We start from the raw sequence: 57,671 nt of genomic DNA, 5'->3' as shown, positions 1-57,671 counted from the left end.
TCGCTGTGGGTCGGCGATCACATCGCCTTCGCCATCCCCATCCTTGATCCGCTGCTACAACTTGCTCAGGCTGCCGTCGTCAGCCGGCGGCTGCTGTTCGGGACATCGGTCTATCTACTGCCACTGCGGCACGCGGGGCCGGTGGCCAAGCAGGTTGCGACCCTCGACCATCTGACCGAGGGGCGCCTCATCTTTGGCGTTGGTGTCGGCGGTGAGTTCCCAAGGGAATACGCTTTGGCCGGCGCGCCAACTCAGGAGCGCGGCGCGCGGCTCAGCGAAGGGATCGTGGTTCTGCGCAAGCTCTGGACTGGCGAGCCGGTCACGCATCAGGGAAGGTTCAGCGCCTTCAGCGAAGTTCAGATGCAGCCACCCCCGCGGCAATCGAGAGGCCCGCCGATCTGGTGCGGCGGACGATCGGAAGGAGCGCTGAAGCGCAGTGGGCGCTTGGCCGATGGCTGGATGTCGTACGTGGTAACACCGGAGATGTACCGAAGTAGCCTCGATGTGATTGCGATGGCTGCGACGGCTGCTGGGCGTAAGCTTGCCCGGTTCGGCACGGGCCATCTGTTGTTCACGCGGCTGGACGACACATACGAAAAGGCGCTCGACGCGGCGGCCCAGACACTAAGCGTCCGCTACGCCATGGATTTTCGCAAGGCGGCGCAACGCTATTGTGCCCTCGGCCCGGCGGCCAACGTTGCCGAGTGCATGCGTGCCTTCTATGCCGCCGGCGTGCGGCACATCGTGCTCGACTTGCTGGGACCGTATGAGCTGCGCCAGGCGCAGATCGAGCGCGTCGCCGCCGAGGTTCTGCCGCTGCTGACGGATTTGACAGGGACAGACAGCCCGGCCAGCCGGCCGTCCGATGAAGCCGAATTTTCCTAGCTCAGGTGATCCAAGGTTGGGGGCAAGCTCAGCGCCGAAGAAGAGATCCTGGAGACCAGCGGCCCCGACGCGCACAAGGCGATATAATGATAACGGAGGGATATGATGGCGATGGATCCGATCCTTTCAGAGCAGCGCAAGCAAGCGATGCGAGCCGCTGGTTTTTGGAGCGATCAGACGCTGCTTGACGCTTTTTCCAAGACGGTCAGGTATGATCCAGGGCGCATAGCGGTAGTTGGCTACGAAGGTGCGTCCAACCGACGTACGGTGCTGACATACAGCGAACTGGAGCAAACTGCAGATCGAATCGCAGCCAATTTGTTGCGGCTTGGTGTCAAGCCTGGCGAAGTGGTGTCGTACCAATTGCCGAATTGGTGGCAATTCGTGGTCCTTCACCTCGCGCTGCTGCGGATCGGCGCGGTCACAAATCCCGTCATGCCTATTTTCCGCGATCGCGAAATCAAATTCATGCTGACCTTGGCCGAGACGCGCGTGCTGATCGTTCCACGGCAATTTCGCGATTTCGATCACGCCGCAATGGCGGACCGCCTCAAGGTCAAGGTGCCCACACTCGAGCACATTGTTGTTATCGGTTCCGGCGACGATCGCGACTTCGAGGCAGCGCTGAATGCGCCGGGAAAGCGGATTGAGGCAGCGACCGCTGCCTCGGCCGATAATGTCGTGCAATTGCTTTATACGTCGGGCACAACCGGTGAGCCGAAGGGAGTCATGCACACAAGCAATACCTTGCTTAATAGCGTGCGATATTTTGAGGATCGCGTCCACCTCACAGCCAGCGACGTCGTGCTGATGGCCTCGCCGATGGCCCATCAGACCGGTTTTCTCGTTGGCCTGCTCTTGCCGTTGTATCTTGGAGGACGGGTCGTTCTTCAGGATATCTGGAATCCAGCCAAAGCCGCAGACATCATCGAGACAGAACGTGTAACGATGACCATGGCGTCTACACCGTTCCTGGCGGATTTGACCGCGGAGGCGGAGCGGCGGCCTGGCGCAATGCGTTCACTGCGTACTTTCGTATCGGCAGGCGCTCCAATTCCTCGTGTTTTGGTGCGTCAGGCCACACAGAGTCTTGGTGCGCACATCGTCTCGGGATGGGGCATGACGGAAAACGGGCTAGTGACGACCACCAAACTCGACGATCCACCGGAAAAGGTCTTTGAGACCGACGGTTGCCCAAGCCAGGGTATGGAAGTCAGGATCGTCAACGGCGAGGGAAAGGTCCTGGCTCATGATGAAGAGGGGCGTCTACAAGCGAGAGGCCCCGGCACCTTTGTAGGCTACCTCAAGCGGCCGCAACTCTATGCCGTCGATCAAGATGGCTGGTTCGAGACAGGCGACCTCGCCCGCAAAGACAAGGACGGTTACATTCGTATCACGGGGCGCACCAAGGACATCGTCATCCGCGGCGGCGAGAACGTTCCTGTGATCGAGATTGAACAGCTGATGTATCGCCATCCCGCCGTGCAGGAAGTTGCAATTGTTGGCGTGCCGGATGAGCGCTTGGGCGAGAGAGCCTGTGCCTGCGTGGTGCTGCGCGAGGGAGCTTCGCTCGCGTTGCCGGATCTGTCAGGCTACATGGCAGAGAACAATGTGGCGAAAAACTACTGGCCGGAACGCATTGAGGTGTTCGACGCCTTGCCTAAAACGCCCAGCGGCAAGGTGCAGAAATTCAAGCTTCGCGAGATCGTCAGCGCCGGGCGAGACTGTTGAGTTTGTAGTGGTGGTGGAGCAGGAGCGGCAACCGCAATTCAATTGAAAACTGGGAGCGGCGAATATGGATCTCAATCTAAAGGGCAAATCGGTCGTCGTCACTGGCGGCGGCTCCAACATCGGCCGGGCGATTGTGCTAGGGTTTGCAGCTGAGGGCGCAAACATCACGGTTGGCGATCTCGACGAGTTGCAGACTGAGAAAGTTGCCGACCTTGCGCGGCAGAACGGCGCTGCCAGCGTTCAGGTAATCAAGACCGACGTGACCGATTTTGATCAGGTGAAGGCCATGTTCAAGGCCGCGATCGACAAGCATGGCACGGTTGATGTGCTGGTCAACAACGTTGGCTGGGATCAGTTGATGTTCTTCACTCAGACGACGCCCGAGTTCTGGCAGAAGATCATCCAGATCAACTATGTTGGCGTGCTTAACTGCACTAGATGCGCACTCGATATCATGATTCCGAAGAGCACCGGTGCTATCGTGTCGATAAGTTCTGACGCAAGCCGATCAGGCGAGCCGCGCGAGGCAGTCTATGGTGGCGTTAAGGCCGCCGTCAATTCTTTCATGAAGACCATTGCCAAAGAAAACGGTCGCTATGGCATCCGCTGCAATGTCGTTTGTCCTGGCGTCACTGTTCCTGTGGCTACGGAAGAGGTCGGTACCAACAGCATGTGGACAAAACCAGATTCAATGTTCACGGCGGAGCAATTCGAGAAAGTTGCCAAGGCGCTGCCGCTGCGCAAGCTCGGTCGCCCGAATGATATCGCCAACGCCGTAGTGTTCCTGTCATCCGCCGCCGCAGGTCACGTCACCGGCCAGGTCCTGTCGGTGTCAGGCGGATACACCATGATCGGCTGAGTTCGGCTGCTAATTCGTCAAAACAAAATGGAGCTCCATCGTGTCCGAAAGAGAGATCATGTATGACGTCAAGGATTACGTCGCGACCATCACCATCAATCGGCCAAAGACCCTCAATGCCTTTACCGGCGATAACATCGTAGAGATGGAGCGGCTGATCCTCGAGGCAACCGCAGACAAGAAAGTTGGCGTCATTGTCCTCACCGGCTCCGGTGATCGCGCGTTCTGCGTCGGCGGCGACGTCAACTGGGAGAAGGATGCCGGTGGCAAGAGCGGGCTCGAAGGACTGAAATTCAACTTCAATCGCCACATCGTCGAGTGTCCCAAACCCGTGATCGCACGTGTCAACGGTTACGCGATTGGCGGCGGACACCACATCGCCTATTTTTGCGATTTCACCATCGCCGCAGAGCATGCGATTTTCGGCCAGAATGGTCCGCGTGTTGGCTCCCCGGCGGGGGGTTACATCGTCTCGCACAGCGCCAATGTGCTTGGTCACAAGCGCGCCCGCGAGCTCTGGATGCTGGCGCGACGCTACACCGCCAAACAAGCACTCGACTGGGGGCTAGCTAATTCCGTCGTTCCGATGGCCGAACTCGACGTCGAGGTGAGGAAATATTGCGACGAACTCCTGGCTTTGAGCCCCACTTGCCTGAAGATTCTCAAGCGCTCATTTTATTATCACATGGCTCCGATCATGGAGCGCGATATGGACGACCTCGTCCGCGAGGTAGCACCTGCCTATTTCACGACACAAGAACAGCAGGAAGGGGCCAATGCATTCCTCGAAAAACGCAAACCGGATTTCAGCGCGTTTCGCTAAAGCGATAACGCCATTGCGTAAGGGAGACTGCGATGAGACTAGGCAGCGTCAACTATGAAACCAAAGGGAAGATCGCCATTCTTACGCTGGATGAACCGGGCAAGCTTAACGCGCTCAGCGCAGGCATCCGTGAGGGTGTTCTCGATGGCCTGAAGAAAGTGGATGAAGACGACAACGTCCGCGTCGCCATCATCACCGGCAACGGCGACAAAGCATTTTGCGCTGGCGCCGATATTAGCGGCTTCAACTTTGATCCGGACAAAGTACGCAAATTTATGATCGAGGCTTTAGCGGTATTAGCTGCACCAGAGAATTGCCGCAAACCCGTGATCTCCGCCGTCAATGGTATTGCGTTCGGCGGTGGCTTTGAACTCGCGATCGCTTCGGACTTCATCATCGCGTCCGATCGCGCATGCTTCGCGGTGCCAGAGATCAAGCTCGGGCTACTGCCCGGTTTTGCGATTGTGCGTCTTCACGATCTGATTGGCCGCGCCAAAGCCAAGGAGATGAGTATCCTTGGTGATCCAATCAGCGCCGATGAGGCATTCCGACTAGGCCTCGTACTACGTGTGGTTCCCCATGGTGATCTTGTCACAGCCGCTCTGGAATTTGCGGAACGAATTGCATCAAAACCAAAGCTTGCGGTGCAGATGGCAAAATCGTTTTACAACCGCGGTCTCGGTGGCGATGAGATGCGGCACGCGATCGATGGCTTTCCACTCCTGTTCATGCATCAAGACGCACAGGAAGGTATCGCTGCCTTTCTCGAAAAGCGCGAGGCGAAGTTCGAGAGTTGACCAAAGCCGCTCAGCCAAGGTGTCGCAGAATCCTCTTCGCATGAGCACTTTGCGACGCACATGGCGACGATGGATGAGAGCGCCGCCAGTGTTCGGCTCAGATCTCATGGGGGACTTATCCGGACGTGGAGGACCACGTTGTGCAAAGCAAACCGATCTTGATTGCCGGTGCGCGCATTGGCGGTTTGGAGAAGGCCTCTGACCGCGCCGTAGAGCCACGTTTGAAGCATGACTCCTCCCCGCGGCAGGGCCTGATCTGGAAAATGGGAACGGCGCCCGTACCGCGTACGGCTCAAGCGAAATCGAACACCCCCGACAACGACTTCAATCAGTACCGCAGCGACGGATGTGCCGATAGAGCGTCGTTCGGGCGATACCTAGCGATCGAGCGGCGCGGCTGAGATTGCCGCCCTCGCGCCGAATGGCGGCTAGCACCATCTGTCGCTCGGCGCCGCGGATCGTCGAGGCGAGGGGTAAACCGCACGGCGACTCATCCTCTAGAATTGCCGTCGGCAGAAGCTCGAGGCCGAGTATAGGGTCCGTCGCCAGCGGGACCATGCGCTCGAGACAGTTGCGCAGCTCACGCACGTTGCCGGGCCAGCCGTAGTGAAGGAAGACATCCATGACCTCAGGCGCGATCTGCACCGGCGGTGCCGCCCCGGCAATGTCGCGCAGCAGATGACCGACAAGAGGCGGAATGTCACCCGGCCGCTCGCGTAGTGGCGGCACGGTCAGCCCGGCGACGTTGAGACGGTGATAAAGGTCGGCGCGGAAGCGCCCGGCGCCCACGTCCTTGGCCAGCGGACGGTTGGTGGCGGCGATGACTCGCATCGCGATCTTGCGCGGCGCCGCCTCGCCCAGCCGCCACACCGCGCCTTCCTCCAGGACGCGCAGCAGGTAGGGCTGCAGGTCGGCCGGCATGTCGCCGATCTCGTCGAGGAACAGCACGCCGCCATTGGCCTGTTCGAAGCGGCCCCTGGCACCGCCACGCCGGGCGCCGGTGAAGGCTCCCTCGGCATGTCCGAACAGCTCGCTGGCGAGAATATCGCGCGGCAGAGCGGCGCAGTTGACCGGCACGAAGGGACCGGCATGGAACGGGCCGGCCGCGTGCACGGCGCGCGCCAGCATGTCCTTGCCGGTGCCCGTCTCGCCCTGGAGCAGCAACGGCGTGCTCGCCGAGGCGAAGCGCTCGGCCTGACGCAGCATGCTGTCGAGTGACGGTGATGTCTGCAACAGGCGCTGGAAGGCCGGCGCCAGCGGCGGCAGAGCCTTGAGGCGATGCGACGTCGAGCCCTGGCGGCGGCTGGTCGTCGGCAGATGCAGGATGGCGCCGACGCACTGCCCGTCCTCCTTGAGTGGCGACAACCATTCTTCCCTGATGCCCGGCGCCAGCGATGCCAGCCACTTCGGCTCGACGCTGCCATGAGGTGTGGCGACCAGCTCGCCCATCGCCTGCGTCCGGCTGAGGCCGTGCTCGCGTAACGCCGAGGGGGCCTGCACGGTGCGCGCGATCACGCGGCCCTGCGCGTCGAGCAGGACGGCAGCGGTCTCACGCCCGCCAATTGCGGCTTCGAACAGCTCGATCAGGCGCGCCCGCTTGGCCAGCGCCTGCTTCTGCAGATGGCCCTGCAGCTGGCCGACCAGCGACATGACGAACGGCCAGGTCTGGGCATTGACCGTATCCGGCGGCCCGGTGATATCGACCACGCCGACGATGCGCCGGTCGAACGGATCTCGAACTACGGCGGCCGTGCAGCTCCAGGGCTTGGCGACCTCGCAGAAGTGTTCCTCGGCATGGATGTGGAGCGGACGGCCGAGCGCGAGCGCCGTGCCGACCGCGTTGGTGCCGCTGCTGTATTCATGCCAGGCGGCGCCGGGAACGATGTGGTCGGCGGCCAGCCGGTCGGTGAGATGTGGATCACCGTCGACCGACAGCAGGGTGCCGTCCGGAGCGCTGGTGATAAGGATGATGCGCGAACCCTTGAGATAGGGAACGATGGGCGGCACGCAGGCACGCACCGCCGCATAGAATTGTGCATGGCGCAGCTGAAAGCGGTCGACGTCGGCGCCGTTGACACGCAGCGGCGCCGACCTCGTCGCCGGATCGACGCCGTTTTGTCGGCAACGGCGCCACGATTCGATGACGACGTCGCGCACGACGGCATCGTCGACGGGACGGTCGGTGACGAATCTTTCCCAGACCCTGCCGACGGTCCGGATGTAGTCCTTGGAGCACAGCTGAGCGAGGGGGATATCTTTCATCACCAAGCTCCTCCCAAGGGCTATTCCATCCACCTCCCCCTCGTAGGACAGAGGAGGTGAATGATTTGTAGTTGCTGAGAGGATAGGCGCGCGATTGAGATCCTGTAAATCAAGCGTACTGTAGCGCTTCGCTACAGTTGCGGCGCGCGCCGTGTAGCGCTGCGCATCAGGTTGACGTACACGTCTCCCCGCAAGTCCTTGCCCCGCCGTGATTTTCCTTCTGGCACGCCAGTTGCGCTCCAAGGCCCTGTGCCGTGTGCGGCACGAAGGAAACGCAAGAGACAGGAGATCAGGACATGCTGGAAATCGGTATCTTCCACAACGGCGCTTCGAGCCTCCCGGTGACCTTGACGAAGGAAGGCGTGGCAGTGAACGACGGCTCGCTCAAGGAGGTCCATCGCGCAGCCCAGGAGACGTTGGTGAATCAGGTGCGCCAGGGCATCCTTGCCGAGCGGCTGGGCTTCCAGTCGTTCTGGTTGACCGAGCACCACTTCCAGCCCGAGGGCGCGGAGATGAGCCCCAATCCGCTGCTGGTCCAGATGGCGATCGCCTCGCACACCAGGAAGATCCGCCTCGGCCAGTGCGCGAACATCGTAGTGTGGCATCACCCGGTGCGGCTCGCCGAGCAGATCGCCCTGCTCGATGTGATCAGCGGCGGCAGGGTCGAATGCGGTGTCGGTCGCGGTTACCAGCCGCGCGAGAACGAGACGCTGGGCCGGCCCTACGGTTCGACCATCCAGGACCAGGAGCGCAACCGCAAGTCGTTCGAGGAAGTCGTCGCGGTGATGAAGAAGTGCTGGACGGAGGATTCCTTCGCCCATCACGGCGAGAACTTCTCGGTGCCGCCCACCTACACGAAGTGGAATCACAAGCAGACGCTCGCCTACTTCGGCATGGAGAAGGCCGGACGCAAGCTCGATGACGTGGTGGCGATCGGCGAGCCCGACATGTATTCGGCAGGCAATCCGGTGCAGGCGACGACGACGACGCTGAAGGAACTGCAGGTCTTCCCACAACCGGTGCAGAAGCCGCATCCGCAGCTCTGGGAGCCGGTGACCAGCTCGCGCTCGATCAAGTGGGCGGCCGAGAAGGGGCTGAACGGCGTAATGATCGTCGAGCCCAACGACCGTCTGCGCAAGAACATCGACATCTACTACGAGGCGGCCGAGAAGGCCGGCTGGCCCGACATGCACGGTCGCGGCCGCTTCAAGTACGGCTGGGACGCCGGCAAGCGGCGCGGCATCATGACCAGCCGCTACATCCACGTCACCACACCCGGCAAGGAAAAGCAGGCGCTCGAGCGTGCGGCGCGCGCCATGGAGCTGCAGTTCGACTACTATGGACCGTTTGGCTTCGGCGCCGTCGTGGCGCGGCTGAACGAGCCGATGTTCGACCTCAACAAGCGGGTCACCGCCGACATGCTGCGCGAGCGCGAGATCGCCATCCAGGGCTCCAAGCAGTTCGTGATCGACAAGATCATGAAGATGAAGTCCGAGTGCGGCTACGAGGACTTCTCGTTCCTGGCCTGGTTCGAACTCGGCGGCTTCGAGGGCCGCGAGATCGAGGACCAGATGCAGCTCTTCGCTGAGGAGGTCATGCCGGTGGTCGCCCGCGAATGCGGCGGCAAGGTGGAGCTGCCGAACGTCGGCATCGACTATGTTGGCGCACCCGCGACGCAGCGCGCCGCTGCGGCCGAGTGAGGGAGGGCGCGATGCCTAGCGTGCAATCGGAGGACCTCAAGACGCTCTACAAGGGCTGGGTGGCGGCGCTGGCCGCCAACCCGTCCATGGAGCTCGACCAGATGCGCCGCATGTTCGAGCATTGGGGCGACGTCACCGCGGAGCCAGGCGGTGTCGACTATGTCGAGGTGACGGCCGGCGGCGTGCCGGCGCTGTGGGCGACGCCGAAAGGCTGTGCGCAGGATCGTGTGCTCCTCTGCACCCACGGCGGCGGCTACGTCACCGGCTCGATGTACACGCATCGCAAGGTGTACGGCCACTTCGCCAAGGCAATCGGCTGCCGCGCGCTGATCGTCCACTACCGCCGCGCCCCGGAACACGTGCATCCGGGGCCGGTCGACGATGTCGTCGCCAGCTACCGCTGGCTGCTCGATCAGGGCGTCAAGCCGCAGCACATTGCGCTGACCGGCGATTCGGCCGGTGGTGGGCTCGCGATCACGACGTTGCTGCGCGCCCGCGAGCGCGGCCTGCCGATGCCGGCCGCGACCATGCCTTTGTCGCCGTGGGCCGACATGGAGGCGACCGGCAAGAGCTTCGCCAGCAATGGCGAGAAGGACGTGCTGGTGTCGCGTGACATCATCAAGGTAATGGCGAGCACGTTCCTGGGGGAGGGCGGCAACCCGAAGGACCCGCTGGCGAGCCCGATCCATGCCGACCTGAGGGGCTTTCCGCCCATCTACATCCAGGTTGGTGGCGATGAGGCGTTGCTCGACGACAGCCAACGGCTTGCCGACAGGGCGCGCAAGGCGGGAATCGACGTCACCGTCGACGTCTATCCTGACATGCAGCACGTCTTCCACTTCCTGGCGGGCGTCGCGCCGGAGGCGGACGACGCCATCAGAAAGCTGGCCTCGTGGGTGCGTCCCAAGCTGGGACTCGGTTAGTCGCGCCATCCTGATGGCTTCTCGCGAAAGCGCGCTTGCAGTCCGCTCGCAGCACCTATAGAGGCCACGCCGATATCGCGAAGAAGGGCTTCAGATTTCGCATGAATGACCGAAATTAGCGACGGCGGGCTTGACCCACCGGCTCGGGAAGCACGGTATCGGTCGGCTGGCCGATACCGCGCCCGGCTCCGCTAGTCGACGGTCCCCACGACCGAACAAGCGGCACCCCTTCCCAAGCTCAGTATGCGTAAGTGCACAATCTGAAATCAACAGGCCCGGTAAAAAATCGCGAAAACCGCAACTTTCGCGCGGCTCGCATCGCCGAGCATCGCCAACCAGCAGGACTGGCCCCAGATGGCAGATGCATAAGATACTTCCTCGTCAGAGCCACAGCCCGGATTGGTGTTCTCGACCGGGCTGGTGTCCAGCTCGAGGTGGCCGTCGTCGAGGAACCGGGTGAGCCCCTCCCAGTGGACGAAGGCGTAGCGGATGTCGGCGGCCAGCGTGGAGCCGGAGCAGATCATCGACAGCTGGTTCTCGAGCCAGAGCCGTAGCGGCCGCGATGATCGGCGCCGTGTGCTGCCGGCGCGCGGCGATCTGGCGGACGGCGACCTCGGCGATTTCGTATTGCGCATCTGCTCATCTGCTTGACGAAGCAGATCGGGGCTGCTCAATGACCAACGGCGCGAGCCGTGCAACTGGAACGTCGCCAGCACCTTTCGGAAGCGCAACAACGAGACCAGGAAATAGGCACCCCCGATGGCAGTCAGTGCCAGGAGCTGCGGCGCGGTCAGGCCGTCGCACCGCAGTCCAGCGATGAAGGTCTGGGTGGCCCAGTGTCCGAACGGCACCTTGGCTTTCAACCGAGCACCATGACGAGCCCGGCCACGCAGGCGGGTCATCTTGGTTGTCGTGGCGGTTTCGTCGAGGAAGATCCGTCGATGGACCTCCTCGCGCATGCGCAGTTGGCGCCGCGTCTGCCACTCGTCACGCGCCTGGCGCACGTCCTCGCGCTTGGCCTCGGAGGCCAGCAGTGTTTTCCCGACGGACAGGCCCGCCTTCAGCAGCACCCGCGACAACGACGCCGGATGCGCCGTCACATCCTTCTCGGCTTTCAATTTGCCCGCCAGTTCCCGGCATCGTAATGTCCGGCTCGGCGTCGACCCACTTGAGTAGAGCCGCCCAGATACGGCGCCAGTTTGCCCGCCGCCAGGCGGACGACCCTGCGGTGCCGGCTGCGCTGACCCCGTTCGCGATAGCCGATCGGCCAGCTTCACCACAAAGCTTGCACTGACATCGTAGCGTCGAGCCGCGGCACGTCGCGACTGCCCACTCTCGATGTCCGCCTGAACCCGCTCCCGAAGGTCAATCGAATTGGGCTTTCCCATCCAGGCTGGCCTCCTGCCTAGCCAGCATCTTGAATCCTATTTCAAGCTCGATGCTCTAGACTAGCATCAGCGGCGCCGCTTGCGGGAGGTTCTCAGCTTCGGCGACGCAACAGCAAGACCGGCGAGTGCGAGCGTCGAGAACTGTTCGGCGACCTCGCGCACGCCGAGCTGTCCGCGAGGCTTGTCCCATTTATATGCCCAATTCAGCATCCCGAGCAGACCGTACGTGACCACCGCCACGTCCAGCTCCGCTCGAAACTCGCCGGCGTTTACGCCCTCACGTAAGATCCGTTGCCAATAGCCTACATACTGCTTCGGTGAGAGATTGAGTTGCTGGCGGAACAGGCGCTTCATCTCCTTCCGCTCGCGGAGATAGACGAACAAGTGGGGGTAGTGCTAGTCGAAGCCATCGAGGTGAGCCAGAATGGCGCATCGGAGCTTCTCGCTCGCCGGCAAATCGCTGGCAGCAATCTCGCCCATCCTGCTGTACATCCGAGAAATCGGCTCCTTGACGATGAGGTAAAGCAGGTCGTCCTTGCCCTTGAAATGATGGCAAAGGGTGCCCTTGAGGATCCCGACAGCATCTGCGATGTCCTGGACGGTGGCGGCGTGATAGCCCTTCCGCTGAAACACCCTCGCCGCCGCCGCAATGATCTCCTCAATGTTTGCCATGGATGGCCATTGTAGCAGCGAGCGCGTCCGCGACTAGCCGACGTCGCGCCTCAACACGCCGTCACCTTCTAACACTGCAATCTCGGCGGCGCCCAATCCCAAGTGGCGCGACAGCACATCCGTGTTGTGCTCGCCCAGCGAGGGCGCGGTCGGTGTCTTGACTGGCGGCTGGCCGACCACGTGCAGGAGTGGGCCGGGGACCTGAAACTGGCCTAGCGCAGCGTCCTCGACGTCGCGCACGGTGTAGCGCTCGACCAGGTGCGGGTGGCGCATGGCGTCCTCGACCGAGAGCACCGGGGCGCAAGGCACGCGATGCCGCTGCAGCACGCCGAGTGCCACAGCATCGGAGGGCTGCGCTTGGAGCCAGTCAGTGATGATCTGCTCCAGCACCTCGACATGACGTGCCCTCCCGGCACTGTCGGCAAAGCGAGGATCGTCCAAAAGATCGGCACGATCCACGGCGCGGGCCAGGCGACGCCACATGTCCTCGCCTACCGGCACCAGCACGATATGGCCTTCGCGGCTCTTGTAGATGCCGGCTGGCACCACCGAGAAGTGCCGGCTACCGTTGCGGGTCGGCTTGATGGTGCCGCCCGACGCGCTGGCCAGCTCCACTGCCAAGCCGTGGCTGTGGAAGTAGAAGTCGATCAGCGCGACGTCAAGCCAGCGCCCACCGTTGCCGTGCTTTAGTCGCCCATAGAGTGCGGCATGGATCATGGCCAGCGCCGTGACGCCGGCGCCAACATCGCCGATGGCGACGCCGGCCATTGGCGGGACGCCGTCCTTGTCGCCGATCATTGCCGTCACGCCGGTGTAGGCCTGGGCGACGAAATCAAAACCGGGCTGTTGGGAAAGTGGGCCGGACTGGCCAAAGGCCGAGACCGAGCACAAGATCAGCTCAGGGTTCAAGGCGTGTACGACTTCCCAGCCGAGACCCAAACGCGCAATCGTGCCAGGAGAGAAGTTCTCCACCATCACCTCGGCCTTGGCGATCAGCCGCTTGACCAGACCGAGCCCACGCTTGTCGCGCAGGTTGACGCAAAGGCTGCGCTTGCCGAGATTCTGCTGGATGAAATAAGCGCTGCGCCCGTTGCGCTTGACTGGCATGGCCCGGCTTAAGTCGCCTTGCGGTGCCAGTTCTATCTTGATCACCTCGGCGCCCAGCTCGGCCATTGCCCGAGTGCAGACCGGACCGGCAACGTATTGCGTGAAATCCACGACCAGCACGCCAGCCAGCGGATGGGAGATCATCTGCTGCCTCGCATTGTATGCCCCGCTTCGCCGCTAGCGGAGCGCTGCCGCGGCGAGGGGACCGCGGAGCAAGCGGCCGGGATGTGCGCCGGTATGCTCGCCGTCGCGCAGCACGACGACGCCGTTGACGATGGATGCCGCAAAGCCCGTCGCCTTCTGGCGAAGCCGCCGCGCCCCCGCCGGTAGGTCGTCGACGACCTCGGGCATGAGCGGCGCCACTCGGTCGGGATCGAACACAACGAGGTCGGCGGCCAATCCCTCGCGCAGCAGGCCCCGATCATGAAGTCCCCAGGCGGATGCCGGCTCAAGGGTCAGCAGGCGAACGCCTTCCTCCAACGTCAGTGCCTTCCGCGCCCGCACCCAATACGCGAGCACGTGCGTCTGAAGCGAGGAATCCATGATCTGTGAGACATGCGCGCCGGAGTCCGAGAACGTCACCACGGACCGGGGATGGCGCATCATTTCGAGCACGATGTCGTCCTGTCCGTTCGACAGCGGCTGGACGAAGAAGCAGCGAAGGTCGCGCTCAAGCGCAAGCTGGATCATCGCCTCGACCGGATCGACGTCGCGCTCGCGTGCGATGCTGGCGATGGAGCGGTGCGGCCCAACCGGCTGTTCCATGAGAAAGAGCCACTCGTAGTCCGGGCGGCGCGCCTCGGCGCCCACCGCTTGAGCCGAATCCATGCGGTTCGCGGCCGCGATGAGCCTCGTCCGTAGCGTTTGGTCGCGTAACGCAGCAAGCTGTTCGGCGAGCGGAAGAGCACGCAGCGGTCCCCACTCTGGCAGGCCATCGAAAGGCAGGCTTGTCTCGAAGGATAGCAGCACGCTGATGGCGCGGCTGTGCACCTGCGCGAACATCCGCCCGCCCGCTCGCGCGGTTTCGTCCAGCAACGCGAAGAACTGCCGCCAGTGGTCTGGCACCGCCCGCGAGCTGAACATCCCCCAGGTCACGGGCACCCCGGTCTCCACAGCGAGATCGCGGAGACGGTTGAGGTAGTCGCGGATCCGCTCAGGATCGCGGCCTGTATCCTCACTCGCTATTTCGAAGACGCCTGCTCCAAGCTCGCTCATCACGCCTACCAGCTCGCGAACCTCGCTCCACGCCGCGACCCGGCTCGCCACGGGACTGCCATCGGGCGTCGCGTGGTTTCGCGTACGCGACGTAGTGAAGCCGATCGCCCCCGCGTGTAACGCGTTCGACAGCTCACGCTTCATGGTCATGAGATCGTCGGCGGTCGCTGGTTCTGAGAACGCGCGCTCGCCCATGGCATAGGTGCGCAGTGCCGAATGTCCGACGTACCCCGCGTAGTTGATACCCTTGCGCCAGCCCTCCAGCGCATCGAGATACTGAGCGTACGTCTCCCATGTCCAATCGATCCCGGCTTCCATGGCCTCAGCGGGGATGTCTTCAGCGCGCTCGAGATTGCGCAGCACGAGATGCTTCTCGTCCGGGCGGCACGGCGCGAGCGTGAAGCCGCAATTGCCCATGATGGCCGTGGTCACACCATGCCAGCATGAGCAGGTGCCGAGCGGATCCCACGCGACTTGCGCATCCATATGGGTGTGTCCGTCAATGAAGCCCGGCGCCACCACGAGCCCGCGTGCATCTAGCTCCTGTCGCCCTCGCTCCTTGATACGCCCGATACGCGAGATCCGGCCGCTACGAATGCCGATGTCGGCGCGATAGGAAGGCAGTCCCGAGCCGTCCACGACCTCGCCTCCACGAATCACCAGCTCATACATGGCGAGTCCTCCTCGAAGCTTGCTGAATGCAGGTACCGGTCCCTATGGTCGCTCAAGGCCATAGAGCTCTGGCACGTTGTAGCGGCGTGCGAGGTCGCGCTCCGCCTTGGTCATGTACGCGGTTTGCCCTGCCAACAAACGACCTGTTCTCTCGGCCAGAAGGAGTGCGAGGAAGTTGTTCGCCCACATCAGTCGACAGACGTTGCAGAGGTCGTTCTTCTTGAACGCCAGCCAGCCATCCTGAAATGCGGCGTAGCAACGGTGGCGCTCCCAAGCGTGGCCCATACGGTACATGAAATGTGGCACCGTGCCCACATCGGCCTCGACACAAGCCAGCTTGAGTTTCGGATGACACTCGAACATGCTGCCGAAAACAAAGGTAACGATAATGTCCAGACAGTCCGGACGGGACACTCACTGCTAAGAAGAACTATCTTTGACCAATCGTTTGGTTGATCAATAAAGGCTAGAATTCGGTCCCCTTACTGTCAACCAAAGGCACCGGCGGACTAGCAGCAGACCCGTGAAGAATTGTTGGCTTGCCTATTGCGCTGCTTCGAACACTCCGTGGCCGAGCGGAAAGCCGTCAAGGTTTCTAGTCTAGCAGGGCGATGCAGATCTGCTTGTAGTCGGGCCGATGATCGTGGCTATGACCGCGTCCAGCGAACGGCTCGCCGCCCCTCCGCGGGAGATGGGCTTCCAGCGTGTGCTCCACAAACAGGTCGAGTGCCCGATAAAGCTGGTCCTTGTTGATCAGATCGGCACCGAGCTGCAGCAGATCATCCAGCACCTACCAGTGCGCGGCGAAGGGCAGCTCGCTCGGCGACTCGCGCAGCCGTACCGCCACCATCCTCGCCCACGGCACCGCCTCTTCGCCCAGCGCCGCCACTCGGTTGGCCGGCACGAAGCGCCCCATGGTCCAGTACACTATGGAGCCGCCCACCCCATCGCGCGGGCGATGTCCTCCTCACCGGCCCGCGCGTCGGCCGCCAGCAGGATCTGCGCCCGCTTCAGCTCGCGAGCCGCATGCTTGCCGCCGCTCAGCGGCGTCACAAGCTCAAGCTCGGCGCGTTCTGCTTGGCTCGGTTCGATGGTCCTCGGAACCCGACGGCCCCATCACACGACAGCCGAGCGCCGCATGAAGTATCGACATTTATCTATCGTCTCGCATCAAGCCTGCCGATCCTCAAGTTGCGCCGCAACTCGTCAAATTCTCTTTGACGAGTTACTCGCAGCGGTCTGTTTCTCTGCGCTCACTGTCCGCGGCGTAGTCGGGCCATGTTCCGTGGCGTCCAGGCGATTGAGCTTGTCGCAGGCTCTATCAATCGCACGCTGATCGGGCTCAACATTCGCGACGGATATTGTCTCGTCGGGCGCGCGGCATGAGTTTATTGGGATCACATCCCGCGTTCGTCCGCACATAGTCTCCTGAGTTCCTGAAACGTCGCGGTCGCGTCGCGCAGCACCGCAACGATACCCGCCACTACGCCGTACGGACCGGGCAGCGGGGCAACCGTGAAGTGAATGGAGATCGTCTGCCCAGATTTGGTCTGGGCCGGCACCGAGAGGGGTTCGTTTGACGGATGCCGGGATCGCCCGGTCTCCATCATGCGGCGGTAGGCGTCCCAGTGGCGCTGCCGGAGGCGTTCGGGAATGATGATCTCGAGAGACTGACCAACCGCCTCATCGCGCGAGAAGCCGAAGATGCGCTCCGCGCCGGCATTCCAGAACCGAATAAGCCCCTCACAGTCAGCACAAATCACAGCATCTGGGAGATCGTGAAACACAGCGTCGGTGAGACCTGTGAGATCGTCCTCAGCGAAGCCAGCGACCTTATTGGCATCCCTAAGTGTCATGACACGGCTCCCTCTGGCGTTTCCAGCAGGCAGGAGCAGTTCGCGACGGTGCGGGTGTCGAGTCATCGGCGGGCCAGGCCGCGCCAGGACCGGGCGACCTGCGAGAACTCGGCCAGCTCGGCAGGTCATCCGACGCGGTCGGCGACACGCCGATATCGCGATAGGTGGCGTAAGGCTGCATGGCAGCTCCGTTGGCTCAGGCGAGGACGTTGGCGGCGCGCAGGCGGCCGATCATGTCGGCATCGACGCCCCAGCGCGGCAGCACGTCGTCGGTGTCGGTGCCGGAACGGCGCGGCGGCCGCGGCACGGGCGAGGGCGTGCCCTGGAAGCGCGGCGCCGGGGCCGGCTGGGCGATGCCATCGATCACCTGCAGCGCGCCGCGCCCCACATTGTGCGGATGCGCCGCCGTCTCGGCGATCGACAGCACCGGGGCGAAACAGGCGTCGCTACCCTCGAAGACCTTGCACCATTCGGCGCGCGTGTGTTGCTTGAAGATCGCGGCGAGCTTCGGCTTTAGCGCGTGCCGCTGCGCCGCACCGTCCTGACCGATCAGGCTGTCGGGATCGAGGCCGAGCCGCTTGTAGAGCTCGCGGCGGAAGCGCGTCTCGATCGCGGCCACCGAGACGTACTCGCCGTCGGCGCACTGGTAGACGTCGTAGTAGGGCGCGCCGCCGTCGACGACGTTGGTGCCGCGCTCGAGCGACATCCGGCCGGAGGCATAGTTGCCGTAGAAGGCCGTCATCAGCGATAGGGCGCCATCGACCATGGCGACGTCGATGACCTGACCCTTGCCGGTCGTGTGGCGCGACTGCAGGGCGGCAAGCACGCCGACCACGAGATAGAGGGCGCCGCCGCCGAAGTCGCCCACTAGGTTGAGCGGCGGCGTCGGCGGCCCGCCGTCGCGGCCGATGGCGTGCAGCGCGCCCGAAAGCGCGATGTAGTTGAGGTCGTGCCCCGCTCGATCGGCGAGCGGGCCATTCTGACCCCAGCCCGTCATGCGCGCATAGACCAACCGCGGATTGCGCGCGTGGCAGAGTTCGGGCCCGAGGCCGAGGCGCTCCATGACGCCCGGCCTGAAGCCCTCGATCAGCACGTCGGCGCGCGCCGCGAGGTCGAGCGCGCAGGCCTGGGTATCCTTGCTCTTGAGGTCGAGCTTGGTGACCAGCCGGTTGCGGCGCAGCAGGTCGAAGCCCGGTGTCCGCGGGCTGCCGAGCTCGACCGCCTCGACGCGATCGATCGTCAGCACCTCGGCGCCCATGTCGGCCAGCATCATGGCGCCCATCGGCGCCGGCCCGATGCCGGCAAACTCCAGGACTTTCATGCCGGCGAGGGGACCGCCGCGGCCGGGTTGCTCTGCTGACGTCATGTGATCTCCTTCGCTCTTGCGGTCAGCGCAGGCCGAGCTCGCGGGCGACGATCAGCGGCACATCGGTCCGGAATGGTGCGGAGCGGCAAGAGCGCCGCGCAGCCATGCGCAGGTCTCCTTCATTGCAACGCCGGCTTTGTCGACGACGCCGACCCAGAACATGAATCCGTGGTTGACACCGTCGTACCGGCTCAGCGCCGTCCGGACGCCGCCCGCACGCAGCTTCTGCGCGTATAATTCGCCCTCGTCGCGTAGCGGGTCGTATTCGGCGGTGATGACGAGCGCCGGCGGCAAGCCGGCCAGATCACGGGCGCGGAGCGGCGAGGCATGCGGGTGCGCCCCCTGGGCAGGATCGCTCAGGTAGTGCTCCCAGAACCACTTCATCGTGTCGCGGCTGAGCCCATAGCCCTCGGCGTTCTCTTCGTATGAAGGCGTGCCGGGCGTGTGGTAGTCCGTCACCGGGTAGAGCAGCAGCTGGGCGCACAAGACCGGGCCGCCTTCGTCGCGCAGCCTGAGCGCGGCAACCGCGGCCATGTTGCCGCCGGCGCTGTCGCCCGCGACGGCGACGCGCGTTGGGTCGGCGCCGAGTTCGGAGGCGTGGGCGGCCGCCCAGCGGACAGCGTGCAGGCAATCCTCGATTCCGGCGGGAAACTTGTGCTCGGGCGCCAGTCGGTAATCGACCGACACGACGACACACGCCGCCCCGGCGCACAGATTGCGGCACATGCCGTCATGCGTGTCGAGGCTGCACAGCACGAAGCCGCTGCCGTGAAAGAACACGAGCAGCGGAAAGGGGCCGGTCCCGAGTGGCTTATAGATGCGCAGTCGCAACGGCCCGCCCGGTCCGTCGATCATCCGCTCGCACACGTCGGCGACCGCAGCCGGCGGCGCCATCAAAGCAATCCGGGCCTCGTACTGCGCGCGTGCCACGTCGACCGGCAGGGTGTGCGTAGCGGGCACACCGGTGCCTTTGTCGAGCAATGCCTGGATCTGCGGATCTAAGGGCATATCGTTCCTCGGTGTCTTCAATAGAAGACACACGATTTCTATTGCGCCGACAGAGCGCGTGACTATCATGCCCGTCGGCATGCGTCAACGCGCTTGGTAGGTCAGAAGAATGGATCGGGAGCCGGCGAGCTCAACCAGAACGCTTCAAGCGAAAGACCTCGAAGGCGAGCCGACCGGTGCGAGGCGCCGGGGACCGGCGGCGACCGGTAGGACCACGGGAACGCCCGGGAAGCCTGTCGGCGCGATCGTCGCGGCCGCGAGTGTCCTCCGGGCGCTGCATGCTTCCGAGCGGCCCTTGAACGCCAGCGAGGTCGCCCGCGCCGCGGGCCTGCATCGCGGCACCGCCTACAACATCCTGCGCACGCTGCAAGCTGAGGGCTTTGTCGGCTATGACGAAGCGACGCGCAGCTACTCGATGAGCCTGCGCATTCTCGAATTCGCGTACGGGGTGTTGCAGAGCAGCGGGCTGATGGACTTGGCGCGCCCGCCGATGCACGCGCTTTCCGACGCACACGGCGTGTCGGTGTACCTGTCCAAGGTCCTGGGCCGCTCCTCGCTGCTTCTGTTGGACTGGGTCGGCACCGCGTTTCGCAACGATTTATACGTGATGGTCGGGCGCCAATATCCCGGCCCGGCTGGCGCATCGGGCGTGATCATGGCTGCATTCGGAAACAGCACCGAACCCGAGCTCGAGGCGCTCCTGGCGCAGGTCAGGTGGTACCGAAAGCCTTCCTTTCCCGAGTTCGTAGCGCGGGTGAAGGACGCGAAGCAATCTGGTTTCGCGGTGGATCGCGGAACCATGTTCCAAGGCATCACGCAGGTCTCGGTGCCTGTTCTGTCCCCCTCCTGGGAGCTGCTGCTGATCCTGACGGCCGCGGGGCATTCGTACGACCTCGGCGACGATGCTCTCGGGCCGCTCAGCCGCGCGATGCAATCTGCGGCGGGACGGCTTTCCGAAAGCGTCAGATTGTTGCGGCTTGGATAGAGAACGGTGCCATGGATGAACCAGAAATCTGTCGTACCAGAATTTCGGCGAGAGACGGATGGTAGGCGAGATCGGGATATGGGTCTGATACCGGACGACGCACGGGGTATGATCGGCGCGTCCGATCCGCCGATGCGGGTCGAGGTAAGCCGCCGCGAGATCATCAAGTATTCGATCGCCACGGAGCAGCGATTGAAGAAATTCCTCGACGGGGATGAGGCTCCGCCGATGTTTCTGTTCGGCGCGCTTCGTCCGCTCGTGCCCGTGAACGAACTGGGGCCGGACGGCATCGCCACGACCTCGCTCTTGCCTGACCTGCCGCTGAAGCGTGTCATGGCCGGTGGCACGAAGACTCGCTATTTCCGCCGGATAAAGCCCGGCGACGTCCTCGTGGCCGTTCGCACCCTCTCGGATATCTATGAAAAGCGGGGCTCGAAGGGCGACCTGATTTTCCTCGTCTATACAATTGACGTGCGAACCGAATCTGGAGAACGGGTGGCCGAAGAAGTGCAAACGCGCATTGTTCGCTGAGGAACCTTACCATGCGAAGTATCGAAGACATCCAAGTCGGCGATTGCCTGCCCGAGCGTCGTCATGCACCGACCAACGTATCCCTGTTTCTCTATAATGCCGCGATCTGGAACGCGCATCGCATCCACTATGATGCCGGCTATACCACCGAGGTGGAGAAGCATCCCGCGATCGTGGTGGACGGTCCGCTGCAAGGCGACTGGCTCACGCAAGCCGTTATCAACTGGCTGGGTGATGACGGCGACCTCATCGAGTTCGAGTATTCGAACCGGCGGGCAAGCTACCTCGGCGAAACGCTGATCTCCGGAGGAAGGATAGAGGCGGTCAGGCCTGCCGACCTCCAGGCGGAGATCTCGGTGTTCGTCAAGTCGGAGGCCGGCGAGATCATGACGCCCGGACGGGCCACGGTCATGTTCCGCCGCTAGGCCATTCGCACGTCAAACGCAACCTCGCGGACCCCGGAGCGCCATCAATGCAAACCCAGACATCTGAAACGTTGCGTCGCGCAGATCCGGCGCCCATACCGGAATGGGACGCAATCATTATCGGCGCCGGCATATCCGGCCTTTTTCAGCTGCATTGCCTGCGCGACCGCCTCGGCATGAATGTGCGGCTGTTTGAGATGGGCACCGGCGTCGGCGGGACATGGTACTGGAACCGCTATCCAGGGGCGCGTTTCGACAGCGAAAGCTACTCGTACGCATATTCCTTCAGCCAGGAACTGCTGGACGAATGGGATTGGAGCGAACACTTCGCGGGACAGCCGGAAACCGAGCGATATCTGAACCACGTCGCCGACAAGTTCGATCTCCGCCGCAGCATCAGCTTCGCGAGCAAAGTGACCGCGTGCCATTACCACGATGACTCCCGCTCCTGGGTTGTCCGGTTGGAGGGCGGTTCGTGGCACACATGCCGCTTCCTCGTAACGGCGGTCGGCCCGCTTTCCGCGCCGACCCTTCCGAAAGTCCCTGGACGGGAAAGCTTCGCCGGCGAGGCTTATCATACCGGTTTGTGGCCCAAACATCCGGTGACTTTCGAGGACAAGCGGGTCGCCGTGATCGGCACCGGAGCGAGTGGCGTTCAGGTCATAACGGAGATCGCCAAGACGGCGAAATCCCTCACGGTGTTTCAGCGCCGCCCGAACTGGTGCAAGCCGTTGCACAACCGGCCAATTTCCAAGAACGAAATGAAGCGGCTGCGCGCGTGGTATCCTGAGATGTTCCAGCTCTGCGAACAGACCTCGGCTGGATTCCTGCACACCCCGGATGGTCGCCGGACCTTCGATCTACCGCCCGATGAACGAGAGGCGTTCTGGGAAAAACAATACGGGACTCCCGGCTTCTCCATGTGGGTCGGTGGCTTCAAGGACATGATGACGGATCGTGCCGCCAACGACGAGGTATCGAAATTCGTCGCTCGCAAGATTCGCGAACGGGTGCATGATCCGAAGGTCGCCGATCTGCTGATCCCGAAGGATCACGGGTTCGGCACACGGCGGGTTCCCCAGGAATCCGGCTACTACGAGGTGTTCAACCAGCCGAATGTCGAACTCGTCAGCATTCTCGAGAATCCGATCCGGCGTATCACGCCGACTGGCCTGGAGCTCGCAGACCGCGACTTCGCCTTCGACCTGATCGTCTACGCCACCGGCTTCGACGCCATTACCGGAAGCTTCGAGCGCATCGACATCCGCGGCGCGAGCAAAGCAAAGCTCAAGGAGAAATGGCGGGCCGCGCTCGAAACATTCCTGGGAGTCCAGATCGCGGACTTCCCGAACATGTTCATGTGCATCGGTCCGCACACGGCTCTCGGCAATATACCGCGATCGGCCGAGTACAACGTCCTCTGGATCACTAACCTGATCCAGTACATGCGCCAACATGGCTACACGTATGTCGTACCGCGGCCCGAGGCGGTCGAGGACTGGACCAGCTTCGTGCTCAAGGCTGGGGAAGGCCTGCTTTCGAACGACGTCGATAGTTGGATGACCGGGATCAACCAGAACGTCGAAGGCAAGCAGACGCGGATCATTGCACGCTACAGCGGAAGCGCGCCCGCGTTTCGCGCGAGGGCCAACGCCGTGGCAACGGAAGGATACCGGCAACTGGAGATGTGCTGAGACGGACGGCGGCCAATTTCACGAAATAGATGGGGTGAGGAAATGATGAACTCGAGACTCTGCAGGAAACTTGGGATCGAGTTCCCACTTTTTGCCTTCTCGCATTGTCGGGATGTCGTCGCCGAGGTGACGAATGCTGGGGGGTTCGGCGTCCTCGGAGCGGTCGGCCTGAATCCGGAGAAGCTGGCTGTCGAGCTGAACTGGATCAACGAGCGTGTCAACGGAAAGCCGTTCGGCATCGACCTGCTGATTCCCCAGAACATGGTAGGCAAGGACTCGGACTCGGACGACGCGGAGCTTCAGGGGAGTGTCCCGGAGGAGCATCGCAAATTCGTTGCGAACCTGCTTGAACGGCACGGCATCGATAGTTCCGACGTCTGGACAGGCAAATACGACGATCGTGACTCGTCCTTCATGCGCGAGAGCGGCGCCGCCAAGATGCTGGAAATCGCGTTCCAGTATCCGATCAAGATGTTCGTCAATGCGCTCGGCGTGCCCCCCGCGTCCATCATTTCGGAGGCGCATTCGCGGGGTATCGTCGTCGGCGCCTTGACCGGATCCAGGCGCCACGCCGTCAAGCATGCGCAGGCGGGCGTCGATGTCCTGGTCGCCGCGGGCGGGGAAGCGGGCGGCCATTGCGGCGAGATCTCGACGATGGTGCTGGTCCCCGAAGTGATCGAGGCGGTGCAGGACTACGACAACATCGACGTGCTGGCGGCGGGCGGGATCGCCACCGGCCGCCAGATGGCCGCATGCATGGCGATGGGTGCAGCCGGCGTTTGGTGCGGGTCGGTGTGGCTCACGACGACGGAGGCAGAAACGACGCCCGCCGTCAAAGAGAAGATGCTGAAAGCGTTCTCCGCCAACACGGTGCGTTCCCGCAGCAGGACCGGCAAGCCGACCCGGCAGTTGCAGTCCGCCTGGTCGGACGCATGGGGCGCCAAGGGGGCGCCCGATCCCCTGCCGATGCCTTTGCAAGGCATTCTTACGCGCCCGGCGATGGCCAAGGTGGACAAGCTCGCAGAGGCGGGTCACGAAGGCGCCAAGCAGATCGCTGCCTACTTTGTCGGGCAGTGCGTCGGCCTGATGAACACGGAACAATCCGTCAGGTCGGTCGTGTATGACTTCATGAAGGACTACGCCGAGGCGGTTGAAAGACTATCCGCCACCCTCGGCGATCAGGTCCCGGCCGTGGCTCACCATGGCTGACCTGTTCAGACCCAATCCTTCCGACGCCGAGGTGTGCTCGTGACCGAACCTGTGACGCCGCGCACCGCCGCGACGCTGATGCTTGCGCGTGACGGCGCAGATGGGCTGGAAGTTTTCATGGTGGTTCGCCATCACGAGATTGAGTTCGCGTCAGGAGCCCTGGTGTTCCCCGGCGGCTCCGCGAGCGCTGGCGACGCCGATCCCCGATGGCGCCGCTTGGCGGACGGTGCTGACCAAATCAGCGACGAGATGCTGAACGTGATGGCGGCCGCGGCGCGGGAAGCCTTCGAGGAATGCGGCGTGCTGTTCGCCCGAACGGCCACTCGTGGGCCGCTGCTGGACGGCGCCCGGGCGGAGGCGTTGGGAGCGACCTACCGGCAGGCAATCGAGGCGGGCAGTCTAAGCTTCGCCGATATGATCGAGCGGGAAGATCTGGTTGCGGCCTTCGACCGGCTCGTGCATTTCGCCCATTGGATAACGCCGCTGCACATGCCCAAGCGGTTCGATACCCACTTCTTCCTCGCCGAGGCACCGCTCGATCACCTACTGCGGCACGACGGTAGAGAATCGGTCGACTCCGTCTGGGTGACACCACGTCAAGCGTGCGAGGACGCCGATGCCGGCCGCCACACGGTTCTGTTTCCAACGCGGTTGAACCTGGAAAAGGTCGGACAACACCGAACCGTGGCTGAAGCACTCGGCGCCGCTCGGGCATCCCGGATCGTCACCGTCCGGCCGGAAGCCAGTACGGCGGAAGGTGGGCGGCTCCTCCGTATTCCCATCGAAGCGGGGTATGGCGCCGGAGAGTTTCTCGTGTCGAGCGGCTCCGGCAAGAATGCGCGGATACACAAGCTCGATGCTGGCACGCGAAGCTCGTAGCGCCCGAAAACGCCCTGGCGGGCCTGCGCGTGCTCCGGGCTCAGGTCCGTACAGTGTGGGGTTCCGGAACCAGATCCCTCGCGGCAGAGCGCGCAAGAGTATTCGTTCAAGGCGGGCCGGCGAGAGGGTCGCACAGCGAGGATGTCCATGGATCTGACACTGACTGAAAAGCATCGGACACTACGCGATGAAGTGGATGCCTTCATTGCCCGGCACCGCGACCGCGCGCCCCGGTCTGGCGGCGGGCGCAAGCGACCCGACAGGAAGGTTCTGGAGTGGCAGGCGCTGCTGCTCGAGGCCGGTTATTTCGGCCGAAACATACCACGTGAGTATGGCGGCTTCGGCGCCCCTCATGATCTCATCGAAGTGGCGATCATCGCCGACGCGTTCGGCCGGAGCGGCGTTTCGCCGGGCATCCACAACCAGGGCATCAGCATGCTGGTGCCGACACTGCTGGAGGTCGGCACGGAGGAGCAAAAACGGCGTTGGATCGGTCCTACCATTCGGGGCGAGGTTATCTGGTGCCAGGGCTACTCGGAGCCCGGATCCGGCTCGGATCTCGCCGCCGCGCACACGCGCGCGGCGGTGCAGGACGGAGAGTTTGTCATCAACGGCCAGAAAATCTGGACAAGCTCGGCCCACTATGCCGACATGATGTTCCTGCTCTGCCGGACAGAGCCTGACAAGCCGAAGCACGCCGGTCTGTCCTACCTTCTGGTTCCGATGAACACGCCGGGGATCGAGGTTCGACCGCTGCGCACCATGACAGGACGGGCGGAGTTCAACGAGACCTTCTTCACCGACGTTCGCGTGCCCGTGGACCAGATCGTGATGGGGCGCGGCGATGGTTGGCGGGTTGCCAACATCACCTTGAAATACGAAAGGCTGCTTCTCGGTGATGCCAACAAGCTGCAGCACCGTCTCGAAGCCATTCGCCGGATGATGCAGGAGCCGCGATCGGACGGCTCCCGCCTTCTGGATTGCGCGGAATGGCGCGACAGGTTGCTGCGACTGCAAGGCGAGGTGATGGCGGCCCGCTACCACAATCTGCGTCTGTTGACCGATCAGGCGGAGGGAGTCGATTCAGGCCTCGGACGCCTGATCGTGAAGTATCACGGCACGATGCTCGCGCACCGGCTGACCTCCCTGGCGGTCGACGTGCTGGGTTCCGCCGGGCTCGCCTACGAGCCTCAGGGTGAGGCGGCGGAGGATGACCCGGCCACCACTTGGCACATCGACTACATGTACGACATCGGATTGATCATCGGTGGCGGTTCCTCGAACATCCAGAAGAACATCATCGGAGAGCGCGGACTTGGCTTGCCGCGCGAACCGAAAGCGGGGGAAGCCTGAACATGCGTTTCGGACTGACCGAAGATCAGAAGCTCTTCGACCATTCTCTCAGGGGTTTCCTGTCAGCGCGGCTGCCCCCCGACGTCCTGCGCCGGCTGGCCGAACCTGGCAACGGATTCGATGCAGATCTGTGGAAAGGGCTCGGCGAGCTCGGCCTGCATGCGATGCTGGTGCCAGAGGAATATGGCGGTGCCGGGCTCAGCCTTCTCGACGCGGCGCTGGTTGCCGAGGCGTTGGGTTTCCACGCCGCTCCGACGCCCTTCGCGGCCTCCCTGGTGATGGCAGTCCGGGCGTTCCAGGCAGCCGCTGATGATGTGCAGCGACGGATCTGGATTCCCCGGATCGCCGCTGGCGAGACGCGGATTGGCGTTGGCCTCGGCGGGCTGTCGGGGCAAACCGGTCGAGCTGCGCTCAGGCTCCAGGGCGGGCGGCTTTCCGGCGCAGTGGATGGGCTCTTGGATGGCGGCGGCGCCACACACTTCCTCGTTTACCTCGCGGATGGCCGCGCCGCGCTGCTCGACGCTGACGCAACGGGCATCACTGCCACCCTGCGTCGCAGCGTCGATCGCACACGGCCGCTTGTGGACCTCGACCTTGCGGAGACGCCGGCCGTCGAGGTGCTGGAGGCGTCCAATGCTCCGCTCCAGGTGGCGGCGCGCGTCCGCGACGCGGGCCGGGTGATGCTGGCGGCCGACATGCTGGGGGCGGCGCAGGCCATGCTCGACCGCGCCGTCGCCTATGCCAAGGAGCGCGTACAGTTCGGCCGGGTCATCGGCAGCTTTCAGGGAGTGAAATACATGTGCGCGGACATGGCGGCCATGCTCGAGCCGTGCCGCGCCATGGTCTGGTACGCGGCCTATGCGCAGGATGCGATCCTGGAGGAAGCCGCGATTGCGGCGAACCATGCCAAGGCGCACCTGGCCGAGGTCACGCGCGAGGTAGCCCGGCTGGCCACCGAGGTTCATGGCGGCATGGGCTTCACCGACCTGCTCGGCCTGCATTTCCAGTTCAAGCGCATCACCTTCGACCGGCAGGTGCTGGGTACTTCCGAGCGGTGCCGGCACGACGCAGCGGTGGCGCAGGGCTGGATCGGAGCCTGAACGCGACAGAGCAACAGGAGGGGAAGAGCACATGTCAATGCGGGAGAAAGCGGCGATCACCGGGGTGGGCGAGACCGCTTATTCCCGCGAGTCGGGTCGCAGCGTCGTATCGTTGCAGCTCGAAGCGTCGCTCCGGGCGATCGAGGACGCGGGGCTCCGTCCCTCCGACATCGATGGAGTGATCCCTTACGGGAGTGCTGTCGTTGCCGAGGAGCTCGTCACCAATTTCGGCATCGGCGATCTCCGCTTCTCCGCCACCACGCCGCTCGGCGGAGCAAGCTGTGTCGCCGCGGTCCAGTGCGCCACTGCCGCCATCACGGCCGGGATCTGCAATCATGTGCTGATCCCGGTAGGTCGGAATGGCGCCTCCCAGGGTCGCATCGGCGCCCGAGTGCAGCAGATGCCGCAGTTCCGGCTGGTGGGGGAGTTCGAGATGCCGCTCGGCGCCATCGCGCCGGCGCAGCTCTATGCGCCGATGGCGCGGCGGCACATGGAGCTCTACGGCACGACTAGCCGCCAGTTCGGCGAGATCGCCGTGTCGACGCGCGCCAACGCTATCCTCAATGGCAACGCGATCATGACGAAACCAATTTCCATCGAGGACCACCAAGTCTCGCGCATGATCTCCGATCCGCTCCGGCTGCTGGATTGCAGCCTGGAGAGCGACGGTGCCTGCGCCATCGTTGTCAGCGGCATCGAGCGCGCCCGCGGTCTGCGCAGGACGCCGGTCATGGTTATGGGTATCGCCGAAGGGCATCCCGACTCGCCGAGCGTGATCACACAACGTCCGGATATAACGCGCCTCGGCCTCGCCAAGGCGGCGGCGCGTGCTTTCGACATGGCTGGCGTGACCCACGCCGACATCGACGTCGCGGAGATCTACGATTGCTTTACCTACATCGTGCTCTGTCAATTGGAGGATCTCGGATTCTGCAAGAAGGGGGAAGGCGGCCCCTTCGTCGAAAGTGGCGCCATACGCCTCGGCGGAAAGCTCCCGGTGAACACGCATGGTGGTCTGCTCTCACAGGCGCATATGGTCGGGATGAACCACATCACGGAGCTGGTGCGCCAGCTTCGCGGCGAGGCCGGGAAGGCACAGGTGGCCGGAGCCGAGGTCGGTCTCGTCACCGGCTATGGCGACATGGGCGACGGTTCCGTCGCCATCATGCGGAGGGGATGATGAGCGCGACCGAGACATACAATAAGCTTGTACCCGAGCCCACGCCGCACAGCGCCCCGTACTGGGAAGGGCTGAACGAGCACAAACTGCTGCTGCAGAGGTGCCGCAGCTGCGGCAGGATGCGGCACTACCCGCAGCCGATGTGTCCTGTCTGCCATTCCATGGAGGTGGAGTGGATCGAATCGTCCGGTCGCGGTGCGGTGCATAGCTGGACGGTCACACACCACCCCTTCCATCCCGGCTTCCGCGATGATCTGCCCTATACCCTCGCCACCGTGGACCTGGCGGAAGGCGTGCGCATGAACGCGCAGCTGCGCGGGACTCGGCTCGAGGATCTGCGCATCGGCCTGCCTGTACGCGTCGCGTTCGAGACGGTGAAGGAAGGTCTGACCCTGCCCTACCTGGTCCCGGGCCAGGCCGCCTGAACCACGGCATCGCGAAGCTGAGTTGCCGGACGCGCTAGCTCCGCTTGCGCGAATGCGCAAGTCGACGACCCTGAAGGCTATCTTGAATCTGTTCCTCGCCGAGCGTGGCGAGGTCACCAAGGACAAGATCCTGTGCCGCGGCGAGCGCGTCGACGGGCTGACGCCCAACGACCTGGCGCGGCGCGGCGTCATCCAGGTGATGGGGGGCCGCCACTGCTTCGGCCATCTCACGGTCGAGGAGAACCTGCTGATCGGCGCCTTCATCCACGCGTAAGCGCCGCCAGATCGCCGACGACCCTGAGAAGGTCTATCACTACTTCCCGCAGCTCGAGGAACGGCGCCTGAACACTTCCCTCCCTGTTGCGCGCCGGCCTCCCCGCATTGGCGGCCGCGTGTCATTGGCCGCCGCTGGTTTCCCGTCCGATGAGATCGCAGATCTCTGCCTCCGGCAGCCCCGCTTCGCGCAGCACCTCCCCCGTGTGCTCGCCAAGGCGCGGCGGCAGCAGGCGCACCGCGCCGGGCGACTCGGAGAAATCCACCGGCACTGCCGTCACCAGCATCCGCCCTTCTGAAGGGTGCTCGACACGCCGGAAAAAGCCGGTCTCTGCGAGGTAGTCGTCCTCCAGCAGGTCGGCGAGGCCGTGAACCGGCCCGTTCGGCACGTCGGCGGCATCGAGGCGCGCCTGCCACTCGGCGGTACTGCGGGTGCGCATCAACTCCTCGACGATGGCATAGAGGGCGCCGATGTTGAGCGCGCGCTGCGCGAGGCGGGCGAAACGCGGATCCTCAGCGAGGTCCGGCCGCCCGAGCGCGACCAGCAGCCGTTGCCACTGGTCGTCGGAGTTGGCCATCAGGCACAAATGCCCGTCGCTGGTCGGGAAGGGCCGCCGATAGGGTGTGAACATGCGCCCGTAGCCGAGGCCGAGGGACGGGTCGTCCAGCACCCCGCCCCAGAGATGCTCGGCGAGGTTGAAGAAGATCATGGTCTCAAGCATCGGCACATGCACCTCCTGCCCGCGGCCGGTGCGCTCGCGCCGGTAGAGCGCCATAGCGACGGCGGAGGCGAGGACATGGCCGCAGAACTTGTCAGCGATGGCGCTCGGCACGTAGCGAGGCTCGCCACCGTCGCGCATGGCGTTGAGCGCGGCGAGGCCGCTCATGCCCTGGATCACGTCGTCGAAGGCCGGGCGGTCTCGATGCCGCCCATCCTTACGGAAGCCGGTGGCGCTGGCGTGGATGAGCCGCGGGTTGCGCTGCGCCAGCGCGGCATAGGAGAGGCCGAGCCGCTCGGCGGCGCCGACCCGCATGTTGTGCACGAGCACGTCGGCGCCGTCGATCAGCCGCAGCAGCGCACGACGCGCCTGTTCCCGCTTCAGGTCGAGCACGACGCTGCGCTTGTTGCGGTTGATGTTGAGGAACATAACCGCCATGTCGCGCCCGCGCGTCGGGCCGACCTGGCGCATGGTGTCGCCCTGCGGCGGCTCTACCTTCACGACCTCAGCGCCCATGTCGCCGAGGATCTGCGTCGCCACCGGGCCGAGCACGGCGCTCGTCAGGTCGATCACCCTGACGCCGGCCAGCGGCCCGCCGCCGGCCTCGCTCATGCCTCAGGCCCCACCGGCGCTACGACACTTGACCATGCGCAACGGCGTGTAGGTGACAACCACGGTGCCGTCCTGCCGACGACGCGGTTGCGCGTGCGCACGGGTCCGCGGCGGCTCTGCGACAGCTGCGCCTCAATCACTTCGACCTCGACATGGATGGTGTCGCTGGCGAAGAGCGGGTTCTCGGTCTTCAGGTCCGTGCCGAGGAAGGCAAAGCCGGTGTGCTGCATGGTGGCCTGCATCGGCGATCCATCGGCGAAGGTGTGACCGAACGCGCCGGGGGCGACGCGGCCCTTGATGTCGCTCTCGCGGATGAGGAAGTCGAGGTTCATGAACAGCACCTCGGCCATGCCGGTGCGGTTGATGACGCTCACGATGTCGGCCTCGGTCACCGTACGACCGATGGTGCGGAAGCGTCGCCCAATCGTCAGTTCTTCGTAGCAGAGGGCCAGCCCCACATAGGGCAGCCCGCCCACGTCCTTCGCCATGCTCGTCACTCCGCCTTGCCGATGAGGTTGCGCGCCACGATATTGCGTTGAATCTGGTTGGTTCCCTCGATGATCTGCACCACCTTCGCATCTCGAAAATAGCGGTTGATCGGGAACTCGTTCGAGATGCCGGAGGCACCGAATATCTGCACCGCATCGGTGGCCACCTTCATCGCTACGTCGCTGGCGAAGCACTTGGCCGAGGCGGCGAGGCTCGCCATCTCAGCGCCCGTCTTACCGGCATCCACCGCCGCCGCAGCCGCGTAAGTGAGCTGCCGCGCCGCCTCGATCTGGATCGCCATGTCGGCGATCATCCAGCGGATACCCTGGTAGTTGGAGACGGTCTCGCCGAAGGCGCGGCGGCCGCGGGCGAACTCGATCGCGTGATCCATCGCGCCTTGCGCCAGCCCGACCGCGCGGGCGGCGACGATAGGGCGGGACTTGTTCAGCGCCTCCATCACCGAGCGGAAGCCGCCCGCGCCACCGCCGAGCAGGTTCTCCTTCGGCAGCCGCACGTCGTCGAAGAACAGCGCCGAGGAAGGGACACCGCGGGCGCCCATCTTCTCTTCCTTGCGGTCGACGCGGAAGCCCGGGCGGTCGCGCTCGACGATGAAGAAATTGACCTCGGCCGGGCTGTCATCGCGCTCGAGCCGCGCGCCGACCAGAACGAAGTCCGACACCGCGGCGTTGGTGCACCAGATCTTGCCGCCGTTCAGCACGAAGCCGTCGCCGTCGGGTCGCGCGCGAGTGCGGATGCCGGCAACGTCGGAGCCGGATTGCGGCTCGGTCAGCGAGAAGGCGGCTCGCAGCGCGCCAGAGGCGAGGCCGGGCAGCAGCCGCGCCTTCTGCTCCGGCGTCCCGCCGGCAAGGATGGTGCCGAGCGGTACCCACTGCACAACCAGCAGATAGCCGGTGTTGTAGCAGACCCGGCCCAACTCCTCGACCGCGAGGCAGCCCGCGAGCGTGCTGCCCGAGCCACCATAATCGGGCGGGAAGGGCAGAGTAAACAAGCCGAGCTCGCGCAGCAGGTCGAACATGTCCTGCGGGTATTCGCCGCTGGCGTCGATGGCCGCAGCGCGCGGCGCCACGCGTTCGCGCGCGACGCGACGCACCAAGTCTCGGACCTGGAGTTGCTCCTCGGTCAGGGTAAAGGACACGCCCGTTTCCTCCTCGTTGTGACTGGCCGCTGCGTGGTGTGCCGTATCTGGCAGCTTGTTCGGTATGCTGAACGCGGCGTGCGGTCGCTGTCAAAGGCCCCGGCGTCACTGCGAGACGCCCGCTGCGTGGGTTCCTGCCGAACGTCGCTCGTAATCTCGTCCATTGGCGCTGGCCGGCGGGAGCTGTGCGAAGCACGGGAGAAGATTATGGGTTCGCTGGCCGGTTTGAAGGTGGGTTGACCTTGGGGGCATTGGCCCGGGGCCGATGGCGGCGATGCTGCCGGCCGACACGGACGCGACCGTGCTGCGCATCGACCGGCCGGATCCGCCCGAACTGGCATGCGCCAGCCGTTCAAGTACGAACTCACCCTGCGCGGGCGGCGCGCCCTCGCGCTCGACCTCAAGCTGCCGCCCGCACGCGGACTCGCGCTGCGGCTGGTGGCCGCTGATCGAGGGTCTCCGGTCCGGTGTCGCCAAGCGGCTCGGCCTCGGGCCTGAGGAATGCCTCGCGCACGCTCCGCGACTTGCCTACGGGCGCATGACGGGTTGGGGGCAAGAGGGGGCGTTCGCGCCCGCCGGGCACGACCTCAACTACATCGCACTAACCACATCGCACGGACCGGCGCGCTGCATCATATTGGACGCAAGGCCCACCGCCTTTGCCGCCGTCCAACCTGATCGGCGACGACGGCGGCTGCGCTGCGACGGTTGCACGACGATTTCCGGATCGTCGAATAATTCGCGTTTCGTGGCGCCCGTCGCAACATCGCGCTGTGCTGCCATGCGTCAGCCGAATAGCACCACCTCGCTGTAGGCGCTAATATAAATTCTAATGAATGATCGTTCATATGCAGTCCCGCAAACGCAGTGATGCGCGGACTGTAACCTTCGGAGGATCCAGCATGCCCGACGCGTCGACCCTTCCTGATGGGCGTATCTTGACCCGGCTCGACGTCGCCATTGTCGGGGGCGGATTGGCCGGGCTGTACGCCATCCACCGCCTGCGCGGCATGGGCCTGCGCGTGCGCGCTTTCGAGGCCGGGTCGGACATTGGCGGCACCTGGTTCTGGAACCGCTATCCGGGCGCGCGCTGCGACGTCGAAAGCCTCGAGTACTCCTATTCCTTCTCCGACGACCTGCAGCAGGTGTGGAAATGGCCGGAACGCTACGGCACCCAGCCAGAAATCCTGCGCTACATCAACCACGTTGCCGATCGCTTCGACCTGCGCCGCGATGTGCAACTGAACACCCGCGTGATGTCCGCGCTGTTCGACAGCAAAGCCAACGACTGGACATTGACGACGGACAGGGGTGACGTCGTGCGGGCGCATTTCTGCATCATGGCCGCTGGCAATCTCTCGACGCCGCGCGTGCCCGAATTCAGGGGCCTGCGCGACTTCCGGGGCAAGTGGTACCACTCCGGGCTCTGGCCGCACGAGGGCGTCGATTTCAGCGGCCAGCGAGTCGGCGTCATCGGCACCGGCTCGTCGGGCGTCCAGATGATTCCGATCATCGCCCGGCAGGCGAGTCACCTGCATGTCTTCCAGCGCACGGCGAACTTCAGCCTGCCGGCGCGCAACGCGCCGATGGATCCGGAGCGCGAGCGCCGCCATAAGGCCGAGTATCCGGCCCGCCGGCGCGCCGCCTACGACACACCGTTCGCTATCGCCGGCTATCCGAAGCCGACCAGGTCGGCGCTGCAAGCAACACCCGCGGAGCGCCGCGCCGCTTATGAAGCGAAGTGGCAGGAAGGCGGCAGCATCAGCTTCCTCTACAGCTACACCGACCTGCTGGTGAACAAGGAGGCCAACGACACGGCCTCGGAGTTCGTGCGCGAGAAGATTCGCAGCATCGTCAAGGACCCCAGGACGGCTGAACTGCTGGCGCCGAAGGACCATCCGATCGGAACCAAGCGGCTGTGCCTCGATACCGGTTACTACGAGACCTACAATCGCAACAACATCACGCTCGTCGACGTGCGCAGCGACCCGATCGGGGAGATCACACCGAACGGCCTGCGTACCGCCAGCGGCGTGGCGTACGAACTGGACACCATCGTCTTCGCCACCGGCTTCGATGCCATGACGGGCGCGTTGCGCGAGATCGACATTCGCACCACCGACGGCGCCACGCTGGCGGACAGATGGGCCGGTGGCCCGTTGACCTATCTCGGGCTGATGGTTGCCGGTTTCCCCAACATGCTCATCATCACCGGCCCTGGCAGCCCTGGCGTGAAGACGCAGATGATCGCCTCGATCGAGCAGCACACCGACTGGATCGCCGGCTGCCTCGATCACATGCGCCGACATGGCCTCGATCGCATCGAACCGATGGTCGAAGCCGAAGCCGCCTGGGTGCAGCACGTCAATGCCGTGGCCGACAGTACGCTCTATCCGCTCGCCAACTCCTGGTATCTCGGGGCCAACATCCCGGACAAGCCGCGGGTGTTCATGCCCTATGTCGGCGGCTTCGACGCCTACAAGCGGCGCTGCGACGCCGTCGCCGCGAGCGGGTACGAAGGGTTCAGGCTGACCCGGCAAGGCGCGCCGGTGGCGTGACGCCGAAGTAGCGGCGTCGATTTTGTCAACGCGGCGGAACGGGAGTGGCGCATGAGGGACAGGAACGAACCGGACTATGAGGCTATCGTCATCGGTGCTGGCGTGGCCGGCATCTATCAGATCAAGCGGCTGGCCGACCTCGGGGTGCGCGCAACGGTGCTCGAGGCCGCGCCGGATCTCGGCGGGACGTGGTACTGGAACCGGTATCCCGGTGCCCGCTTCGACTCGGAGAGCTACACTTATGGCTACTCGTTCTCGAAGGAATTGCTGAACGAGTGGCACTGGAAGGAGCGGTTCTCGGGCCAGCCGGAGAATCTGCGCTATCTGAACTATGTCGCGGAAAAGTTCGACCTGCGCAAATACATGCAGTTCAACGCGAAGGTGGAGGCGGCGCACTACGACGAGGCGCACAATCTCTGGCGGCTGAAAATCGCGGACGGACGTGAAGTCACCTGCCGGTTCGTGATCATGGCGCTGGGCCTGCTGTCGATTCCGACCCTGCCGCGATTCGAGGGCATGGACAGCTTCAAGGGCCACTCGTTCCACACGTTCTACTGGCCGCACGAACCGGTCGAGCTGGCCGGCAAGAGGGTCGCCGTCATCGGCACCGGCGCAACGGGCATTCAGGTGATCGCCGAAATCGCCGACAAGGTCGGCGAACTGACGGTCTTCCAGCGACGGCCCAACTGGAGCGCCCCGCTGAACAACAGGCCAGTCTCCGAAGCAGAGATGGCCGATATCCGCGCGCGCTATGACGAGATTTTCGCGACCTGCGCGCGCACCCCGGGCGGCTTCGAGCACGAGCCGGACCGGCGCGGCTTCTACGAGGTCTCGCGCGAGGAGCGGCTGAAGCTTTGGGACCGGCTCTACGACCAACCCGGCTTCGCGATCTGGCTGCGGAATTTCCGCGAGATCTTCACCAACGAGGAAGCGAACGCGGAGTTCTCCGAACATATCGCGGACCGCATCCGCAGGCGGGTGAAGGACCCCCTGGTCGCGGAGAAGCTGATCCCCCGGGATCACGGCTTTGGTGTCCAGCGGGTCCCGATGGAGACCCATTACTTTGAGGCCTACAACCGGCCCAACGTGAATCTCGTCGACATCAGCGAGACGCCGATCGTGCGCGTGACCGAGACCGGCCTGCGCACCACCGAGCGCGACTACGACTTCGACATCATCGTCTACGCCACGGGCTTCGATGCGATCACCGGTGCCTTCGATCACATCGACATCCGGGGTGTCGATGGCGAGACGCTGTGCGATAAGTGGAAGGACGGACCGTCGACGTTTCTCGGGATGCTCATCCACGGCTTCCCGAACCTTGTGATGCCGGCCGGGCCGCAGAGCGGCTCCGCCTCGACCAACTATCCGCGTGGCATCGAGACTGGCGTCAACTGGTGCACCGACCTGCTCGAGTACATGTGGGAGCACGGCTACATGCGCGCCGAGGCGACGCGCGAGGCGGAACAAAGCTGGACCGCCCACGTCACGCAGATGTACGCGACGATGCTGATGCGGAAAGCCAAGTCCTGGTTCACCGGCTACAACTCGAACGTTCCCGGCCACGAGCACGGCAGGATCCGCTACTTCGTCTACAACGGTGGCGCTCCGAAGTACGTGGCCCGCATCACCGAAGTCGCGCAGAATGGGTATGAGGGGATCGTCCTCACCTCCGGGGCCCCATCCTCGTCCGGCGCGTTGCTACCAAGGGGCGGCAACGTGGCGAGCTAACATCGTCTTCGGACGGGCTAGGCGAGAAGACCGAGCAGCATGTCCCTACGGGTTTAGTGTACGAGGACGGACGGCATGAAAGCTCTCACTGTCGTGCGGACCGTTGCGGATCTGCGCCGCGCGGTCGGCGAGTTCCGGGCCGCCGGCCGCACCATCGGCATGATCCCGACCATGGGCGCGCTGCACGCGGGCCATACCAGCCTGGTGCAGGGTGCGCTCGATCGCGGCGACGTGCCGGTTGCCTCGATCTTCGTCAATCCGACGCAGTTCGGACCGAACGAGGATTTCGCCGCCTATCCGCGCGACGAAGCGGGCGACTTCGCCAAGCTCGAGGCGGCGGGCTGCCGCATCGCCTATGCGCCTGGTGTGGGGGAGATGTACGCTGGCCCGCAGCTCACGACGGTGACGGTGGCCGACCTGACCGACGGGCTGTGCGGGCCCTTCAGGCCCGGCCACTTCCAGGGCGTCGCCACGGTCGTATGCAAGCTCCTGATGATGGCCATGCCCGACCGCGGCTATTTCGGCGAGAAGGACTATCAGCAGCTCCAGGTGCTGAAGCGCATGGCGCGCGACCTTGCCATGCCCATCGAGATCGTGGGGATGCCGACTATCCGCGAGCCCGATGGGCTCGCCATGTCGTCGCGCAACCGCTACCTCTCGCCCCAAGAACACAAGATCGCCATTGCGATGTATCGCGAGCTCACCGCGCTCGCGGCCAAAGTACGGGACGGCCGCACGCCGTGCGCCAACGCGGCCGCGGAGTCGACGCACGCGCTGTGTGCCGCGGGTTTCGACAAGGTCGAGTACTTCGATGTCGTCGATGCTGAGAGCCTCGCGCCGATCGAACGTGTCGCCGGCCAGGCGCGGATTGCAGCGGCGGCCCGACTTGGCCGCACGCGGCTGATCGACAACGTCGCGGTTTGAGTGGCATCTCGTTGAGGTTCTTATCGCACTGAAGGTAGGCAATCCATGCGCCGTCGGGATAGCCATTCGCGTTCTCCGCCGTCGCAGGGACATCCGCCTCAAGGTGGATGACGTCTGGGCCATGCGCCATTCCGGCCGTCATCGGCGCCATATCGATGCCGATCAAATAGTTGGCGACGATCTCCATGTCGATTTCTGCATCGAGCCGCCGATGTAATATTCGCGAGCCCACGCACCAGAAAATGCAGCGAGCGACGCAGCCAGGGGCGATTGCTGGGGCAAGTTTGTTCGTTCTTCCTTCCCGATGCGGTCGCCAGTGTCTTGAATACCTGCCGGTCCTGCGAAGAAGGCAAGGATGGCGTCGCCGATAAACCTGGTGGATCGTGGCGGCATGCTCCAGCGCGATGCGCCACATCTCGGTCAGGTAGTCGTTGAGCAGGCCCATCAGCCTAGGCAACCTTTCGCCATGTGCCGCATTTGACGTGCAGCGCGATTTGTCGCGTCAGAATGCACGTGCGGATACAGCCAGCCAAACGTTGATTCAGGCATGCAGATCCATGGCGCCATTACGTCGACGCGAAGGCTTGCGCTGGTGGCGATCGCACTGGGGATAGTGGTCGGCAGCCCTGCTGCGTCGCGAGACTTCCAATCGTCGGACACGGAAGAGGCGGGATTTCCGACGGTCTTAGCAGTTGAGTACTTGGGTGCTCTGCTTCGCGAACGCAGCGGCGGTAGGCTGTCCATCGGTTCCGTCGGAGCAGGTGATTTGGACTCTGAGGCTTTTACAGTTGCCCAGCTCCGCGGCGGCATGCAGGACATGGCGCGGGTGAACATCGCAGCACTCCACACCGTCGCACCGGAAACGATTGCTTTGGCGCTTCCCTTCATTTTCAGCTCGACCGCCCATTTGCGACGCGTGCTCGATGGTCCGATCGGCGACGAGATCCTTCTGGACTACGTAGTCGCGGCGAACTCGCTCTCAGGCATCTCGTCGGAGAAGGGCGAGAAGCTCTACAAGGCCAAGAACAAGTGGTATGCGGGTTCGGTGTTCGGGCTCTTTTCGGCAGTATGTGAACAGAAGCTCGCGACGCTTGGCATCGCAGACGACGACCTGACAAAAGCAATTGCCAGCTATCCGGTTTGGCTCTGTGACGACGACAGTCGAGAAACGGCTGATTTCATTGGCATAGACGAGATGGACAAGCGGATCGCCTTTGTTCATGCGAAGGTGAGCAAAGAGGTTTCAAGCTCAGGATATAGCGTGACCAGCCTGCAGGAGTCTGGCCGGCAGGCGCAAGCCAGCCTGGTGTTCATTTCACGGGGAACGCCATCAACGGTATGGAACGCCAAACGCTGGACGTCGGTTGTCCAAGCGAACACCATCCCCTTGAAAGGACGAAATAGGATCTTCAAGGACGGCAACGGTTTGACCGCGGCGCAGCTCAACGAGCTGCTTGTACGGGTCACCGCCAATCCCTCTTTTGACAGAGAAGTCTGGATCGTCGCGGCTCGCACCATTGAGCGTGCCGCGCTTGCCAATGCGCTCGACAAAGACCCGATGCCCAATCGCCTCAGGCAGTTTCTAATGCACTGGGATGCTCTGCAAACGACATGCGCCAGGGCAAGCGTCCGTATGCGCCTGTTCTGTGACTAGCAAAGCTGCCCTCGCGAGCCGCATCGGCTTAGGGGCCTGCGAGCTAGGCGCCTTCAACAGGCGTTGCGGTCAGCTCCGGGAACAAGGCCTCGAGCCTGACCAGCACGTCGGACGCAATCCGCGCGCTATGGACATGAACGCCAATGTCTCCCCAGGGGAAATCGGGATCACTAGACGCCGATGCCCAGTTCAGGCTCGTGACAATGACATCGTCCTGATCCCAGGCGACAAACTTTCCGTGCAAGGGCAGTCTTTTTGGCGTTCGCGCAAGCGTTACGCCGTTTGCTCGTGCTTCTTCCGCCAACGCATGCCCATGTCTGTTCTTGATTGGTCCGCTCGTCTGCGTGTAGAGGATGACCACATTGACGCCGGGCCGGCCGGCGGCGACCTCGCCCTGCATGATCGCGCCCGGGCGCGCTGTTGATCCCAGTCGGTTGCTGCCGATCACGAGCCGTTTGCCAGCTTGGCCGCTCGCCGTTCGAAGCAGCCGATCGTGAACGTCACCGATCACCACCGTGACGGTGGCACTACCGGGATGTGCGGGAGCACGACGCAGGTCCCTTGCCGTGATCCCCAACTCATTGGCAATCGCGTCCGCCAAGCCGCGGCGACCGACCATTTGCTGAAATGCGACCATGACGTCTGCGACGGCATGCTGATCCCGCAAGACGACCGTAAGTTCGACGGATTGAAAGGGGGAGGAGAGCCAGTTGCATGACCCAACACCAGCGATCCATCCGTCGTTTGCGGTGTCCACCAGGATCAGCTTGGCGTGCGACCCTGTGGTTCGGATATGAGTAACAAATCGGCCGGCCAAATCTCTATCTGAGCGAACGAGAGCGGCAATCTTTGCTGCATCGACAGCATTCCTCTGCTCGGTTTCCTCGTCTTTCTCAGCCCCCCACAACAGGTCGAAGCGAACGCCCCGACGGCAGGCCGATCGGATCAGATCGATCAGAACTTCGAACCGCTTTGGGTCGAGGAAGGTCGAATGGATGATGACCCGACTATGCGACTTTACGATCAGGTCTTCCAGGCAGGCGCGTTGCGCCGAACCGCCGATGACGATATCGGACGGATCGAACGAGCAGGAGTGAACGGTGGGCTCAGGGTCGAGCGTCTCGCGTACGCCGGCGTAAGGAACCGGCACCTGATTTGTGCCCCTCGGAAGAGTCGCCGCGTCCTCGACGAGCCGCCGGAGCGTCGGGTCGGCGGTCTCGGGCAACCCCAACACGACCCCGTCGATCACCCGCAATGCCATGTACTCGTTGTCATGCAGGGTGGCGGTCTGGCTGTCGATGACCGCGACCTGTTCGTCCCAACCGCGAGCCGCAATCTCGGAGAGACGGTTCAGGTTGGCTTCCGGTGTCATCGATGGGCCGCCGCCTTCGACCGAAATCACGCGCACTTCATTTTCAACTCGGCGCGCAAGGTCCAGCCTGTTTGGCGACAACAGCTTGATCTCGCGCGTCTGGAAGAAGTCGCCCGTCGCCCACTCGATCACGAAGCTCACAGAACGCGACAGGCGCTTGGGGAAGAAAGGAAGGGCGTCCCCACTGCTGATGGTCTTGAATCCATAGGGACTCGCCCGAAACGCGACACCGCCGTCTGTGACGACCACTTCGACCAATCGAAAGCGCATCAGGCGCGCGATCGAGGCCACGATGATCTGCCGAGGCAGGTCAGCTTCCTCCGCCAGTGAGGCGATCGACTTCGATTGACGCGTGACCGCCCAAAGCACCGTTTCGTCGATCACGCTCCAGGCCCGGCCCCGATCAATTCCTACCTTGCAGGCGATGCGAAACACCGGAATGGCGATCATCAGGCTCACGATCGCCTCCGGAGCGACGACGGCGCTACTTCCGTCGCCAACAGTATTTCACGGCGCCGTTGGCCCTTCAGCTCTTCGATCGCGTCGATCATCTCCGTCAGAAAGGAGAGGTCATGCGTCTCTTCATCCGGGTTTACACCCCTGACAGCTTCCTTCAGGAAAGCCAGGCTTCCCACAATGATCAGCTGCGATTTCGCCCGGCTCAGCGCGACATTCATGCGCCGCCGATCCCGGAGAAACCCGAGCGCGCGCCCGCCGGTCATCGGATTGTTCCGAACCAGCGAGAGCACCACAACGTCCGCCTCATTGCCCTGAAAGGCATCGACAGTCCCGACAAACGCACCATTGCTGAGAACGGATGCAAACGCGCCAAGATGCGAAAGGGCTCCGGATCGCAGGGATTGAATCCGCTGGCGCAGCTTGTCGACCTGGGCGTTATACGGCGAGAGAACTGCCAATGTCGGCGGCTTCGTCCCCTCTCGCGCCCGCAGTGAGCGCAGGACGTCGACCACGCTCTCGACCTCGGAGGGGTTGTGCCACCGCGGACGATTTTGCTCCAGGGCTTCGGCGCGTCCCGTCGAGCTTACATGCGGGAACTCAACGACGACGATAGGCGAGTTGGGCAGGGCCCCCAGCTGGGTGAAAGGCGGGGCGTCCATCTCCGCGGCTCGTGCACGCTGTGGCTCAGTTGTGAGACGCCCTTTATAGAATGCCTTGGACACGACCGTCGCGATCGCAGGGTCCATCCGGCGCTGCTCCGTGAGAGTCGCCGCAATCGATCGGTGAGACGGATTTCCGATGCTCCGACGCTCGTCATCCTCGACGACTGTCCGAAACGGCTCAAGTAGGCGCAATGCCAACGCTGACAGATCTCGAAACGCCGCCGCGTCCCTACCTACGGCTTGAATTTCTTCAAGCTCACCATCGCGAAGGAGGGGCCCGATCATTTCTTGTGCAACCTCCATCGCCTGGGTGACCAGGCTATGATCGCCGAGAATTTTCACAAGGCGATCGGCGTCGAAAGGGGGTAGCTGATGGTGGTCCCCTATGAGGAGGCGTCGTCCGGAGAGCATCAGCAGGCCTACCAACTCCGGTCCAACCGCCTTGGCTGCCTCTTCGACGATGACCCAGTCGAATTGCTCGCGCGCCTCCACCAGTCGCTCCACATCGGATGAGTTCGCCGTGGAGATGACGATGTTTGCCGCGTCCAGCACGAGGCTGGACACCGCTCCAAGTCCGCTCCTTTCTTCGCGACCAACGCCGTCCTTAGATGTGTCAAGCTGGGCTGCTGCTTCCCGAAGAGAAGTGATGCGATCGCGCGTCGTCTCCGGGGCCGATCTGGCCAATCGGCTTTGTGAAAGCCGATGGAGATACGCCGATCCAGCTCGGTGAACTTCCTCATCGCTGCTCGTGCGGCGTTCGGGGGTCGTCGACCGCACAACGAGGACGTCTGTCAAGCCGGTGCCCGCAAGGGTCTCCTTGATCTTCGCTTGGAGGTTATCGAGCGCGTCATGTCCCTGGGCACTCAGGAGCATTCGGGTCGAGCGATCTTTGTGGAATCGACGCCGAACCACTTCGGTCGCAAGCTTGGTCTTGCCGACGCCCGGTGGACCGACAACGAAGAACGAGGGCAGGGTCGACCACAGACCCACCAGTGCCTCGCGTTTTGGCCCGTCCAAATCGAGAAATGCCTGATCTTGCCGCTCCTTCTCGCTAAGCTCCTCTCGGCTTGATCGTCGCACGCGCCAGGGATCCGCCAACATTTCGGCAAGATCGATGCGCGTATCGATCGCCTTGATGTTGCGGAGCCGGCGCGCGATGACCTGTTCGGTGCCTGTGTCGCGCGCCATGCGAAGAAACAAGGGACGATGTTCAGGCAAGGCATCGTCGAGCTCGAACCGATATGCTCGTCGACCACGATGCTCCACAAGGTCGACGAACGTGGCGACGACGTCGCTGTCCTGGCTGGCACCCAAGCTCGGCGCCTGGCTCAAGCGCCATTGTGCCTCGGCATCGCGGTGCTCTTCCTCGAATAGCCGTTTGAGGGCATTGCCGCCTTGCAACAAACCGACGCGCTTTGCAATGCGGTCCCGGTCGCTGTTCGGCTCTGCTCGGACATCGACATAGGCCCGCCCATTCTGGCGGCCCTGGCCAAGCACCTGAACCGGCAAAACTTCGAGGGCCTTGACCACACCTTCTACGATTTGAACGAGCAGGAGGGCTCGACGAACTGCGTCAACTTCTGGCCCCGCACCCTGCTCTGATTGGTCATTCGAGAAGGCACTCCAGTCCAGCAAGTCCGGCCCAAGGCGCGCGCGTGTCTCCTGCGCCTCCCGCGAATTTCCGGCGACGACCACGGCGTGCATCAAAGGATGTGCTTCGGCGTCACCGATCCGGAAGGTATCGTTACGCACTTCCATATTCTGGCAGACGGCCAAGTCCCACAGGGCGACGCCCTCGTCACGAAACGCGCGCAAATGATAGATGATGTTCTCGGTGACGAGCTTGAGCCGAGGACGGTCTCCATCGCTTCGCGGCACCAGAAGCGTTGCGCCGCCGTCAAGGTCAGCTCGAACCCAGTCCAGCTGGCGACGATACTCGTCTATGGCTATCCCACCACGGCTTAGCTCATACACAGCCTCGGCGAGCTTCGATTGACGATCAAATGTCATCACAAACGAGCCAGACGGCGTCGTCACGCTGCGTCCGACGCTCGTGAGGAGGTCGTCGATCGTCCGCGTGATCGAGTCGACGTCCAGCTGGTCCATACGCGTCGGAGCGATCAGGCGCTTCAGCAGCACTCGCTCCGGGATTTGGAGACTAATGGGGACTTCGCTGCCGCCTCGGGGGACGATCTCGCTGGATGCCCTGACCTCCATGTCGAGACACTCTATGGCAACCAGACCAAGCGCCCGCCAATCCTCGGCGAAAGAGTAGCTCTCCGACCGCCGGGTTGCGGCCGCGCCGCCGACTCTGGCGTGGGTGTCGTCTGGCGACTCCGCGGTGAGCCAGAGGCTCCACTCAAAGCCGCCGAGCTGGAAATCGGGTTCGTCGCTCCCTTCGGTCATGATGGCATCCGCCGTCAGCTGGCCATGGACGAGGCCTTGTGCATGGATGATGCCCAGGGCGGTCACTATGCGCCGAAGGTTCCGCCAGAGCAGCACCCGCGGTCTGGGCCCGGCCAGGTTACGCAGCCAGTGTTGCCGGCTTACCCGTCGCCGCCGCTCCCTCAGGGGCTGGCCGACGCGTTCCAGCACAACCCCGAAATTGTTGTCATCTTCGACAAACTCAAGGACATCGACCACGACGTCGCGGGCACCGGCATAAGCCATGACACGCTGCACTTGACGCATCTCGTGCAACCAAAGGTTCCTCAAGTCGCCGTCGACGGGACCGCCTGTCTTGCGCCAGAGTTTCAGGATCCGCTCTATCCCTGTACTTCTGTCTCGGACTTCGAACAGTGCGGGCCGCAGCGCTGCGCGGTCACCGGGGGCGACGGCGTCTTCGGAGAACTCGAAGCGATCTTCGAGGGTGCTGCGGGCTTGGGTGGGCTTCTTGTTTTTCATCGACCCCCGCTGCGCTGGCTAGTTCCATCGTGACGGCGCGTCATTGCCCAGAAGCAGGAGCGTGATTGCGAAATCATACTGATCGGCAAAGATCGTCATCTCATGGACGGCCTCGTCCAGCCACACACCAGCTGGAAGCTCGATTCCGGCTCGGCCGTCAATGCTCCTGTCCCGAAGCCCGGCCAACGACTGCTCGGGCACGGCGATGGTCTTCTTCGACGTCGCAAAGTAGGCGCCGGTCTTCAGCGCTCGATCACTCGATCGCGCCCACTTGATGAAGCCATCGTTCGACTGAACAAGGATCGCCCGGCGTTCGGTGTACTGAAGCCACCGCAGCACCGCTGCGACCAGAGAGACACGGTAACGATCGGCACACGCCGAGATCATCTCGAGGTCCACTTTCGAGGTGGCCGATATCTGCCGCCTATAGTCGTCCAGCGGCATCAACAGGTTCGCCGCGAAGACATTGGCTTCTGCCTCGATCCGGCGATAGTCGGAATCCCACTGAACGACGTCGTCGTCCTTGCATTCAATCCCATTGGGGAATTGCAGGCGATGCAGCAAGTAGTGGCCGAATTCGTGCGCCAGCGTAAAGTTGATCCTCCCCCTGGCGGAAATGGCACTGTTGTAAAAGATGCCCCAACCTTTCTTGCCGGGCGGCGCCCGAAAAAGGGCGCCATCGAACCCTGGCAGATCGCGCCCGACGACGACTGAAATGGGATCATCGGGAAACTTGTTGTGCGATACTTCTTTGGCGACGCCCGCAACATCGACTGGGAAGCGGTCGTTGCCCAGCACCTGGTTCAACAGCACGCTCAGATCATTCGCCCACCGTGTCGGCGACAGTCCTTTCACTTATCGTCGTCCCAAATCTCGACCATCCGCCGTATGCGTTCTTTCGTCGTCGAGTCCATCTTCCGATACATGCGATAGAACGCTTCGTCCGCGGCATCCTTTTCGTGAATCTTGTCCGTGTCGTCGAGCAGGAACTCGGTTGTGACGGATAGCACGGCCGCGATCTTTGACAGCTTGTCGGCCGACGGCCGCGGCGGGTTTTTGTTCTCCAATTCCCAAATGTAGCTCTTGCTCGAGCCCGTTAGCTCCGCGAGCTTCTCAAGCGTAAACCTCTTCTCTTTTCTCAGGCGTTTTATTTTGTCGCCGAACGCAGACACTGGCGATCCTCCGCGCTAGTCCCCATGTTCAGAGTAGGCGCACTTCTGTTCCTTGACAATGCGCTTGCAGCGAGCGTAGATTGTTCGGAGTAGGCATACTTTCTGTCCATTTATGCTCTATATAGTCTTTTTGGCAGGAATTCTATCAATATGTGGTAGGTCCTGCCCTGCAGCGCAGCAGCGGCAGGTAAGGGGAGAAGAGGGGAAAGTCCAGTGGACGTCATCGCAGAACATTGCCCAGTGCCCAACGCCAACTTCGGCGCCGCCTGGGAAGCAATCAAGATCGCCGACGAGGTCCGGACCCGTCTTGTGGCCCAGGCGCTTCTTTCCTTCCAGCTCAGACAGAACTTCCCATTCGACACCATGCCGGTGCATGGCCTGATCGTCCTGTCGGGTCCGCCCGGCACCGGCAAGACGACACTGGCCCGCGGCCTGAGCAATGAAGTTGGGCGCGCCGTCAAGAAGGCGCAGTTCCTCCAGGTCGATGCCCACGCGCTCGGAAGCTCGTCCCTCGGGAAGAGCCAGAAGGAAGTCTCGAAGCTCTTCCAGCAGACCATTCCTGAACATGCGTCGAGCGGGCCGACGATCGTGTTGCTCGACGAGGTCGAAACCCTTGCGGCGGATCGCCAGCGGATGAGCCTTGAGGCGAATCCCGTCGATGCCCACCGCGCCACGGATGCCGCCCTGGCGGGTATCGACCTGCTCAGCCGCAAGCATTCAAACGTGCTGCTCATCGCGACCACGAACTTTCCGAAGGCGGTTGACCGCGCTCTGCTCTCGCGGGCAGACCTCATTGAAGACATCGGCCTCCCGGGCACCGAGGCCCGCGGGCAGATCATCGACAACTCGATCCAGCAGCTGGCGACGAAATGGCCGAAGGTCGCCTCGCTGAGCTCCCACATGGCTGCCTTCGTCCGGGCCTCCGAGGGCTTGGATGGCCGCCGCCTGCGGAAGGCCATAATCACGGCGGCTGCGATGTCTGTCGAAACCGCCAAGGATCTCAACACGCTTCAGGCACACCACGTCCTGCAAGCGCTGACGTTGTCCGTGACCGCCAGCTCGCTCCAGGACGAGGCTGCCTGACCATGGAGATCCGCCGCGATATCGCCTCCATTCCCGTCCGCACCGCCGGCGAGACCTGGACAGCCATCATCGACCTGATCACCGGCAAGGACTCCGTCGACGCCTCCACCCTCCGGGCAGCAGCCAGTGTGATGGAAGCCGTGATCGCCGAGGAACACCCGGCCAAGATCCCGATCGTCGTCAAGGGAAGCGGATCGCGGCTCGTGATCTATCTCGTCTACAACGAGGATGCGATGGAGCACGGGACCTCCGTCGACAAGCTGACCTGGAATCCGACCGCAGGCACCGGATGGGCGATGACGGCACCCGCCGAGAAAGAGGACGTGAAATGGATGAACGACACGCTCGCTGATCGCGCGCCCCGCATCTCGGTTCACGACGTCAATGAGCCGCAGAAGGACGACGAAGACGATAAGGCCACCTCCGCCACCGGCGTGCAGATCAACTGGGGAGTCCTGGGCAACTCATGACCGTGACCACGACCTCAGCCTATACGCGGGCTCACACCGCGAAGTTCTTGTCGGACAAGATGCGCAACCTGCTCAAGTATCTCATTCAGCACTACGACTTGTGCCCTGTGAAGCTGGTCGACGCCTGGACCGGCTGGGTCGACAAGGCGGCTCGATCGTGGCTCGAGACGGGGCACCTCGAGAAGTTCGTGATCGAGTTCTACGTGCCAGGGGCCACCAGGGCGTCGACCCGTTGGGATTTTCCCATCCGCTATGATGGCAATGGCGCTGACGACATGTGGGTCGATCAGGACTTCTACATCGGCGCGTTCGCCAAGTCGCAGACCCCGCCTCGCAACGCGATCTACCGCATTCTGCTGCAGCCCAAGCGCGGCGCACCGGATGTAGGCCTCGCGGACGCACAATATCTCGCCCTGGGCGGTCTGGTTGCTCGAGAAGCCGGCACAGCGATCGCCACCCCCGACCTCATGGCTTCGATGACCTACTACCGATGATCACTGTTGACGAAGCCTTCGAGAAGTTCCGCCAGCGCCTCGAGCTCAGCAAGACCGAGAGCGAGAACGCGCAGAAGCGCCATGCCGACGTGCGCGAGTGCATTCGGGGTGGCTTCGACATCGACCGCGACTTCCTCACGGGCTCCTACGCCCGGCACACCAAGACGAAGCCCCTCAAGGACGTCGACGTGTTCTTCTGCCTCGGCGACAAGGAGAAGAAGTGGCGCGACCGGCCGCCGAAGGAGATCCTCGACGCCTTCCAAGCCTGTCTCATTAAGAAGTACGGCAAGGATGCCGTCGATCCCGGCCGGCGTTGCGTCACCGTCGAGTTCGAGAAGAACACGACGGACGAAGAGGGGAAGGTCCTCTCCATCGACGCCGTCCCGGCCTTCGAGCTCGGGGATTGCTATGAAATCCCCGACCGCGACCTTGGCAAGTGGATCAAGTCCGATCCCGAAGTCCACGCGGAGCAGTCCACTGCCAAGAATAAGGCGCTCGACGGCAAGTGGGTGCCCCTCGTCAAGATGATCAAGCGGTGGAACAGGTCTGCCGACAAGCCGATCAAGCCCGGCTTCTTGATCGAGGTCATGGCGCAAGGCCTGGTGGATCCGCCATTTACGAACTATCCGGCCGAGGTACGTCGCTTTTTCGCCGCTGCGCTCGACGGCATTCAGCAGGCATGGCCCGACCCCGCCGGCTATGGGCCGCCGGTTTCCGATCAGATGACGCCCGCGCTCATCAAGCAGGCCATCGACTTGTTGCGCAAGGCAGAGACCAAGGCGGCGCGCGCCATGCACCTTGAAAAGCAAGGCAAACAGGGCGAGGCGCTCGCCGTGTGGCGCGAGATCATGGGCCGCTACTTCCCGACGAGTTAGGTAAAACCCATGACTCAGGCAGTCGTTGTCAGAAAGCTCGGAGACGATTTCCAGGGCAGGCTGTTCTGGTTCTATGCGGCCTTGTTGCTCATCGATAGCAGCAACGTCGTGCGGGTTGCTTTTGAAACGGGTCCGAAGGCGTTCGATGACGTCCTTGTCGGGTACGATGCTGGCCGGCCCAGCCTCGACCACCGTGGACAGAAGGTCCTGCGCGACCATTTCCAGTGCAAGTGGCACGTCAGGCCCGGCGAGTTCGGCCACCAGGATCTGATCAACCCGGCGTTCACGAATGCCGCAACGTTTTCCTTCCTGCAACGTGCGCTGCAATCCCAACAGCAACATGCGCCACATGGCAACGGGGCGCGGTTCCGGCTGCTGACCAACTGGAGGCTGGCCGCTGACGACCCGCTGGCGAAGATCCTCCACCATCAATCAAACGCCTTCGACATGGACAAGCTGTTCGACGGATCGACCGACCGCAGCGCGATGGGAAAGATGCGCAAGATCTGGCGGGATCATCTTGCCATCGACGATGCGGCGTTGCGCCTCCTGGCGAGTACCCTGGGCATCACCCTTCGCCTCGAGTCGCTCGAAGATCTGCGCATGCAGCTCAACGATCGCTTCACGGCAGCAGGGATGAGGACCGTGCCCGACTGGGAGACCCCCTTCGTCTATGACGACCTCATCTCAAAGCTCCATGCTCAGGGCCGCGCCGACTTCGACCGCAAGACCTTTCGTGAGTTGTGCGGCGACGAGAAGCTGCTGGCAACTGGCCGGGACGACCGGCCGCTTACCCTCGGCGTGCGATCGTTCGTGCATCCGATCGACAATCTCGACGCTCGTTGCGACGCGACTCTGAATCTCGTACCGCACTTCGACGGACGATACATTCGCAACGAGGCTGACTGGAAGGGCAAGCTGGCGCCGGAACTCCGGACCTTTCTTGTCGACGCGGCGAAGACCACGGACCACATCCGCCTCGCCCTGGACGCTCACGTCTCGCTGGCCTTCGGTGTCGGCGCGGTCCTCAACGTCAAATCAGGCAAGACGGTCGAAGTCGAGCAGCGAACCGGCGGCCGTCGTTTCTGGGCGCCGACCGACCTGCCGGATGATCCGGCTTGGCCGAAGCTGCAATTCCTCGACGAGGCGACAGCCGATCCTGGCCACGATATCGCGCTCGCCGTCAGCCTCACCCACGACGTCACTGACGGTGTACGAGCCTACATTGCGAAAGTGTCCGGCATCGCCCGAATCGTGTACGTTCGCCTCGACAGCGGTCCTTCGGGTCGCAGTGTGAGATGTGGAAGGCACGCCCACAGGCTTGCCGAGCAGATCACCGCGCACGTGAGGGCGATGGCTGGTGTCAGCACGCCGCGACCAAAGGTTCATGCATTCTTGGCAGTTCCAAACGCTTTTGCATTCTTCCTCGGGCAAAACCAGCCGGCGCTTGGTCATGTCGCCGTGTACGAATGGGACTTCGAAGGAGGTAGGGGCGGGGGATATTCGATCGGGCTTGAGTTTCGCTAGAACACTGCTTGGGGCGAAGCCACTCAGCTTATTCGCTCTCGACTCCATTGTGGTTGCGGCTTGCCCGGCGGCTTGGCTCGAATCTCTACTTCCGTCTAGATTGGCGGCAGCGGCGTCATCGGATCCCAGACCGCGCCATGCTCCTTCATCATGCTCTCGACGATCGCGCGCTCGGCACGGAAGGCGCGATGGTCGATCTCACGAAAGTCATGCGCGGCTACGCGGTCGAACACCGCGTAGCAGATTTGGCCGTTGTTGTGCCTTGCTCGGTAGGCGATACCGTCGACACGAGGGTCTTTGGCGAAGAGGTCGCCGGCAAAGCGCTGTGACGCCGAATAGTCATCGCCAGCGCAGATGTCATTGGTCACGCCATGAAGCACGAGACCCTCGTCGAAGACCTTCGCCAGCCGAAGCTCACGCTTACAGGCGAGCACGGTCCAACCCCGCGCATCGACGAAAGGCCGACCGATGATTCGCTGCGCTTTGCGCAGCACGGTCTCGACAAATGCCCCTGTCAGCTCTTCGGCGCAGTAGAGCGTGCGGTACTCGCCAGCTGGCGCATCAAAACGATAGGCCGGCGGTTGTCCGGGGGCGGGACCGTACCACAGCGCTCCCTTTCCGACCTGATGCACCCGCACGATCTCTTGCTCGGCTGGAACTGAAATCGTCTTTATCCCTGAGGGGAACGCGTAGGTCGACACGGGAGGGCGTCTCACGCCTCGTCGCGGCTTAGATAGGCCCTTGCCGCCCGAACAACCGCATCCTGCTCGCCCGCTTTAAGCGCCTCCAGAGGAGTTCGCTGCAGTGTCGGGTCGATTTCGATCAGGAATTGCAACGCCGACCATCGACCCGCCCCCGAGTCGTCGAATTCGCGCACTACGGCTCCCAGACCGTCGACTATCCCGAGTTTGCCATTCTTGGTGACGAATTGCGCCTCGGGCACGACCAGTTCGGAACCGCGCATCAAGCCGAGCGCCGTTCCCAGTCCAATGCGCTTGTGCAGGGCCTGTCGAGAAACGTCGAGCTGCATTGAGGCTTCGGTCAGCGACAGCGGCTTCCCCGCCTTGCCGAGCAATTCCATTTGCAATGCCTTGAGTCGTGCATCGTCGTCGCTCGCATCGTCCGATGCAACCGCTTCAAGATCGCCTGCCAGCTTGATCGCAGCTTTCAATTGATCCGCCACTAGGTCCAGGTGACGTGTCAGCTCGTGAAAAGCGCGCGGCCGATCCTTGACGAACAGATCGCGCAGTTGGCTTTCAGCCGGCGTGATCTCGCTCAGCATGCAGAATGCGTAGAATGTCAGTGGTTCGACTTCCGCAGGTGGCGACCACTTATGCAGCAAGGCGCATTTGAGTTCACGATAGCGATTGAATGTCGTGTTCACCAGGCTGTGGTACCAGACGCTGATTCCATGCGTCGGCTTCACCACGTTGCGCACTACAGGCAACTCGAAGTCAACGACATGCGCCTTGTCGAACGCAACATACATATGAAGCGAAGCGCATTCGACACGATGACCAAACCGCGCCACCGAAGCGACGTCGCTGCGCTCTCTCTCCAGCACGTGGACCAGATCGATGTCGTAGTGATCTGTCCGGCTATGGTCTAGCAGTGAAGCCACTGCTGCTTCCATCGACTGGTAATTTCCTCCGAGCAGCCAGCTACCGGATAAATAGCGATGTGGCTCTGATCTCCCGAGGGCGCGAAGCAAGACCTCTCGGAGCGACTGATCCAGGATCGACCGGCCAGCGCCACTGGGGTCTGCCATTGCCGTCAAAAAGCTCGTGGTTTCGTTGGATGCCATGTCGGTCTCCGATCTTTGACGCATCTGGATGATCGGGAGGGTTGATAGTCAGGGGTTGATATTGAGATTTCCTCTGGCCATGTCAACCCCGTGAGCTGGCAACAAAAGTCTTCGCTGCCTGTGACCCGTATATTATCAAATGATTTCAATGACTTGAAGGGTGGATGCTCATAATCGCTTTGCCCATGGTCCCGATCGCGAACCCAGAAAACTCTTCGGCGGCTATGCATCTCTCCATCGGCCAAATCCCGAAGTTTCAGCCGCCGCGGATCGGCGGTAGGGTGTGACAGATGAACTTCCGTTAGTGCCAATCGCCACCAGAGTCGTGGCGATTGGCACTCATAGTCCGACTAGATTCGGAGGGCTAAATCCGAAAAACCGTTATAATTCAAACAACTAAGAGTTTGGCACGCACCTTGCCGATGGTCGCTGTGGAAAGGAAAGGCTCCGTGTCCCCAAGTCCAACCACGATTTCGAGTCTACCCGCGCGCCCAGTGATGATGGGGTTCCTTGAGCGCACGTTGCCTGGCACGAGTCCTGCCATCCGCCGAGTTCGGGAACAGGTCATCGAGTTCGTTTCCAGCCCGGTCGCGAAGTCCGTTCTCCTGCGGGGACCCATCGGCGTCGGCAAATCCACGCTCGCCCGAACGATCGGACTGCTGAAGCGGATTGCCCCTCTCTCCGAAGCCGAGGCCCGTCAGATCCTCGAGACCGTTCGATTCGATGGGCCGAACCAGGTCGACCTGCGGTCGATTGTGACCTGGTACGTCGAATTACCCCTCACCGGTCTTGTCGAGAATCTAGCGGAAGCGCAGCTGTTCGGCACCGAGAGGGGCGCATTTACCGGCGCGATATCCGCTCCGGGCGTTTTCGAGCGCGCTTCGGCAGGAGCCATGCCCAGAGGAGCCGAAGCTGCAGGGGCGAAGCTGACGGGAGGTGTGGTCTTTCTCGATGAGATCGGCGAGCTGACTCCCAAACTCCAGGCCAAACTTCTGCCCGTGCTTTCCGGCGGCGTGTACTACCGCCTGGGCACGGAAGGCAAAGCCAACGCCGAGCTGCAATTCAGGGGGCTGACGATAGCGGCCTCCTGGCGACACCTAAGCAGTGGGGTATTGCGCCCGGACCTCCTATCCCGCGTGGCGGGATACACGATCGACGTTCCTAGCATCGACGATCGGGCGGAAGACTTCGACCTGCTGCTTCGAGACGTCGAGGAGATTCTCATACGGGCGGTTAGGGCCGAGATCGATCGCATGCGAGTCGTCGAGTCGAGGGTCGATCGCGACTACTGGGCACGCCGGCGCCAAGCTCTTGAACCCATGGACCCTAGTGCGCGGCAGCGCCTTGCTCGCGTCCAGTGGAATCGCCATGGGAATCTGCGCGGACTCACTGTTGCCGTGGAGCAGATCCTGGTTGGCGGCCGTGATCCCGACCAGGTCATAGCCCATCTACCGACGTTGGCCGACGAGGTGCTCGATGGCTCGGCCGAGGATTCGGATCTGCTCGCCGGCCTTTTCAACCGCACCGCAACCGGCGACGGGCTTGCCGCGCACGTCCGCGCAGTCGAGCTGGATATCCGGCGCGAGTTGCGGACAAGACTGCTCACCAATCCGGCCTCATTGATCCGCCTGGCCATGGCGCTGGGCATCGATGAGAGACGACTCAAGGCACAGCTCCGTCAACTCGACCGCGAACGACGCGGCGAGCCTGCAGGAGACCTTTCATGATCGAGCTCTCGAAAGGCCCGGCCGTTCTAGAGCTCCTCGACCGGACGGCTACGAGGATGAGCGAGTACATGCAGGTCGTGATCTGCTCTCCCTTCATCGACAAGGTCCTGATGAAGAGACTCGCCTTGCTTTCGTGCTCAGCCGAACGCAGCGGATGCAACCTTTGCATCGTCACTAGGCCGGAGTCGGCTCACGAGCTCATGGCCGTCCTGCCGCAACGCTTTGCTCGTCGCCATACGGCTGTGGTCGTTCGACCGACTCTTCATGCAAAGCTGTACGTTGCCCACGGCCGGAGGGCTTGTCAGAGCGAGGCCATCGTTACGTCGGCCAATCTCACACAAGCCGGCACCCGTGCGAACATCGAGCTTGGCGTCCACGTTGCTCCTACGTCGCAATGTGGTCGCCATCTGTTTCGACAGATTCACCAGTTTAGTCACTACCTCAGCGCTTAGCCGACCGCAGGAGATCAACATGCAAAAGACGATGGCGACCTGGTTCTTCATGCGGCCAGGATTTACGACGTTCCGCGTGGAACCTGAGAAGCATCCTCAATTCTTGTTCGGCAGTCGGGAGCGTCGACAGCGGGACTATCTGTTGGGCGAGATCGAAGGGGCTTGCTACGGCAAGGACGGGTTCAAATCCGTCATCTTCGGCGACTACGGCCGAGGAAAGACCCACATGTGCCACAACCTCGAATTCGAGCTGAAACGCCAGAACCTCTCCGTCAGCACGGTCTACATCAAGTGCTCGGCATACGTCTCCAAGGAGCCGTTCCAAAGCCTGTTTCGCGAGATGATCACCCGGCACCGCACGGAGGAGGTGAAACGCGTCGCCACGGAGTATGTCCGTAGGAGCAAGGAGGGGGGCGCGCCGCCGATCAGGGACATCGTGCAGTCGGAGGACATCGCGCTCGTCATCAACAACGGTCTGACGGCCGTCAACGATGAGGCCGTCCGCAATTGCATGCGCTGGTTGGGCGGAGAACCAAAAGTTCCAATGCAGCTCATCAGCACCGCGCTCAAACCGCAGCTGACCGATAGTCGCGATTTCGGCGCCGTATTGCGTGGTCTCTCGCACATGTTCGCCACGGTCGACGACAAGGTCGTGCTGTACCTTGTCGACGAAGCCGAACGGTTCGAAAACGTCACGAACGTCGATACGTTCGCAGGTTGGCTCGCTTCACTTCGTGAACTCACCGAGATACCGGGCGTCGGACTGATGTTTTTCGTCGGTGCGCTGACCCGCAACAATCTTCCCACACTGCTGGTCCAGGAAGAAGTCATGCGACGCATCGGTGTCGCGAACTACGTGGAGTTCCAGAATCCCAGCCGCGAGGAGCTGCGGGATTTTCTCCTCGAATTGTTCGCTACTTTCGTTCGCAAAGGAGAGGTGCCCAAGCAGCACCAGGGCGTCGTGACTGACGAAGCGCGGGACTCTGCGGTCCCCGACGAGCTGCAGCAGATGACAGGCGGAGCCGCAAACCGGCTCGAGACATACCCGTTCGAGCCCGATGCCTTCGACGAGTTCATCGAGCAAGTGGCTACGGGTCACATGTCGAGCAAACCGAGCGAAGTGCTCATTCGCCTTCTCAAGGCTGCGCAGCGAGCAATGAGAAAGGATCAGCGCACCATCGACCGCGCCATCGTCAATGAAGTCAACTCGGAAGGTCTCTGATCATGAAGACATTCGATATTGAGCCGCGCGTTCCCGGTCGCGTCCAGTTGGGCAGCACGAAGCGCGAGGCCATCATTCTCGCCGGTCGCATGGCCGAAAAGGGCAACTCCGAGCCGATAATGTTCGACGGCTCCGACAATTTCGTCGTCCTTGAAGTCGGCAAGCGCGGGTCGGGAAAGTCGTACGGCATGGGTTCCTTGCTTGAGGCGTTCGCGACCGAAACCGCCTCGAGAATCGGCAATCATTCGGAGCGGCGAGCCGTGGTGCTGCTCGACCCGTTGGACATTCATTGGCCCGCGTTGACACCGTTGCGGGCGGATGGACCAGAGGGACTTCGCAAGCAATACGAGATCCTCGCGAAATGGGAGGGGCTGGATGTCGAGCCGATCAACGTTCGCGTATTCATCCCTGCGGGTCATCGATGGAACATCGATCTCCCAGCCTTTCGAGAGTTTCGCATTCCCGTGAATTTCCTCGATGCCGGAGATTGGGGCCTGCTACTGAAGGCGGACCTCATCACCGAACCACGAGGCAGACTGATCGACGAAGCCTACCGGAAGGTGACCGAGCTCGGCTGGTGCTGGGACGATCCCACGTCACCTCGAGCGGCCAAGGCGGACTATACCGTTGGGGACTTGGTCGACTGCATCGATCATGATCCGGACATAACCAACTTCTATGCTTCCGAGACGCGGCGCAGCGTGATCCAGCCGTTGAGGTCTCTCGCACGCATGCCGCTATTCGACTCGTCCAATGGTACGCCACTCACGGAATTGGCGGAGGCCGGTACGCTCTCAATACTCTGTTTGGCGCGCCTTACGGATGATCTGCGCACAGTTCTGACGACCGTGCTCGTTCGCAAACTGAAAGCCGACCGCATGTTCGCGAGCCAGATTCGGCGGCGGCTCGCGCTCAATCGAGAGAGTGCGGAGGTCCAGGACGAGCTCGAAGAAGAATTGCGCCGACACGTGCCTCGCACGATTCTCGCAATCGACGAAGCGCAGATCCTCATGCCGGCACGCAGCAACAGTACGGCACGGCAGGCTCTCGACTCCTTTGTTCTCGAGGGTCGAAACTTCGGGCTCTCGCTCTGGTTGGCCACCCAACGACCAAAGGGAGCCATATCGGAGGCAGCGGCGAGTCAGATAGATACCTTCATCGTGCATCGGCTCAGTGTCGCTGACGACATCAACGCCGTGTGCGGGTTGCTGCAGAACGCAAGCCCCAAGGTCATGCGCCATGCAGGTCGGGAGTTGGAACTGCCGGAGCTCATCCGTGCGCTGGACGTCGGCCAGGCCATCTTTTCGAGCGCAACCAGCAATGCGCCGCGGTTGGTGGTCGGAAACATCAGACCTCGGAACGTTGCTCACGGAGGGGAAGCGTTCTGATGCCGCGGTTGCCGTGGACGAAGTTCCAGGACTTCTACCTACGCCTCGGGTTCTTGAAGGTCCTTGTGGCCGCGTTGAGCCCGCAACGTCGGAGCGCAATGAACGACGCGATCGTCCGCAGGCTAGCGATTCCGCTTTTCGATTCGGCAACCCAACACCGAGAACTCTGGGCGCGCGTTGGCGACCAGATGTTCTGGCATAGAGACGACGGTCGTGCCCTGGTGGAGAAGACGCAGAAACGACCAACCGTAGCCGAGGCTCTCCTGGTGGATGGAGACTGCCCATCGCTTCTTTTCGCGATGACGGGCCCGACCGCGTACAAGATCATCGACTGGGCAAGAAACGTCGAGTTCCTTGGTCGCGCTAATCAGATCACCGAGCGCGGTCTTCTCCTCAGGCACCTGTTGCCCGAGGTCGCCATGGACAATTTTCTACGCGGCAATGTCGATGCGTGGAACCCATTCACGCTATCCATTTCCGAGCGCGCATTCTTCCTATTTCATCTCATAGAGATCGACGAGGTCATGCTGGAGCTGATCGGGGATCTCGCCCCGATGACCGGTGACACTCTTGAATCGCATGATGCCGCGAAAGTCACCTGTTCGGCGCTGATCAGGGTACTCACTCGAGCGAAGAGTACGGTCCAGCCCCGCGATATCCTGGCCTTTCGAACAGCCTGCGAATTGACGGGCACGATTGCAGAAGAACTGGACATGGCCGGGCAGGTCACCGACCTGGTCGGTGGGTTGCGGCGCCGAGCTCCGAAAGTGAGGCCCACAGCCAAGCGTGGCCTCACCGGTGGCGGCACCCCGAGGGCTCTCCGACGGACGACCAAGAACTCGGATCACCAGACCATCCCCCGTTTCGAGCAGCTTGTAGATTTGGGCTTTCTGAAGAAG

Annotated in this window: 53 protein-coding genes and 1 pseudogene (2 of these 54 cut by a window edge); 33 read left to right on the top strand and 21 right to left on the bottom strand. The window is 62.9% G+C overall.

Annotated features, from left to right (window positions below):
- The 5 genes from KIT25_18690 to KIT25_18670 form a co-directional block, all read left to right on the top strand.
- On the top strand, window positions 1–885 hold the 3' portion of the coding sequence (locus tag KIT25_18690) for a TIGR03619 family F420-dependent LLM class oxidoreductase (GenBank protein ID UYN94058.1). The gene continues 141 nt to the left of window position 1, outside the view; the window shows 885 of its 1,026 coding nt (coding positions 142–1,026); the start codon falls outside the window, past its left edge; the stop codon is at window positions 883–885.
- Window positions 886–990: 105 nt separating this feature from the next.
- Complete coding sequence (locus KIT25_18685; GenBank protein ID UYN94057.1) at window positions 991–2,616, top strand: AMP-binding protein; 1,626 nt, start codon at window positions 991–993, stop codon at window positions 2,614–2,616.
- A gap of 64 nt (window positions 2,617–2,680) precedes the next feature.
- The gene (locus KIT25_18680) at window positions 2,681–3,475 is read left to right on the top strand and encodes an SDR family oxidoreductase (protein UYN94056.1); all 795 of its coding nucleotides are present in this window, start codon (window positions 2,681–2,683) and stop codon (window positions 3,473–3,475) included.
- 58 nt (window positions 3,476–3,533) lie between these two features.
- Entirely contained in the window at window positions 3,534–4,298 is a 765-nt protein-coding gene (locus KIT25_18675; GenBank protein ID UYN94055.1) for an enoyl-CoA hydratase/isomerase family protein, read from the top strand.
- 32 nt (window positions 4,299–4,330) lie between these two features.
- Complete coding sequence (locus KIT25_18670) at window positions 4,331–5,095, top strand: enoyl-CoA hydratase/isomerase family protein (protein ID UYN94054.1); 765 nt, start codon at window positions 4,331–4,333, stop codon at window positions 5,093–5,095.
- 324 nt (window positions 5,096–5,419) lie between these two features.
- On the opposite strand, the gene KIT25_18665 is transcribed toward KIT25_18670, so the two are convergent.
- Window positions 5,420–7,357: a sigma-54-dependent Fis family transcriptional regulator gene (locus KIT25_18665; GenBank protein UYN94053.1), complete on the bottom strand. Its 1,938-nt coding sequence runs from the start codon at window positions 7,355–7,357 to the stop codon at window positions 5,420–5,422.
- 296 nt (window positions 7,358–7,653) lie between these two features.
- On the opposite strand from KIT25_18665, the gene KIT25_18660 reads away from it, so the two are divergent.
- Complete coding sequence (locus KIT25_18660) at window positions 7,654–9,057, top strand: LLM class flavin-dependent oxidoreductase (GenBank protein ID UYN94052.1); 1,404 nt, start codon at window positions 7,654–7,656, stop codon at window positions 9,055–9,057.
- Window positions 9,058–9,068: 11 nt separating this feature from the next.
- The gene (locus tag KIT25_18655; protein UYN94051.1) at window positions 9,069–9,980 is read left to right on the top strand and encodes an alpha/beta hydrolase; all 912 of its coding nucleotides are present in this window, start codon (window positions 9,069–9,071) and stop codon (window positions 9,978–9,980) included.
- Between the two features lie 266 nt (window positions 9,981–10,246).
- Here KIT25_18655 and KIT25_18650 read toward each other — a convergent pair whose 3' ends face one another.
- The 10 genes from KIT25_18650 to KIT25_18605 form a co-directional block, all read right to left on the bottom strand.
- A complete protein-coding gene (locus KIT25_18650) occupies window positions 10,247–11,098 on the bottom strand; it encodes a transposase (GenBank protein UYN94050.1) in 852 nt (283 codons plus the stop codon).
- A 336-nt stretch (window positions 11,099–11,434) separates the two neighbouring features.
- Window positions 11,435–11,752, bottom strand: a complete 318-nt coding sequence (locus KIT25_18645) for a hypothetical protein (protein ID UYN94049.1) — start codon at window positions 11,750–11,752, stop codon at window positions 11,435–11,437.
- A 12-nt stretch (window positions 11,753–11,764) separates the two neighbouring features.
- Entirely contained in the window at window positions 11,765–12,040 is a 276-nt protein-coding gene (locus KIT25_18640; protein UYN94048.1) for a helix-turn-helix transcriptional regulator, read from the bottom strand.
- 33 nt (window positions 12,041–12,073) lie between these two features.
- Complete coding sequence (locus KIT25_18635) at window positions 12,074–13,291, bottom strand: CoA transferase (protein ID UYN94047.1); 1,218 nt, start codon at window positions 13,289–13,291, stop codon at window positions 12,074–12,076.
- A gap of 33 nt (window positions 13,292–13,324) precedes the next feature.
- Window positions 13,325–15,034: an amidohydrolase family protein gene (locus KIT25_18630; GenBank protein UYN94046.1), complete on the bottom strand. Its 1,710-nt coding sequence runs from the start codon at window positions 15,032–15,034 to the stop codon at window positions 13,325–13,327.
- 42 nt (window positions 15,035–15,076) lie between these two features.
- Window positions 15,077–15,448 (bottom strand): hypothetical protein, encoded by a 372-nt coding sequence (locus KIT25_18625; protein UYN94045.1) that lies wholly within the window; start codon window positions 15,446–15,448, stop codon window positions 15,077–15,079.
- A gap of 181 nt (window positions 15,449–15,629) precedes the next feature.
- The gene (locus KIT25_18620) at window positions 15,630–15,824 is read right to left on the bottom strand and encodes a hypothetical protein (GenBank protein UYN94044.1); all 195 of its coding nucleotides are present in this window, start codon (window positions 15,822–15,824) and stop codon (window positions 15,630–15,632) included.
- A 607-nt stretch (window positions 15,825–16,431) separates the two neighbouring features.
- The gene (locus KIT25_18615; GenBank protein UYN94043.1) at window positions 16,432–16,890 is read right to left on the bottom strand and encodes a PAS domain S-box protein; all 459 of its coding nucleotides are present in this window, start codon (window positions 16,888–16,890) and stop codon (window positions 16,432–16,434) included.
- 196 nt (window positions 16,891–17,086) lie between these two features.
- Complete coding sequence (locus KIT25_18610; GenBank protein UYN94042.1) at window positions 17,087–18,256, bottom strand: CoA transferase; 1,170 nt, start codon at window positions 18,254–18,256, stop codon at window positions 17,087–17,089.
- Window positions 18,257–18,307: 51 nt separating this feature from the next.
- Window positions 18,308–19,345: an alpha/beta hydrolase gene (locus KIT25_18605; protein UYN94041.1), complete on the bottom strand. Its 1,038-nt coding sequence runs from the start codon at window positions 19,343–19,345 to the stop codon at window positions 18,308–18,310.
- A 28-nt stretch (window positions 19,346–19,373) separates the two neighbouring features.
- On the opposite strand from KIT25_18605, the gene KIT25_18600 reads away from it, so the two are divergent.
- The 11 genes from KIT25_18600 to KIT25_18550 all read left to right on the top strand — a co-directional run bounded on the left by KIT25_18600 (window position 19,374) and on the right by KIT25_18550 (window position 29,319).
- Window positions 19,374–20,249, top strand: a complete 876-nt coding sequence (locus tag KIT25_18600) for an IclR family transcriptional regulator (protein UYN94040.1) — start codon at window positions 19,374–19,376, stop codon at window positions 20,247–20,249.
- A gap of 108 nt (window positions 20,250–20,357) precedes the next feature.
- Entirely contained in the window at window positions 20,358–20,780 is a 423-nt protein-coding gene (locus KIT25_18595) for a MaoC family dehydratase N-terminal domain-containing protein (protein ID UYN94039.1), read from the top strand.
- An 11-nt stretch (window positions 20,781–20,791) separates the two neighbouring features.
- Complete coding sequence (locus KIT25_18590) at window positions 20,792–21,205, top strand: hypothetical protein (GenBank protein ID UYN94038.1); 414 nt, start codon at window positions 20,792–20,794, stop codon at window positions 21,203–21,205.
- Window positions 21,206–21,252: 47 nt separating this feature from the next.
- Window positions 21,253–22,899 carry an NAD(P)/FAD-dependent oxidoreductase gene (locus KIT25_18585; protein UYN94037.1) on the top strand — a complete coding sequence of 549 codons (1,647 nt, stop codon included), beginning with the start codon at window positions 21,253–21,255 and terminating at the stop codon, window positions 22,897–22,899.
- Between the two features lie 45 nt (window positions 22,900–22,944).
- On the top strand, window positions 22,945–24,108 hold the full coding sequence (locus KIT25_18580) for a nitronate monooxygenase (protein UYN94036.1): 1,164 nt from the start codon (window positions 22,945–22,947) through the stop codon (window positions 24,106–24,108).
- A 39-nt stretch (window positions 24,109–24,147) separates the two neighbouring features.
- A complete protein-coding gene (locus tag KIT25_18575; protein UYN94035.1) occupies window positions 24,148–24,987 on the top strand; it encodes a hypothetical protein in 840 nt (279 codons plus the stop codon).
- 147 nt (window positions 24,988–25,134) lie between these two features.
- Window positions 25,135–26,340: an acyl-CoA dehydrogenase family protein gene (locus KIT25_18570; GenBank protein UYN94034.1), complete on the top strand. Its 1,206-nt coding sequence runs from the start codon at window positions 25,135–25,137 to the stop codon at window positions 26,338–26,340.
- Between the two features lie 2 nt (window positions 26,341–26,342).
- Entirely contained in the window at window positions 26,343–27,440 is a 1,098-nt protein-coding gene (locus KIT25_18565) for an acyl-CoA/acyl-ACP dehydrogenase (GenBank protein ID UYN94033.1), read from the top strand.
- Window positions 27,441–27,471: 31 nt separating this feature from the next.
- Window positions 27,472–28,620, top strand: coding sequence for a thiolase (locus KIT25_18560; protein ID UYN94032.1), 1,149 nt, complete (start codon window positions 27,472–27,474; stop codon window positions 28,618–28,620).
- Entirely contained in the window at window positions 28,620–29,045 is a 426-nt protein-coding gene (locus KIT25_18555) for a Zn-ribbon domain-containing OB-fold protein (GenBank protein ID UYN94031.1), read from the top strand. The genes KIT25_18560 and KIT25_18555 overlap by 1 nt, the downstream gene beginning before the upstream one ends.
- A gap of 52 nt (window positions 29,046–29,097) precedes the next feature.
- On the top strand, window positions 29,098–29,319 hold the full coding sequence (locus KIT25_18550) for a hypothetical protein (protein ID UYN94030.1): 222 nt from the start codon (window positions 29,098–29,100) through the stop codon (window positions 29,317–29,319).
- 121 nt (window positions 29,320–29,440) lie between these two features.
- On the opposite strand, the gene KIT25_18545 is transcribed toward KIT25_18550, so the two are convergent.
- Genes KIT25_18545 through KIT25_18535 form a run of 3 tightly spaced genes read right to left on the bottom strand, consistent with a single transcriptional unit; the run spans window position 29,441 to window position 32,294 of the window.
- A complete protein-coding gene (locus tag KIT25_18545; protein UYN94029.1) occupies window positions 29,441–30,649 on the bottom strand; it encodes a CoA transferase in 1,209 nt (402 codons plus the stop codon).
- Window positions 30,646–31,137 carry an acyl dehydratase gene (locus KIT25_18540; GenBank protein UYN94028.1) on the bottom strand — a complete coding sequence of 164 codons (492 nt, stop codon included), beginning with the start codon at window positions 31,135–31,137 and terminating at the stop codon, window positions 30,646–30,648. The genes KIT25_18545 and KIT25_18540 overlap by 4 nt, the downstream gene beginning before the upstream one ends.
- A gap of 5 nt (window positions 31,138–31,142) precedes the next feature.
- Complete coding sequence (locus KIT25_18535; GenBank protein ID UYN94027.1) at window positions 31,143–32,294, bottom strand: acyl-CoA dehydrogenase family protein; 1,152 nt, start codon at window positions 32,292–32,294, stop codon at window positions 31,143–31,145.
- 265 nt (window positions 32,295–32,559) lie between these two features.
- Here KIT25_18535 and KIT25_18530 point away from each other — a divergent pair, with 265 nt between their 5' ends.
- The 4 genes from KIT25_18530 (at window position 32,560) to panC (ending at window position 37,507) form a co-directional block, all read left to right on the top strand.
- Entirely contained in the window at window positions 32,560–33,108 is a 549-nt protein-coding gene (locus KIT25_18530; GenBank protein UYN94026.1) for a CoA transferase, read from the top strand.
- A gap of 88 nt (window positions 33,109–33,196) precedes the next feature.
- The gene (locus KIT25_18525) at window positions 33,197–34,852 is read left to right on the top strand and encodes an NAD(P)/FAD-dependent oxidoreductase (GenBank protein ID UYN94025.1); all 1,656 of its coding nucleotides are present in this window, start codon (window positions 33,197–33,199) and stop codon (window positions 34,850–34,852) included.
- 51 nt (window positions 34,853–34,903) lie between these two features.
- Window positions 34,904–36,583: an NAD(P)/FAD-dependent oxidoreductase gene (locus KIT25_18520; GenBank protein UYN94024.1), complete on the top strand. Its 1,680-nt coding sequence runs from the start codon at window positions 34,904–34,906 to the stop codon at window positions 36,581–36,583.
- A gap of 75 nt (window positions 36,584–36,658) precedes the next feature.
- Window positions 36,659–37,507: a pantoate--beta-alanine ligase gene (gene panC / locus KIT25_18515; protein UYN94023.1), complete on the top strand. Its 849-nt coding sequence runs from the start codon at window positions 36,659–36,661 to the stop codon at window positions 37,505–37,507.
- A gap of 31 nt (window positions 37,508–37,538) precedes the next feature.
- Here panC and KIT25_18510 read toward each other — a convergent pair.
- Window positions 37,539–37,900, bottom strand: a pseudogene (locus KIT25_18510) (iron transporter).
- Window positions 37,901–38,054: 154 nt separating this feature from the next.
- Here KIT25_18510 and KIT25_18505 point away from each other — a divergent pair.
- Window positions 38,055–39,161 (top strand): hypothetical protein, encoded by a 1,107-nt coding sequence (locus KIT25_18505; GenBank protein UYN94022.1) that lies wholly within the window; start codon window positions 38,055–38,057, stop codon window positions 39,159–39,161.
- Window positions 39,162–39,204: 43 nt separating this feature from the next.
- On the opposite strand, the gene KIT25_18500 is transcribed toward KIT25_18505, so the two are convergent.
- Genes KIT25_18500 through KIT25_18485 form a run of 4 tightly spaced genes read right to left on the bottom strand, consistent with a single transcriptional unit; the run spans window position 39,205 to window position 45,730 of the window.
- The gene (locus tag KIT25_18500; protein UYN94021.1) at window positions 39,205–40,992 is read right to left on the bottom strand and encodes a phosphatidylserine synthase; all 1,788 of its coding nucleotides are present in this window, start codon (window positions 40,990–40,992) and stop codon (window positions 39,205–39,207) included.
- The gene (locus tag KIT25_18495) at window positions 40,989–44,558 is read right to left on the bottom strand and encodes a DNA helicase (protein ID UYN94020.1); all 3,570 of its coding nucleotides are present in this window, start codon (window positions 44,556–44,558) and stop codon (window positions 40,989–40,991) included. The genes KIT25_18500 and KIT25_18495 overlap by 4 nt, the downstream gene beginning before the upstream one ends.
- 18 nt (window positions 44,559–44,576) lie before the next feature.
- Entirely contained in the window at window positions 44,577–45,371 is a 795-nt protein-coding gene (locus KIT25_18490) for an ImmA/IrrE family metallo-endopeptidase (GenBank protein UYN94019.1), read from the bottom strand.
- Window positions 45,372–45,409: 38 nt separating this feature from the next.
- The gene (locus KIT25_18485) at window positions 45,410–45,730 is read right to left on the bottom strand and encodes a helix-turn-helix transcriptional regulator (GenBank protein ID UYN94018.1); all 321 of its coding nucleotides are present in this window, start codon (window positions 45,728–45,730) and stop codon (window positions 45,410–45,412) included.
- 213 nt (window positions 45,731–45,943) lie between these two features.
- Here KIT25_18485 and KIT25_18480 point away from each other — a divergent pair, with 213 nt between their 5' ends.
- The 5 genes from KIT25_18480 to KIT25_18460 are packed head-to-tail and all read left to right on the top strand — an operon-like array spanning window position 45,944 to window position 50,179.
- Complete coding sequence (locus KIT25_18480; GenBank protein UYN94017.1) at window positions 45,944–46,813, top strand: AAA family ATPase; 870 nt, start codon at window positions 45,944–45,946, stop codon at window positions 46,811–46,813.
- A 2-nt stretch (window positions 46,814–46,815) separates the two neighbouring features.
- Complete coding sequence (locus KIT25_18475; protein UYN94016.1) at window positions 46,816–47,283, top strand: hypothetical protein; 468 nt, start codon at window positions 46,816–46,818, stop codon at window positions 47,281–47,283.
- Complete coding sequence (locus tag KIT25_18470; GenBank protein ID UYN94015.1) at window positions 47,280–47,777, top strand: hypothetical protein; 498 nt, start codon at window positions 47,280–47,282, stop codon at window positions 47,775–47,777. Before KIT25_18475 ends, KIT25_18470 begins: the two co-directional genes overlap by 4 nt.
- Window positions 47,774–48,652, top strand: coding sequence for a nucleotidyltransferase (locus tag KIT25_18465; protein ID UYN94014.1), 879 nt, complete (start codon window positions 47,774–47,776; stop codon window positions 48,650–48,652). Before KIT25_18470 ends, KIT25_18465 begins: the two co-directional genes overlap by 4 nt.
- Before the next feature lie 9 nt (window positions 48,653–48,661).
- Window positions 48,662–50,179 (top strand): SAVED domain-containing protein, encoded by a 1,518-nt coding sequence (locus KIT25_18460; protein ID UYN94013.1) that lies wholly within the window; start codon window positions 48,662–48,664, stop codon window positions 50,177–50,179.
- Window positions 50,180–50,274: 95 nt separating this feature from the next.
- On the opposite strand, the gene KIT25_18455 is transcribed toward KIT25_18460, so the two are convergent.
- Complete coding sequence (locus tag KIT25_18455; protein UYN94012.1) at window positions 50,275–50,880, bottom strand: RES family NAD+ phosphorylase; 606 nt, start codon at window positions 50,878–50,880, stop codon at window positions 50,275–50,277.
- Window positions 50,881–50,891: 11 nt separating this feature from the next.
- The gene (locus KIT25_18450; protein ID UYN94011.1) at window positions 50,892–51,983 is read right to left on the bottom strand and encodes a hypothetical protein; all 1,092 of its coding nucleotides are present in this window, start codon (window positions 51,981–51,983) and stop codon (window positions 50,892–50,894) included.
- A gap of 494 nt (window positions 51,984–52,477) precedes the next feature.
- On the opposite strand from KIT25_18450, the gene KIT25_18445 reads away from it, so the two are divergent.
- The 5 genes in view from KIT25_18445 to KIT25_18425 are tightly spaced (at most 19 nt apart) and all read left to right on the top strand, a layout consistent with a single transcriptional unit that may run on beyond the window.
- Window positions 52,478–53,710: a sigma 54-interacting transcriptional regulator gene (locus KIT25_18445; protein ID UYN94010.1), complete on the top strand. Its 1,233-nt coding sequence runs from the start codon at window positions 52,478–52,480 to the stop codon at window positions 53,708–53,710.
- A complete protein-coding gene (locus KIT25_18440) occupies window positions 53,707–54,162 on the top strand; it encodes a phospholipase D family protein (GenBank protein ID UYN94009.1) in 456 nt (151 codons plus the stop codon). The genes KIT25_18445 and KIT25_18440 overlap by 4 nt, the downstream gene beginning before the upstream one ends.
- Window positions 54,163–54,181: 19 nt before the next feature.
- Window positions 54,182–55,384, top strand: coding sequence for a hypothetical protein (locus tag KIT25_18435; protein ID UYN94008.1), 1,203 nt, complete (start codon window positions 54,182–54,184; stop codon window positions 55,382–55,384).
- 2 nt (window positions 55,385–55,386) lie between these two features.
- On the top strand, window positions 55,387–56,772 hold the full coding sequence (locus KIT25_18430; protein UYN94007.1) for an ATP-binding protein: 1,386 nt from the start codon (window positions 55,387–55,389) through the stop codon (window positions 56,770–56,772).
- A protein-coding gene (locus KIT25_18425; GenBank protein UYN94006.1) for a hypothetical protein crosses the window boundary here: on the top strand, window positions 56,772–57,671 show its 5' portion. 504 nt of this gene lie beyond the right edge of the window; the window shows 900 of its 1,404 coding nt (coding positions 1–900); the start codon lies at window positions 56,772–56,774; the stop codon falls past the right edge of the window. The genes KIT25_18430 and KIT25_18425 overlap by 1 nt, the downstream gene beginning before the upstream one ends.

Source organism: Enhydrobacter sp., from assembly GCA_025808875.1.
In the GTDB taxonomy this organism is placed as follows: Bacteria; Pseudomonadota; Alphaproteobacteria; order Reyranellales; family Reyranellaceae; genus Reyranella.
Note: the sequence above shows the minus strand (reverse complement) of the source record. Positions and strands in the feature narration are given on the sequence as shown.

Excerpts from the sequence above, each read along its gene's own strand:
- KIT25_18685 (UYN94057.1), top strand. The coding sequence starts at position 991 with ATGGCGATGGATCCGATCCTTTCAGAGCAGCGCAAGCAAGCGATGCGA.
- KIT25_18680 (UYN94056.1), top strand. The coding sequence starts at position 2,681 with ATGGATCTCAATCTAAAGGGCAAATCGGTCGTCGTCACTGGCGGCGGC.
- KIT25_18675 (UYN94055.1), top strand. The coding sequence starts at position 3,534 with ATGTATGACGTCAAGGATTACGTCGCGACCATCACCATCAATCGGCCA.
- KIT25_18670 (UYN94054.1), top strand. The coding sequence starts at position 4,331 with ATGAGACTAGGCAGCGTCAACTATGAAACCAAAGGGAAGATCGCCATT.
- KIT25_18665 (UYN94053.1), bottom strand. The coding sequence starts at position 7,357 with ATGAAAGATATCCCCCTCGCTCAGCTGTGCTCCAAGGACTACATCCGG.
- KIT25_18660 (UYN94052.1), top strand. The coding sequence starts at position 7,654 with ATGCTGGAAATCGGTATCTTCCACAACGGCGCTTCGAGCCTCCCGGTG.
- KIT25_18655 (UYN94051.1), top strand. The coding sequence starts at position 9,069 with ATGCCTAGCGTGCAATCGGAGGACCTCAAGACGCTCTACAAGGGCTGG.
- KIT25_18640 (UYN94048.1), bottom strand. The coding sequence starts at position 12,040 with ATGGCAAACATTGAGGAGATCATTGCGGCGGCGGCGAGGGTGTTTCAG.
- KIT25_18635 (UYN94047.1), bottom strand. The coding sequence starts at position 13,291 with ATGATCTCCCATCCGCTGGCTGGCGTGCTGGTCGTGGATTTCACGCAA.
- KIT25_18630 (UYN94046.1), bottom strand. The coding sequence starts at position 15,034 with ATGTATGAGCTGGTGATTCGTGGAGGCGAGGTCGTGGACGGCTCGGGA.
- KIT25_18615 (UYN94043.1), bottom strand. The coding sequence starts at position 16,890 with ATGACACTTAGGGATGCCAATAAGGTCGCTGGCTTCGCTGAGGACGAT.
- KIT25_18610 (UYN94042.1), bottom strand. The coding sequence starts at position 18,256 with ATGACGTCAGCAGAGCAACCCGGCCGCGGCGGTCCCCTCGCCGGCATG.
- KIT25_18605 (UYN94041.1), bottom strand. The coding sequence starts at position 19,345 with ATGCCGACGGGCATGATAGTCACGCGCTCTGTCGGCGCAATAGAAATC.
- KIT25_18600 (UYN94040.1), top strand. The coding sequence starts at position 19,374 with ATGGATCGGGAGCCGGCGAGCTCAACCAGAACGCTTCAAGCGAAAGAC.
- KIT25_18595 (UYN94039.1), top strand. The coding sequence starts at position 20,358 with ATGATCGGCGCGTCCGATCCGCCGATGCGGGTCGAGGTAAGCCGCCGC.
- KIT25_18590 (UYN94038.1), top strand. The coding sequence starts at position 20,792 with ATGCGAAGTATCGAAGACATCCAAGTCGGCGATTGCCTGCCCGAGCGT.
- KIT25_18585 (UYN94037.1), top strand. The coding sequence starts at position 21,253 with ATGCAAACCCAGACATCTGAAACGTTGCGTCGCGCAGATCCGGCGCCC.
- KIT25_18580 (UYN94036.1), top strand. The coding sequence starts at position 22,945 with ATGAACTCGAGACTCTGCAGGAAACTTGGGATCGAGTTCCCACTTTTT.
- KIT25_18570 (UYN94034.1), top strand. The coding sequence starts at position 25,135 with ATGGATCTGACACTGACTGAAAAGCATCGGACACTACGCGATGAAGTG.
- KIT25_18565 (UYN94033.1), top strand. The coding sequence starts at position 26,343 with ATGCGTTTCGGACTGACCGAAGATCAGAAGCTCTTCGACCATTCTCTC.
- KIT25_18560 (UYN94032.1), top strand. The coding sequence starts at position 27,472 with ATGTCAATGCGGGAGAAAGCGGCGATCACCGGGGTGGGCGAGACCGCT.
- KIT25_18555 (UYN94031.1), top strand. The coding sequence starts at position 28,620 with ATGAGCGCGACCGAGACATACAATAAGCTTGTACCCGAGCCCACGCCG.
- KIT25_18550 (UYN94030.1), top strand. The coding sequence starts at position 29,098 with ATGCGCAAGTCGACGACCCTGAAGGCTATCTTGAATCTGTTCCTCGCC.
- KIT25_18545 (UYN94029.1), bottom strand. The coding sequence starts at position 30,649 with ATGAGCGAGGCCGGCGGCGGGCCGCTGGCCGGCGTCAGGGTGATCGAC.
- KIT25_18540 (UYN94028.1), bottom strand. The coding sequence starts at position 31,137 with ATGGCGAAGGACGTGGGCGGGCTGCCCTATGTGGGGCTGGCCCTCTGC.
- KIT25_18530 (UYN94026.1), top strand. The coding sequence starts at position 32,560 with ATGGCGGCGATGCTGCCGGCCGACACGGACGCGACCGTGCTGCGCATC.
- KIT25_18525 (UYN94025.1), top strand. The coding sequence starts at position 33,197 with ATGCCCGACGCGTCGACCCTTCCTGATGGGCGTATCTTGACCCGGCTC.
- KIT25_18520 (UYN94024.1), top strand. The coding sequence starts at position 34,904 with ATGAGGGACAGGAACGAACCGGACTATGAGGCTATCGTCATCGGTGCT.
- panC (UYN94023.1), top strand. The coding sequence starts at position 36,659 with ATGAAAGCTCTCACTGTCGTGCGGACCGTTGCGGATCTGCGCCGCGCG.
- KIT25_18505 (UYN94022.1), top strand. The coding sequence starts at position 38,055 with ATGCAGATCCATGGCGCCATTACGTCGACGCGAAGGCTTGCGCTGGTG.
- KIT25_18495 (UYN94020.1), bottom strand. The coding sequence starts at position 44,558 with ATGAAAAACAAGAAGCCCACCCAAGCCCGCAGCACCCTCGAAGATCGC.
- KIT25_18475 (UYN94016.1), top strand. The coding sequence starts at position 46,816 with ATGGAGATCCGCCGCGATATCGCCTCCATTCCCGTCCGCACCGCCGGC.
- KIT25_18470 (UYN94015.1), top strand. The coding sequence starts at position 47,280 with ATGACCGTGACCACGACCTCAGCCTATACGCGGGCTCACACCGCGAAG.
- KIT25_18465 (UYN94014.1), top strand. The coding sequence starts at position 47,774 with ATGATCACTGTTGACGAAGCCTTCGAGAAGTTCCGCCAGCGCCTCGAG.
- KIT25_18460 (UYN94013.1), top strand. The coding sequence starts at position 48,662 with ATGACTCAGGCAGTCGTTGTCAGAAAGCTCGGAGACGATTTCCAGGGC.
- KIT25_18450 (UYN94011.1), bottom strand. The coding sequence starts at position 51,983 with ATGGCATCCAACGAAACCACGAGCTTTTTGACGGCAATGGCAGACCCC.
- KIT25_18440 (UYN94009.1), top strand. The coding sequence starts at position 53,707 with ATGATCGAGCTCTCGAAAGGCCCGGCCGTTCTAGAGCTCCTCGACCGG.
- KIT25_18435 (UYN94008.1), top strand. The coding sequence starts at position 54,182 with ATGCAAAAGACGATGGCGACCTGGTTCTTCATGCGGCCAGGATTTACG.
- KIT25_18430 (UYN94007.1), top strand. The coding sequence starts at position 55,387 with ATGAAGACATTCGATATTGAGCCGCGCGTTCCCGGTCGCGTCCAGTTG.